The 49,062-nt window shown below is 62.9% G+C and carries 48 protein-coding genes, 2 tRNA genes and 1 pseudogene (1 of these 51 running past the window's edge); 26 read left to right on the forward strand and 25 right to left on the reverse strand.

What is annotated here, in order from left to right; genetic code table 11:
- From BM059_RS13795 to rarD, 3 genes are all read left to right on the forward strand, one after another.
- On the forward strand, positions 1–344 hold the 3' portion of the coding sequence (locus BM059_RS13795) for an FMN-dependent NADH-azoreductase (RefSeq protein ID WP_074939309.1). Its footprint begins 256 nt before the window's first position; only the last 344 of its 600 coding nucleotides appear in the window; its start codon lies beyond the left edge, outside the window; the stop codon is at positions 342–344.
- Positions 345–545: 201 nt separating this feature from the next.
- Positions 546–1,418, forward strand: a complete 873-nt coding sequence (locus BM059_RS13800; protein WP_074939310.1) for a carboxylate/amino acid/amine transporter — start codon at positions 546–548, stop codon at positions 1,416–1,418.
- On the forward strand, positions 1,418–2,323 hold the full coding sequence (rarD, locus tag BM059_RS13805; RefSeq protein WP_074939311.1) for an EamA family transporter RarD: 906 nt from the start codon (positions 1,418–1,420) through the stop codon (positions 2,321–2,323). Before BM059_RS13800 ends, rarD begins: the two co-directional genes overlap by 1 nt.
- On the opposite strand, the gene BM059_RS13810 is transcribed toward rarD, so the two are convergent.
- On the reverse strand, positions 2,310–2,888 hold the full coding sequence (locus BM059_RS13810) for a dihydrofolate reductase family protein (protein WP_074939312.1): 579 nt from the start codon (positions 2,886–2,888) through the stop codon (positions 2,310–2,312). The genes rarD and BM059_RS13810 overlap by 14 nt on opposite strands.
- Before the next feature lie 220 nt (positions 2,889–3,108).
- Here BM059_RS13810 and BM059_RS13815 point away from each other — a divergent pair, with 220 nt between their 5' ends.
- Positions 3,109–4,434: a DEAD/DEAH box helicase gene (locus tag BM059_RS13815; RefSeq protein WP_037005001.1), complete on the forward strand. Its 1,326-nt coding sequence runs from the start codon at positions 3,109–3,111 to the stop codon at positions 4,432–4,434.
- A gap of 74 nt (positions 4,435–4,508) precedes the next feature.
- Here the strand turns inward: BM059_RS13815 and BM059_RS13820 are convergent, their stop codons facing one another.
- Both BM059_RS13820 and BM059_RS13825 read right to left on the reverse strand, forming a co-directional pair.
- Positions 4,509–6,344 (reverse strand): ABC transporter ATP-binding protein, encoded by a 1,836-nt coding sequence (locus BM059_RS13820; RefSeq protein ID WP_074939313.1) that lies wholly within the window; start codon positions 6,342–6,344, stop codon positions 4,509–4,511.
- A gap of 45 nt (positions 6,345–6,389) precedes the next feature.
- The gene (locus BM059_RS13825) at positions 6,390–7,454 is read right to left on the reverse strand and encodes a metal-dependent hydrolase (RefSeq protein ID WP_074939314.1); all 1,065 of its coding nucleotides are present in this window, start codon (positions 7,452–7,454) and stop codon (positions 6,390–6,392) included.
- A 131-nt stretch (positions 7,455–7,585) separates the two neighbouring features.
- Here BM059_RS13825 and arfB point away from each other — a divergent pair, with 131 nt between their 5' ends.
- On the forward strand, positions 7,586–7,999 hold the full coding sequence (arfB, locus tag BM059_RS13830) for an alternative ribosome rescue aminoacyl-tRNA hydrolase ArfB (protein ID WP_074676758.1): 414 nt from the start codon (positions 7,586–7,588) through the stop codon (positions 7,997–7,999).
- Between the two features lie 121 nt (positions 8,000–8,120).
- On the opposite strand, the gene BM059_RS13835 is transcribed toward arfB, so the two are convergent.
- Positions 8,121–8,585, reverse strand: coding sequence for a methylglyoxal synthase (locus BM059_RS13835; protein ID WP_037004995.1), 465 nt, complete (start codon positions 8,583–8,585; stop codon positions 8,121–8,123).
- A gap of 13 nt (positions 8,586–8,598) precedes the next feature.
- Positions 8,599–9,600, reverse strand: coding sequence for a type I glyceraldehyde-3-phosphate dehydrogenase (gap, locus tag BM059_RS13840; RefSeq protein WP_037004993.1), 1,002 nt, complete (start codon positions 9,598–9,600; stop codon positions 8,599–8,601).
- Positions 9,601–9,730: 130 nt separating this feature from the next.
- On the opposite strand from gap, the gene edd reads away from it, so the two are divergent.
- A complete protein-coding gene (gene edd / locus BM059_RS13845; RefSeq protein WP_074939315.1) occupies positions 9,731–11,554 on the forward strand; it encodes a phosphogluconate dehydratase in 1,824 nt (607 codons plus the stop codon).
- A gap of 96 nt (positions 11,555–11,650) precedes the next feature.
- On the opposite strand, the gene rdgC is transcribed toward edd, so the two are convergent.
- Positions 11,651–12,571: a recombination-associated protein RdgC gene (gene rdgC, locus BM059_RS13850; protein ID WP_037004988.1), complete on the reverse strand. Its 921-nt coding sequence runs from the start codon at positions 12,569–12,571 to the stop codon at positions 11,651–11,653.
- Between the two features lie 297 nt (positions 12,572–12,868).
- Between rdgC and BM059_RS13855 the strand changes: the two genes are divergently transcribed.
- From BM059_RS13855 to BM059_RS13870, 4 genes are all read left to right on the forward strand, one after another.
- Positions 12,869–12,944, forward strand: a tRNA-Val gene (locus BM059_RS13855).
- Between the two features lie 15 nt (positions 12,945–12,959).
- Positions 12,960–13,036: transfer RNA gene (locus BM059_RS13860), tRNA-Asp, on the forward strand.
- A gap of 186 nt (positions 13,037–13,222) precedes the next feature.
- Complete coding sequence (locus tag BM059_RS13865; protein ID WP_037004987.1) at positions 13,223–13,942, forward strand: BamJ family beta-barrel-assembly machinery protein; 720 nt, start codon at positions 13,223–13,225, stop codon at positions 13,940–13,942.
- Between the two features lie 335 nt (positions 13,943–14,277).
- Positions 14,278–14,721, forward strand: a complete 444-nt coding sequence (locus tag BM059_RS13870) for a YkvA family protein (RefSeq protein WP_074939316.1) — start codon at positions 14,278–14,280, stop codon at positions 14,719–14,721.
- Here the strand turns inward: BM059_RS13870 and BM059_RS13875 are convergent.
- The gene (locus tag BM059_RS13875) at positions 14,672–15,442 is read right to left on the reverse strand and encodes a substrate-binding periplasmic protein (protein WP_244154410.1); all 771 of its coding nucleotides are present in this window, start codon (positions 15,440–15,442) and stop codon (positions 14,672–14,674) included. The two genes, BM059_RS13870 and BM059_RS13875, sit on opposite strands and share 50 nt — an antisense overlap.
- Positions 15,443–15,614: 172 nt before the next feature.
- Here BM059_RS13875 and BM059_RS13880 point away from each other — a divergent pair, with 172 nt between their 5' ends.
- From BM059_RS13880 to BM059_RS13890, 3 genes are read left to right on the forward strand one after another with little or no spacing between them, the layout of a single operon-like run.
- Positions 15,615–15,938, forward strand: a complete 324-nt coding sequence (locus BM059_RS13880; RefSeq protein WP_074939318.1) for a helix-turn-helix domain-containing protein — start codon at positions 15,615–15,617, stop codon at positions 15,936–15,938.
- Positions 15,935–16,300 (forward strand): hypothetical protein, encoded by a 366-nt coding sequence (locus BM059_RS13885; RefSeq protein WP_037004981.1) that lies wholly within the window; start codon positions 15,935–15,937, stop codon positions 16,298–16,300. Before BM059_RS13880 ends, BM059_RS13885 begins: the two co-directional genes overlap by 4 nt.
- The gene (locus BM059_RS13890; RefSeq protein WP_074939319.1) at positions 16,293–16,778 is read left to right on the forward strand and encodes an SEL1-like repeat protein; all 486 of its coding nucleotides are present in this window, start codon (positions 16,293–16,295) and stop codon (positions 16,776–16,778) included. Before BM059_RS13885 ends, BM059_RS13890 begins: the two co-directional genes overlap by 8 nt.
- On the opposite strand, the gene BM059_RS13895 is transcribed toward BM059_RS13890, so the two are convergent.
- Together BM059_RS13895 and BM059_RS13900 are read right to left on the reverse strand one after the other, a co-directional pair.
- On the reverse strand, positions 16,767–18,521 hold the full coding sequence (locus tag BM059_RS13895) for a bifunctional diguanylate cyclase/phosphodiesterase (RefSeq protein WP_074939321.1): 1,755 nt from the start codon (positions 18,519–18,521) through the stop codon (positions 16,767–16,769). The genes BM059_RS13890 and BM059_RS13895 overlap by 12 nt on opposite strands.
- Positions 18,522–18,619: 98 nt before the next feature.
- Positions 18,620–20,701, reverse strand: coding sequence for a carboxy terminal-processing peptidase (locus BM059_RS13900; RefSeq protein WP_167364574.1), 2,082 nt, complete (start codon positions 20,699–20,701; stop codon positions 18,620–18,622).
- A 128-nt stretch (positions 20,702–20,829) separates the two neighbouring features.
- Between BM059_RS13900 and BM059_RS13905 the strand changes: the two genes are divergently transcribed.
- The 3 genes from BM059_RS13905 to ahpF all read left to right on the forward strand — a co-directional run bounded on the left by BM059_RS13905 (position 20,830) and on the right by ahpF (position 24,221).
- The gene (locus tag BM059_RS13905) at positions 20,830–21,792 is read left to right on the forward strand and encodes a zinc-binding dehydrogenase (protein ID WP_074939324.1); all 963 of its coding nucleotides are present in this window, start codon (positions 20,830–20,832) and stop codon (positions 21,790–21,792) included.
- Between the two features lie 155 nt (positions 21,793–21,947).
- Positions 21,948–22,511 (forward strand): alkyl hydroperoxide reductase subunit C, encoded by a 564-nt coding sequence (gene ahpC / locus BM059_RS13910; RefSeq protein WP_037004971.1) that lies wholly within the window; start codon positions 21,948–21,950, stop codon positions 22,509–22,511.
- 153 nt (positions 22,512–22,664) lie between these two features.
- Positions 22,665–24,221 (forward strand): alkyl hydroperoxide reductase subunit F, encoded by a 1,557-nt coding sequence (ahpF, locus tag BM059_RS13915; RefSeq protein ID WP_074939326.1) that lies wholly within the window; start codon positions 22,665–22,667, stop codon positions 24,219–24,221.
- A gap of 155 nt (positions 24,222–24,376) precedes the next feature.
- Here ahpF and BM059_RS13920 read toward each other — a convergent pair whose 3' ends face one another.
- Positions 24,377–25,219, reverse strand: coding sequence for a bifunctional allantoicase/(S)-ureidoglycine aminohydrolase (locus BM059_RS13920; protein WP_037004968.1), 843 nt, complete (start codon positions 25,217–25,219; stop codon positions 24,377–24,379).
- Between the two features lie 143 nt (positions 25,220–25,362).
- Between BM059_RS13920 and BM059_RS13925 the strand changes: the two genes are divergently transcribed.
- Positions 25,363–26,223 (forward strand): LysR substrate-binding domain-containing protein, encoded by an 861-nt coding sequence (locus tag BM059_RS13925; RefSeq protein ID WP_037005040.1) that lies wholly within the window; start codon positions 25,363–25,365, stop codon positions 26,221–26,223.
- Positions 26,224–26,415: 192 nt separating this feature from the next.
- Here BM059_RS13925 and BM059_RS13930 read toward each other — a convergent pair whose 3' ends face one another.
- The 6 genes from BM059_RS13930 to BM059_RS13955 all read right to left on the reverse strand — a co-directional run bounded on the left by BM059_RS13930 (position 26,416) and on the right by BM059_RS13955 (position 31,690).
- On the reverse strand, positions 26,416–27,069 hold the full coding sequence (locus BM059_RS13930) for an HAD family hydrolase (protein ID WP_074939328.1): 654 nt from the start codon (positions 27,067–27,069) through the stop codon (positions 26,416–26,418).
- Entirely contained in the window at positions 27,069–28,055 is a 987-nt protein-coding gene (locus BM059_RS13935) for an ABC transporter ATP-binding protein (protein WP_037004965.1), read from the reverse strand. Before BM059_RS13935 ends, BM059_RS13930 begins: the two co-directional genes overlap by 1 nt.
- Positions 28,052–28,849 carry an ABC transporter permease gene (locus BM059_RS13940; RefSeq protein WP_037004963.1) on the reverse strand — a complete coding sequence of 266 codons (798 nt, stop codon included), beginning with the start codon at positions 28,847–28,849 and terminating at the stop codon, positions 28,052–28,054. Before BM059_RS13940 ends, BM059_RS13935 begins: the two co-directional genes overlap by 4 nt.
- On the reverse strand, positions 28,836–29,681 hold the full coding sequence (locus BM059_RS13945; protein ID WP_037004962.1) for an ABC transporter permease: 846 nt from the start codon (positions 29,679–29,681) through the stop codon (positions 28,836–28,838). The genes BM059_RS13940 and BM059_RS13945 overlap by 14 nt, the downstream gene beginning before the upstream one ends.
- Positions 29,678–30,484, reverse strand: coding sequence for an alkaline phosphatase family protein (locus BM059_RS13950; RefSeq protein ID WP_074939330.1), 807 nt, complete (start codon positions 30,482–30,484; stop codon positions 29,678–29,680). The genes BM059_RS13945 and BM059_RS13950 overlap by 4 nt, the downstream gene beginning before the upstream one ends.
- 147 nt (positions 30,485–30,631) lie before the next feature.
- Positions 30,632–31,690 carry an ABC transporter substrate-binding protein gene (locus BM059_RS13955; RefSeq protein WP_074939331.1) on the reverse strand — a complete coding sequence of 353 codons (1,059 nt, stop codon included), beginning with the start codon at positions 31,688–31,690 and terminating at the stop codon, positions 30,632–30,634.
- Between the two features lie 316 nt (positions 31,691–32,006).
- Between BM059_RS13955 and BM059_RS13960 the strand changes: the two genes are divergently transcribed.
- The 4 genes from BM059_RS13960 to BM059_RS13975 all read left to right on the forward strand — a co-directional run bounded on the left by BM059_RS13960 (position 32,007) and on the right by BM059_RS13975 (position 34,515).
- Positions 32,007–32,723: a UTRA domain-containing protein gene (locus BM059_RS13960; protein ID WP_037004958.1), complete on the forward strand. Its 717-nt coding sequence runs from the start codon at positions 32,007–32,009 to the stop codon at positions 32,721–32,723.
- Between the two features lie 173 nt (positions 32,724–32,896).
- Positions 32,897–33,259, forward strand: coding sequence for a YciI family protein (locus BM059_RS13965; protein WP_037004956.1), 363 nt, complete (start codon positions 32,897–32,899; stop codon positions 33,257–33,259).
- A 28-nt stretch (positions 33,260–33,287) separates the two neighbouring features.
- On the forward strand, positions 33,288–34,070 hold the full coding sequence (locus BM059_RS13970; RefSeq protein ID WP_074939333.1) for a DUF899 domain-containing protein: 783 nt from the start codon (positions 33,288–33,290) through the stop codon (positions 34,068–34,070).
- A 22-nt stretch (positions 34,071–34,092) separates the two neighbouring features.
- Positions 34,093–34,515 (forward strand): YybH family protein, encoded by a 423-nt coding sequence (locus BM059_RS13975; protein ID WP_074939334.1) that lies wholly within the window; start codon positions 34,093–34,095, stop codon positions 34,513–34,515.
- A gap of 16 nt (positions 34,516–34,531) precedes the next feature.
- On the opposite strand, the gene BM059_RS13980 is transcribed toward BM059_RS13975, so the two are convergent.
- Entirely contained in the window at positions 34,532–35,068 is a 537-nt protein-coding gene (locus tag BM059_RS13980; protein ID WP_074939336.1) for a tetratricopeptide repeat protein, read from the reverse strand.
- Positions 35,069–35,222: 154 nt separating this feature from the next.
- Between BM059_RS13980 and BM059_RS13985 the strand changes: the two genes are divergently transcribed.
- A complete protein-coding gene (locus BM059_RS13985) occupies positions 35,223–36,350 on the forward strand; it encodes a M14 family metallopeptidase (RefSeq protein WP_074939338.1) in 1,128 nt (375 codons plus the stop codon).
- 170 nt (positions 36,351–36,520) lie between these two features.
- Here the strand turns inward: BM059_RS13985 and BM059_RS13990 are convergent, their stop codons facing one another.
- On the reverse strand, positions 36,521–37,765 hold the full coding sequence (locus tag BM059_RS13990; protein WP_074939340.1) for an OprD family porin: 1,245 nt from the start codon (positions 37,763–37,765) through the stop codon (positions 36,521–36,523).
- A 484-nt stretch (positions 37,766–38,249) separates the two neighbouring features.
- Here BM059_RS13990 and BM059_RS13995 point away from each other — a divergent pair, with 484 nt between their 5' ends.
- Positions 38,250–38,603 (forward strand): 5-carboxymethyl-2-hydroxymuconate Delta-isomerase, encoded by a 354-nt coding sequence (locus BM059_RS13995; protein ID WP_037004303.1) that lies wholly within the window; start codon positions 38,250–38,252, stop codon positions 38,601–38,603.
- On the opposite strand, the gene soxR is transcribed toward BM059_RS13995, so the two are convergent.
- Positions 38,600–39,052, reverse strand: a complete 453-nt coding sequence (gene soxR / locus BM059_RS14000; RefSeq protein ID WP_074939379.1) for a redox-sensitive transcriptional activator SoxR — start codon at positions 39,050–39,052, stop codon at positions 38,600–38,602. The genes BM059_RS13995 and soxR overlap by 4 nt on opposite strands.
- An 84-nt stretch (positions 39,053–39,136) precedes the next feature.
- On the opposite strand from soxR, the gene BM059_RS14005 reads away from it, so the two are divergent.
- Positions 39,137–39,715, forward strand: coding sequence for an NADPH-dependent FMN reductase (locus BM059_RS14005; RefSeq protein ID WP_074939381.1), 579 nt, complete (start codon positions 39,137–39,139; stop codon positions 39,713–39,715).
- 216 nt (positions 39,716–39,931) lie between these two features.
- Here BM059_RS14005 and gcvT read toward each other — a convergent pair whose 3' ends face one another.
- The 4 genes from gcvT to gcvH form a co-directional block, all read right to left on the reverse strand.
- Positions 39,932–41,056 (reverse strand): glycine cleavage system aminomethyltransferase GcvT, encoded by a 1,125-nt coding sequence (gene gcvT, locus BM059_RS14010; RefSeq protein ID WP_074939341.1) that lies wholly within the window; start codon positions 41,054–41,056, stop codon positions 39,932–39,934.
- Between the two features lie 69 nt (positions 41,057–41,125).
- Positions 41,126–42,379, reverse strand: a complete 1,254-nt coding sequence (gene glyA, locus BM059_RS14015; protein WP_074939343.1) for a serine hydroxymethyltransferase — start codon at positions 42,377–42,379, stop codon at positions 41,126–41,128.
- Positions 42,380–42,505: 126 nt separating this feature from the next.
- Positions 42,506–45,358: an aminomethyl-transferring glycine dehydrogenase gene (gcvP, locus tag BM059_RS14020; protein ID WP_074939345.1), complete on the reverse strand. Its 2,853-nt coding sequence runs from the start codon at positions 45,356–45,358 to the stop codon at positions 42,506–42,508.
- Positions 45,359–45,367: 9 nt separating this feature from the next.
- A complete protein-coding gene (gene gcvH, locus BM059_RS14025; protein ID WP_004423620.1) occupies positions 45,368–45,751 on the reverse strand; it encodes a glycine cleavage system protein GcvH in 384 nt (127 codons plus the stop codon).
- A 333-nt stretch (positions 45,752–46,084) separates the two neighbouring features.
- Here gcvH and sodC point away from each other — a divergent pair, with 333 nt between their 5' ends.
- On the forward strand, positions 46,085–46,636 hold the full coding sequence (gene sodC, locus BM059_RS14030) for a superoxide dismutase family protein (protein ID WP_074939348.1): 552 nt from the start codon (positions 46,085–46,087) through the stop codon (positions 46,634–46,636).
- 193 nt (positions 46,637–46,829) lie between these two features.
- On the opposite strand, the gene BM059_RS14035 is transcribed toward sodC, so the two are convergent.
- Complete coding sequence (locus tag BM059_RS14035; RefSeq protein ID WP_074939350.1) at positions 46,830–48,350, reverse strand: sigma-54-dependent transcriptional regulator; 1,521 nt, start codon at positions 48,348–48,350, stop codon at positions 46,830–46,832.
- Between the two features lie 73 nt (positions 48,351–48,423).
- Between BM059_RS14035 and BM059_RS14040 the strand changes: the two genes are divergently transcribed.
- Complete coding sequence (locus BM059_RS14040) at positions 48,424–48,621, forward strand: hypothetical protein (RefSeq protein ID WP_037004301.1); 198 nt, start codon at positions 48,424–48,426, stop codon at positions 48,619–48,621.
- 177 nt (positions 48,622–48,798) lie between these two features.
- On the opposite strand, the pseudogene BM059_RS25395 reads toward BM059_RS14040, so the two are convergent.
- Positions 48,799–49,062: pseudogene (locus tag BM059_RS25395) on the reverse strand (IS481 family transposase); the annotation flags it as partial.

Below are 49,062 nucleotides of genomic sequence, written 5' to 3' on the forward strand. Positions count from 1 at the left end.
CTGCTGATGTGCTGGTGTTGGCTGCGCCGATGTACAACTTCGCCATCCCCAGCACCCTCAAGGCCTGGCTGGACCACGTACTGCGTGCTGGCGTCACCTTCAAGTACACCGATACCGGCCCGCAGGGCCTGCTGACCGGCAAGCGTGCCTTCGTGCTCACCGCCCGAGGCGGCATTTATGCCGGCAGCGGCCTCGATCATCAGGAACCCTACTTGCGCCAGGCGCTGGCCTTCATCGGTATCCACGACGTCCAGTTCATCCATGCCGAAGGCCTGAACATGGGCGCCGAGTTCAGCGAAAAAGGGCTGGCCCAGGCCAAGGCCAAGCTGGCTGAAGTGGCCTGATCCGACACTCTCCTGGCGCCTGGGCTCCTGGGCGCTCCTGCCGGGCATTGCGCAAGCAATGACCGGCTTTTTTACGTGGCTCTGGCGACGCGCTCTTGTCCAGTGACGACGGCTTGCACATGAGGCCGATGGGGTTCGCCAGCTGTCGATTGTACGTCCGTGACGAACGCGCTAAGGTCGCCGCCTGTTCCTGAGGTGACCATGCGCTATCTGTTGATCGTGACCCTGCTGTGGGCTGTTTCCTTCAGCCTGATCGGTGAGTACCTGGCCGGTCGGGTCGACAGCTACTTCGCGGTGCTGACGCGCATCGTCATCGCCGGTCTGCTGTTCGTGCCGCTGACCCGTTGGCGCGGACATGCCCCGGCCTTCGTGCGCGGCATGCTGCTGATCGGCGCGCTGCAGTTCGGCATCACCTACGTCTGCCTGTACCTCAGCTTCTCGGTGCTGACCGTGCCGGAAGTGCTGCTATTCACCATCCTCACGCCGCTGCACGTGACGCTGATCGAGGATGCCCTGAACCGCAGGTTCAACCCTTGGGCGCTAGTCGCCGCCCTCGTCGCGGTGTTCGGGGCGGGGATCATTCGCTACGACGGTATCAGCAGCGGCTTCATGCTCGGTTTCGTATTGCTGCAGATCGCCAACTTCACCTTCGCTGCCGGGCAGGTGCTGTACAAGCATCTGTTGCTCAAACATCCTTCGAGTGAACCACAGTACCGGCGCTTCGGCTTCTTCTACCTGGGCGCGTTGCTGATCGCGCTGCCCGCGTTCCTGCTGCTGGGTAACGGCGAGCGTCTGCCGAGCACCCCGTTGCAGTGGGGAGTGCTGGCCTGGCTCGGCGTGGTGGCGTCCGGCCTTGGTCTGTACTGGTGGAACAAGGGCGCAAGCCTGGTCGATGGCGGCACCCTGGCGGTGATGAACAATGCGCTGGTGCCGGCAGGATTACTGGTCAATCTGCTGATCTGGAATCACGACGCCGATCTGCTACGCCTGGCCCTGGGCGGTGCCGTGATCGCGGCGTCGCTGCCGCTGGTCAATCTGGGGCGTGCGCGCCGCACGCCTGCCGAGGTGCACTGATGCAACTGTCCGGGCGTGGTGTGGCGCTGTCGGTCGGCGCCTCGGTGCTGTTCGCCGTGCTGCCAGGCTACGTGCAGTGGCTGACGCCGCTCGATGGCGTGCAGATATTCGCTCAGCGCGTGCTCTGGTCTATTCCTTTGGTCCTGCTGCTGGTGGTGCTGGCACGGCAGACCACTTTGCTGCGCGAGACCTTCGTGCGCTTGCGTCGCGAGCCGCTGCTGTTGGCTGCCTGCCCAGTGGCGGCGGCGCTGATCGGCGTGCAGTGGGGGCTGTTTCTCTGGGCGCCGCTGGCAGGGCATATGCTGGAAGTGTCCATGGGCTACTTCCTCCTGCCACTGGCGATGGTGCTGACCGGCCGGCTGTTCTATGGCGAGCGCCTGCGCCCGCTGCAGCGCCTGGCAGTGACCTGCGCCATGCTCGGCGTGCTGCACGAGCTGTGGCGTACCCAGGCGTTCTCCTGGCTGACGCTGATCACCGCGCTGGGGTATCCGCCTTACTTCATGCTGCGTCGTTGGATGCGCCTGGATGCGCTGTCCGGTTTCGTGCTGGAGATGCTGATGCTGGCGCCGTTGGCGATCTGGCTGATCGTCACCTACGGTCCCGTCGGTGCATTTGCCGAGCGTCCGCTGCTGTGGCTGCTGGTGCCGGTGATGGCGTTGATCGGTACGCTGGCGTTCGCTGCATACATGGCCTCCAGTCGGCTTCTACCCTTGGGGCTATTCGGCATTCTTAGCTATGTCGAGCCGGTGCTGTTGTTCGCCGTGGCGCTACTGGTGCTGGGCGAGACCTTCGATGCGGGGCAATGGTTGACCTACCTGCCGATCTGGGTGGCTGTGCTGCTGGTCGGTTGGGACAGCGCTCGGCTGCTGCGCAAGCAGCAGCGCGAGAACCTCAGGCCGCGTTGATACGCGGCGCGGGGATCTGCCTTGGCAGGCTAACCTGCTTCTGCACCTGATAGTGCACCTGCAGCGTGCCGCTGGTGAAGCGGCGTTGGTCGCTCAGCGTCAGACTGCGTTCCATGCCGGTCGCCAGCATTGGAATACCGGCACCGAGCAGGTGCGGCACCAGGTTGATCACCACTTCGTCGATCAGCCCGGCGGTGTAGCAGTTTCCTGCCAGCAGGCTGCCGCCGACCAACCAGATACGCTGGAAACCGGCCTCGTTCAGTGCTACCACGGCTTGTGCGGGTGTGCAGTGAGTCAGCTGGATTTCATCCGTGGCACGCGGCAGGGCGAGGCGCGTCAGCACCACGCAGGGCTTGCCGGGATAGGGCCAGGGGCCGCCGCGCTTGAGCAGCGCCTCGTAGGTGCCACGACCCATCAGCAGGGCATCGATACCGGAGTAGAAGTACTGAAAGGCGTACTCTTCATCGGCCTTGCGCAGTGAATCGAACCAGTCGAGGCGGCCATCGGGGCGAGCGATGTAGCCATCAAGACTGGAAGTGACGTGATAGATCAGTGACGGGTTCATCATTGCACCTCGAGGGGGCCATCTGAAAATTGGAGTGGTGCCACCGAGACAAGTTCTTCGCGCGCCTTACCGCTTGTCGGCAGATAGTGCACTTCTAAGGCCCGTTTCACTGGCGGATGGTGCCTACTCCGAACGTGGAATATGCAAAGAAATTCGGCCCCGACGGCGGAAACCGTTAGGCTATGCACCGTTTTGTCGATTTCTTTGAGGTAGTGCCCCCGTGTTTGCCCAATTCGCCCTGCATGAACGCCTGCTGAAAGCCGTGGCCGAGCTTAATTTCGTCGAGCCAACTCCGGTGCAGGCGGCAGCGATTCCGCCTGCGCTGGAGGGCAAGGACCTGCGGGTGATCGCCCAGACCGGCAGCGGTAAGACCGCCGCCTTCGTCCTGCCGTTGCTCAATCGCCTGCTCGGTGATGGCAACTCCAAGCAGCGTCTGAGCATTCGTGCGTTGATCCTGCTGCCGACCCGCGAGTTGGCCCAGCAGACGCTCAAGGAAGTCGAGCGCTTCGGCCAGTTCACCTTCCTCAAGGCCGGTCTGGTGACCGGTGGCGAGGACTTCAAGGTGCAAGCCGCGATGATGCGCAAGATCGATATTCTGATCGGTACGCCTGGCCGTCTGATCGAGCACGCCAACGCCGGTAACCTGCCGCTGGACGAGGTTGAAGTGCTGGTGTTCGACGAGGCCGACCGCATGCTCGACATGGGCTTCGCCGAGGACGCCCAGCGCCTGGCCGAGGCCTGCGGCCCGCACCAGACCCTGCTGTTTTCTGCCACCACTGGCGGCAACGGCCTGCGCGAGATGGTCGCCAAGGTGCTCAAGGATCCACAGCACCTGATGCTCAACAGCGTCAGCCAGCTCAATGAGGGTACCCGTCAGCAGATCATCACGGCCGACCACAACTACCACAAGGAACAACTGGTCGACTGGTTGCTGACCAACGAGGCCTACGACAAGGCCATCGTCTTCACCAACACCCGTGTGCAGGCCGACCGTCTCTACGGCAAGCTGGTGACCGCTGGAGTCAAGGCGTTCGTGCTGCATGGCGAGAAGGACCAGAAGGATCGCAAGCTGGCCATCGACCGTCTGCGCCAGGGTGCGGTCAAGGTGCTGGTGGCCACGGATGTGGCGGCGCGCGGCCTGGACGTCGAAGGCCTGGATCTGGTGATCAACTTCGACATGCCGCGCTCCGGTGACGAGTACGTGCACCGCATCGGTCGTACCGGCCGTGCTGGTGGCGAGGGTCTGGCCGTATCGCTGATCTGCCATACCGACTGGAACCTGATGTCGAGCATCGAACGCTACCTCAAGCAGCGTTTCGAGCGCCGTACCATCAAGGAACTCAAGGGCGTTTACCAGGGGCCGAAGAACCTCAAGGCGTCTGGTAAGGCTGCTGGCAGCAAGAAGAAAAAGACCGAGAAGAAAGACCCGAAGAAGGCCAGTGCATCCAAGCGCAAGACCGGTCCACGTCCGGCTGGCAAGCCTTCTGTGCTGGTCAGCGCCGACGGCAGCGCGCCGCTCAAGCGCAAGAAGCCGGCTGCGGAGTAGTTCTGCTGGGCTAATATAGCTTCGTTTAGGCACAGTCTGCCCCCTCTCCCATTTATGGGAGAGGGGCGTTCCCGTTATTCCACCCCGACGAAACCACCGGTCTGGTGCTGCCACAGGCGTGCATACAGGCCGCCACGGGCGATCAGCTCGGCGTGGGTGCCGGTTTCGATGACCTGCCCCTGGTCGATCACCACCAGGCGATCCATCCGCGCGATGGTCGACAGGCGGTGGGCGATGGCGATTACCGTCTTGCCTTCCATCAGGCTGTCCAGGCTCTCCTGAATGGCCGCTTCAACTTCTGAATCCAGCGCCGAGGTGGCTTCGTCCAGCACCAGGATCGGCGCGTCCTTGAGCAGCACGCGGGCGATGGCAATGCGCTGGCGCTGACCGCCGGACAGTTTCACGCCGCGCTCGCCCACCTGCGCATCCATGCCGCGCCCGCCCTGGCTGTCATCGAGCGTAGGGATGAAGGCATCGGCGCGCGCCTTGCGTACCGCTTCCCAGAGTTCGTCGTCGCTGGCAGCGGGCTTGCCGTAACGCAGGTTGTCGCGAATCGAACGATGTAGAAGCGAGGTGTCCTGGGTCACCACACCGATATTGGCGCGCAGGCTCTCCTGGGTCACCGTGGCGATATCCTGATCGTCGATCAGGATCCTGCCGCTTTCCAGGTCGTATAGGCGCAGCAGCAGATTGACCAGGGTCGACTTGCCGGCGCCGGACGGGCCGACCAAGCCGATCTTTTCGCCAGGACGAATATCGATGCTGAGGCCGGCGATCACGCCGCCGCGCTTACCGTAGTGGAAGTGGATGTCGTCGAAGCGCACGCCGCCATGCTGCACCTGGATCGGCTTGGCATCGTCGCGGTCGAGCACCTGGCGTGGTTGAACGATGCTTTGCATGCCGTCCTGCACGGTGCCGACGTTCTCGAAAATGCCGTTGACCACCCACATGATCCATTCGGCCATGTTGTTGATGCGAATCACCAGGCCCAGCGCCAGGGCGATAGCGCCAGTGGTGATCTGTGCCTGGCTCCATAACCACAAGGCCAGAGCACCGGTGCCAACGATCAGCATGCCGTTGAGGCAGGTGATCAGGAAGTCCAGCGCGGTGATGGTGCGCGATTGCCGGCGGAATTTGTCGAGCAGGTCCTGCATGGCTTCACGGGCGTAGCTTTCTTCCTCCTGTGAGTGAGCGAACAGCTTGAGCGTGGCGATGTTGCTGTAGCCATCGACCACCCGACCCATGACCTTGGAGCGCGCCGAGGACGCCGCAGCGGAGCGCGCTTTGATGCGCGGCACGAAGTACCACAGCGCCGCGCTGTAACCGACGATCCACAAGGCCAGCGGCACCACCAGGCGCAGGTCGGCGGCGGCGAACAGGTACAGCGCGCTGCCGGCATAGACCACCACATGCCACAGTGCGTCGATTACCTGCATCGCCGAGTCGCGCAATGAGGGGCCGGTCTGCATCACGCGCTGGGCGATGCGGCCGGCGAAGTCGTTCTGGAAGAAGCTCAGGCTCTGCTTGAGCACGTAGCGGTGGTTCTGCCAGCGGATCAGGTTGGTCAGGCCCGGATTGACCGCCTGGTGAGTGAGCAGGTTATGCAGACCGAACACCACGGGGCGGATGATCAGCGCCACCAGCAGCATCCACAGCAGTGCGTTTCGATGCTCGCTGAAGAAGCTGCTGGCATCCGTGCTGGCCTGGGCCATGTCGATCAATTGGCCGAGGAAACTGAACAGTGCCACTTCGATCAATGCGGCGAAGAAGCCAATCACCAGCACGGCCAGCATCAGCGGCCACACCTTTTTCAGGTAGTGGCCGTAGAAGCGCAGCATGCCGGTTGGCGGGGCGACGTCGGGGCTGGGCTTGAAGACGTCGATCAGGGATTCGAAGCGGCGAAACAACATTGCAGGCGTCCTGCCTCGGAAGAGGAAACCCCGATAGTAACGCCGTTACTGCGAGCGAGTCTCAGTTAAAAATGGTTTCTGTAGCTCGCCGGCCCAGGCCAGCAGTGGCACTTTCAGTTCGGGCTGCCAGATGCGTTTGAACAGCAGGACCAGGTGTTCGGCCTCGCCACGCTCGAAGGGCAGGCGGTCGATGGGATCGTGGACCTGCCATTTGTTGTCCTGCAGGTGAGCGAAGTCGAAGCGGAAGGGATGAAAGCCGGTCATGCCCAGGCGCAGATCGGTGACGATCAAGTGCCCATCAACCTGGTCGTAGCGCAGCATGCCGCCGGTGAACCAATCCAGCCGTTGGTGCATGAGCGAGCCCGTCAGTTGCGCGCGCAGGTGCGTGCCGCGCGGCAAACGTTGCAGTTGCGGCGGTTCGTCATCGAACCAGCCGACCAGCGCTTCGTGGTAATCCTCGCCATCGAGCACGATGACGCGCCAGAGCAGGGTGTTGAGCGGCGTCGGTGTGGTGAACAGCTGTTCGGCCTGGATGCCCTGGCGCGCCAGCTCGCGCTCCACACGCTGCTCGGCCATGAATTTGCCGGCCAGGCTGAAGCCGATGTACAGCGTCGATACCGTCAGCGCTACGGCGGGTATGCGCCAACTCTGTTCGCGTAGCCCGGTGAACAGGCTGATCACCACTGCAGCGATCAACGGCACGGTATACAGCGGGTCGATGATGAACAGGCTGGACCAGGCCGTGGGTGTCGGCATCAGCGGCCAGAACAGCTGGGTTCCGTAGCTGGTGAAGGCGTCCAGCAGTGGGTGGGTGATCAGCACCAGCCATAGCGTCAGCAACAGGCGATTGGCCGAGTAGCCGGGATGAGGGCGAAAGCGCCTGGCCAGCCAGGTCAGTAGCAGGGCAAAGCCGCTGAGGACGAACAGCGAGTGGCTGAAACCGCGGTGGTAGGTCATGTTGGCCACGGCATCGCCGTATTCCATGACCACGTCCAGATCGGGAACGGTCGCGAGCATCGCTCCGTAGAGCAGCGCCTTGCGGCCCTGCCAGCGACCGAGCAACGCGCCCTGGATGCTGGCGCCGAGTACCGCCTGGGTTATGGAGTCCATCGAATGCTTCCGGAAAATGACAGGCCGCTACGTTAGCCGAGGCGCCGAGGGAATGCCGTGGGGAAATTTCAAGCAAAGATTACAGCTGTGGCGGGTATCCTGATGGCCATGAGCGTCAAGAAATCATGGCCATGCTGATCGTCTCCAACAGTGTTCACCTTCCCGATGAAGAAATCGAGTTGACCGCCATCCGTGCCCAGGGCGCTGGCGGGCAGAACGTCAACAAGGTGTCCAGTGCGGTGCATCTGCGTTTCGATAGTCAGGCTTCGTCGCTGCCGCCCTTTTACAAGGAGCGCCTGCTGACGCTTGCCGACAGCCGTATCACCGCTGATGGAGTGGTGATCATCAAGGCGCAGCAGTACCGCACCCAGGAGCAGAATCGCGCCGACGCTCTCGAGCGTCTTGCCGAGTTGATTCGCAGTGCCGGCAAGGTGGAAAAGAAGCGCCGCCCGACCAAGCCGACCCTCGGCTCGAAAAAGCGCCGCCTGGATGGCAAGAGCAAGCGCGGAGCGATCAAGGCGGGGCGGGGCAAGGTGGATTTCTAGCCGCGTGCCTGCAGTCAGGTGCAGCGGAGGATAACGGCAGCGTTACGTAGGGTGCGCCGTGCGCACCTGAACGATGGCTGCTGCTCCCCGGTGCGCACTGCCTAGGTTGCCCCGCGACATCCTAGCCGCGTGCTGCCAGATAAGCCTGGTAGTCGGGAATACGGTACTCGTGCTGCTGCTCCAGCAGGCTGCTGCTGAGCAGGTAGTCGGCACTGCTTTCGTTGCAGGCGACCGGGATGTTCCACACCGCCGCTACACGCAGCAGGGCTTTGATGTCCGGGTCGTGTGGCTGCGGCTCGAAGGGGTCCCAGAAGAACACCAGCATGTCCACGCGCTGTTCGGCGATGCGCGCGCCGATCTGTTGGTCGCCGCCCAGCGGGCCGCTGATCATGCTTTCCACCGGTAGCCCCAGGCGTTTGCTCAGCAGCAGGCCGGTGGTACCGGTGGCCACCAGCTCATGGCGAGCAAGCTTGTTGCGCTGACGTTCGCACCAGTCCAGCAGGAAGCCTTTGCAGTGATCATGCGCCACCAGGGCGATACGTTTGCGCGCCGGCAGTTGTGCGTGGGTGAAGCTGATACGGCTCATCGAGCCTCCTCTTTCAGTGCAGGCGGGCCAGGACCAGGCAGTTGTCCAGCATGCGATTGGAGAAACCCCATTCGTTGTCATACCAGGCCATGACCTTGAGCAGCTTGCCGCTGACCTTGGTGTGGTTGGCGTCGAAGATCGAGGACAGCGGGTTATGGTTGAAGTCGCAGGACACCAACGGCAGTGCGTTGTAGCCCAGCACCGGCGACTGCTCGCTGGCGGCCTTGAGGAGGGCGTTGACTTCCTCGGCAGTGGTCTCGCGCTTGACCTGCAGGGTCAGGTCGACCAGCGATACGTTGATCACCGGCACCCGTACCGCCATACCGGTGAGCTTGCCGGCCAGTTCCGGCAGCACCAGGCCGACCGCCTCGGCAGCGCCGGTCTTGGTCGGGATCATCGATTGGGTCGCCGAGCGCGCGCGGTACAAATCGCTGTGGTAAACGTCGGAAAGGTTCTGGTCGTTGGTGTAGGCGTGGATGGTGGTCATCAAACCCTGCTCGATGCCCAGCTCGCGATGCAGCGCCTGCGCGACCGGCGCCAGGCAGTTGGTGGTGCAGGAGGCGTTGGAGATGATCTGCATGTCAGGCGTCAGCACCTGCTCGTTGACGCCATATACCACGGTGGCGTCGGCGCCCTTGGCGGGCGCGGAGATCAGAACCTTGCGTGCGCCGGCCGCCAGGTGTGCAGCGGCCTTATCGCGCTCGGTAAACAGCCCGGTGCATTCCAGCACGACATCGACTTGATGGGTCTTCCAGGGCAGTTCTGCCGGGTTGCGAATGGCGCTGACTGCAATGCGATCACCCTTGATCCACAGACTTTCACCGTCGACCTTAACCTCTTCGGGGAAGTGGCCGTGGACGCTGTCGTATTGCAGCAGGTGCGCGTTGATGGCGCTGTCGCCCAGGTCGTTGATAGCCACGACCTGCAGGTGCTGGCGATAATTCTGGGTATAGAGTGCGCGTAGCACGTTGCGGCCGATGCGGCCGAAGCCATTGATGGCGATTCGTAGTGTCATGGCGAGGGTCTCGTGAATTTGTTGTTAGAATTACAAGATTATTCCCATTGCTCTAGAAATCAAGCCCGCCGAGTGGCAGTATTTTGTTGTAAATACGAACAGACGCTAGTTGCTAGCCTGGAGACTCCCCATGCATCCCCGCGTTGTTGAAGTTACCGAACGTCTTGTCGAGCGCAGCCGCGCTACGCGTCAACGCTACCTTGAGATGATCCGTGCGGCCGCCAGCGAAGGGCCGCAGCGTGGCAAACTGCAGTGCGCCAACTTCGCCCACGGCGTGGCCGGCTGCAGTGGTCACGACAAGCAGACGCTGCGCCTGATGGATGCGGCCAACGTGGCCATCGTTTCGGCTTACAACGACATGTTGTCGGCGCATCAGCCTTACGAGACCTTCCCCGAACAGATCAAGCAGGCCCTGCGTGACCTGGGTTCGGTGGGCCAGTTCGCCGGCGGCGTACCGGCCATGTGCGATGGCGTTACCCAGGGCGAGCCAGGCATGGAGCTGGGTATTGCCAGTCGCGAGGTGATCGCCATGTCCACCGCTGTGGCGCTGTCGCACAACATGTTCGATGCCGCGCTGTATCTGGGCGTGTGCGACAAGATAGTGCCGGGCCTGGTGATGGGGGCGCTGCGTTTCGGTCATCTGCCGTCCATGTTCGTGCCGGCCGGGCCGATGACTTCGGGGTTGTCCAACAAGGAGAAAGCCGACGTGCGCCAGCGTTACGCAGAAGGCAAGGCGACCCGCGACGAGCTGCTGGCGGCGGAAATGGCCGCTTACCACGGGCCGGGTACCTGCACTTTCTACGGCACCGCCAACACCAACCAGTTGTTGATGGAAGTGATGGGCCTGCACCTGCCGGGCGCCTCCTTCATCAATCCGGGCACGCCCCTGCGTGATGCGCTGACCCGCGAAGCCGCGCAGCAGGTCACGCGGCTGACCAAGCAGAGTGGCCAGTTCATGCCCATTGGCGAGATCGTCGACGAGCGCTGCCTGGTCAACTCCATCGTCGCCCTGCATGCCACTGGCGGCTCCACCAACCACACCCTGCACATGCCGGCCATCGCCCGCGCCGCCGGCATCCTGCTGACCTGGCAGGATATGGCTGATCTGTCCGAGGTGGTGCCGACCCTGGCGCACGTCTATCCCAATGGCAAGGCCGACATCAATCACTTCCAGGCCGCTGGCGGCATGGCCTTCCTGATCCGCGAGCTGCTTGAAGCCGGATTGCTGCATGAGGAGGTCAATACCGTGGTTGGGCGCGGCTTGTCGCGCTACACCCAGGAGCCATTCCTCGAAGAGGGCAAGCTGGTCTGGCGCGACGGGCCGACCGAGAGCCTGGAGGAGAGTGTGCTGCGTCCCGTGGCGCGACCGTTCTCGGCAGAAGGCGGCCTGCGCCTGATGCAGGGCAACCTGGGGCGCGGGGTGATGAAGGTGTCCGCAGTTGCGCCGGAACATCAGATCGTGGAAGCACCGGCGCTGGTTTTCGAGGACCAGTTGGATCTGGTCGAAGCCTTCAAGGCCGGCAAACTGGAGCGCGACTTCGTCGCCGTGGTGCGTTTCCAGGGCCCGCGCAGCAATGGGATGCCGGAGCTGCACAAGATGACGCCTTACCTGGGCGTGCTGCAGGATCGCGGTTTCAAAGTGGCGCTGGTGACCGATGGGCGCATGTCCGGTGCTTCGGGCAAGATCCCGGCAGCCATCCACGTCTGCCCGGAATCTTTCGATGGCGGGCCGCTGGCGCGGGTGCGCGATGGTGACCTGATCCGTGTCGATGGCCGGGCCGGTGAACTGCTGCTGCAGGTCGACGAGGCCGAGTTCGCCTCGCGCCAGCCGGCAGCACGGCCTGCTCCGGCCAGTGGTTGTGGGCGCGAACTGTTCGCCTTCATGCGCCAAAACTTCAGCACGGCGGAGCAGGGCGCCAGTGCCTTTACCGAGAGCCTCGAGTCGCTGACCTGAGCGGGTAGGGTGGACAACGCGAAGCTTGTCCACCGTCGGTCCGAACGGTGGATGAAAAAAGCGTCAGCTGCGCGCCCCGATCCACCCTACGGGTCATTAGATCCCCTGCGGAATCTCTTCGCCACCGAGTGCGCTGAACAGCTCCGGCAGGAACTCCACCAGGGTCATCATCATCAGGATGAAGCTGGCGTCCTGCTGAGCCAGGGCGTCGTCACCGCCGTCCTGTTCGGCCTGCTCCTGCAGCACGTCTTCGAAGCGCAGGCGCTTGATGGTCAGCTTGTCGTCGAGCACGAAGGACAGTTTGTCCTGCCAGGCCAGCGACAGCTGTGTGACCTGCTTGCCAGTGGAGAGGTGCAGCTGGATTTCCTCGCTGGTCAGGTCCTGGCGCTTGCAGCGCACCACGCCGCCGTCTTCATGGGTGTCGCGCAGCTCGCACTCGTCGAGCACGAAGAAGCCTTCGGCGGCGCTCTGGTTCTTCAGCCAGTCGGTCAGGGTGGCGGTCGGCGCGATTTTCACCGACAGCGGGCGTACCGGCAGCGAGCCGATGGCTTCGCGCAGGGTGGAGAGCAGGTCTTCGGCCTTCTTGGCGCTGGCGCTGTCGACCAGGATCAGGCCCTGTTTCGGCGCGATGGCGGCGAAGGTGCCGGATTTGCGGATGAACGCGCGCGGCAGGAAGGCCTGGACGATCTCGTCTTTGATCTGGTCGCGCTCTTTCTTGTACACCTTGCGCATCTGGGTGTTCTCGATCTCGTCGACCTTCTCCTTAAGCGCGTCACGCACCACCGAACCCGGCAGGATGCGTTCTTCCTTGCGTGCGCCGATCAGCAGGAAGTCGCCGCTGACGTGCACCAGTGGTGCATCGGCACCTTTGCCGAAGGGGGCGGTGAAACCGTAGGTGGTCAGCTCCTGGCTGGCGCAGGGACGTGCCGGCTTGCTGGACAGTGCTGTCTCCAGCGCTTCGGCGTCGAAAGGGATGTCCTGGGTGAGGCGGTAGACCAGCAGGTTACGAAACCACATGAGCGGGTGACTCTCCATTGATGATGAAGTCGCGGGGGTGGCGCCATCCTTGGGCTCTCTCGAGCCGGCGCGCAGCGACGGATGAAGGTGGCGGGCCATCAACAGGATCATGATCGGTCCGCCGGCACAGAGCGCGCATTATTCTCCGCTGACGTGCTCAGGCCAACCCTGACAACGAGCCGCTGAGGAAATTCGCTGGTCTCGCCTAAGTTCTTGCTGCGTCGGTAAATTTTTTTGCGAAGAGGGCTTGCCAAGGTCAGGATCGCTCTCTAGAATGCGCCCCACTTCGAGAGTGAAGGGTGATTAGCTCAGCCGGGAGAGCATCTGCCTTACAAGCAGAGGGTCGGCGGTTCGATCCCGTCATCACCCACCAATCTCGCAGTTACGCGCAGCGGTAGTTCAGTCGGTTAGAATACCGGCCTGTCACGCCGGGGGTCGCGGGTTCGAGTCCCGTCCGCTGCGCCATTCTTTTCCTCGCTTCATCCCCTCCTGTGACAACCTCTCGGCATTCGCCGAAATCTTCAAAAAATCCTTTGTTTGCTTGAACTTATGCGCATTGCTCGGCTCCTATGCCGTAGCCAGTGATTGCAGCGTACTGCTAAGCTCGCGCTTTCACACGACGGCCTTCGGGCGCATCTACAAGGAACAAGCATGAAACAGCATCGTTTGGCGGCGGCGGTTGCCCTGGTGGGCCTGGTGCTTGCCGGTTGCGATTCGCAAACCAGCGAAGTCGAACTCAAGAGCCCGGCGCAGAAAGCCTCCTATGGCATCGGCCTGAACATGGGGCGCAGCCTGTCCGAAGAGGGCATGGATGATCTGGATTCCAAGGCCGTCGCTCAGGGTATCGAGGACGCGCTGGCGAAGAAGGAGCCGCGCATCAAGGACGAAGAGATGGTTGAGGCCTTCTCCTTCCTGCAAAACCGTGCGCAAGAGCGCATGACTGCGCTGAACAAGGAAGCCGCTGAAGCCGGCAAGAAATTCCTCGAAGAGAACGGCAAGCGTGAGGGTGTCGTCACCACCGCTTCCGGTCTGCAATACGAAGTGATCAAGAAGGCCGACGGTGCTCAGCCCAAGGAAAGTGACGTAGTGACTGTTCACTACGAAGGCAAGCTCACCGATGGCAGCGTGTTCGACAGCTCCGTCGCCCGTGGCAGCCCCATCGACCTGCCGGTTGGTGGCGTGATTCCGGGCTGGGTGGAAGGTCTGCAGCTGATGCACGTTGGCGAGAAGTACAAGCTGTACATCCCCAGCGAGCTGGCTTATGGCGAGCAGAGCCCGTCCCCGGCAATTCCGGCCAACTCGGTACTGGTATTCGATCTGGAACTGATCGCTATCAAGGATCAGGCTGCTGCCGAGCCGACCGAGCAGTAACACTTGCTGTTCGATGACAACGCCCCGTCTTGACGGGGCGTTGTCGTTTCTGGGCTTGGCCAGCAGGTTCGTGGTGCTCGGAGTGTTACGCTTATGCACATCATGGGAAACATTCCTAACAAGTCCGCACTACCGTTGCAAGCTTTCTATGTCAATCAGCAACTTGTTGATTTTCATGGATTTTATATGCTGTATAAAAAATATCCGATCTAAGCCGGGGCCCCATGCCACGGGGCTTTGATAAGCTTGTCGAAAGTCTTTGCACAGATTTATCCACAGCTTCGGTGGATAAGCGAGGCAAGCCCCGATAGCGCCTGGCTTGCCGAGGAGGTCGAATGAAAGCGCCGTGGAAACTGACGCGTTACCTGCCGCTGGCTGCCCGCTTTCTGCGCGAGGGTCGCTTGCCTGAGTTGCTCCGTGCACTCGGTGACAAGCGTACGCCGCAAGGGCAACGCTTCGCCGCACTCAAGGAAGACCTGCAGCTGCTGCGTGCACTCAGCCTGGCCTGGTTCAAGGGTGAGTACCGGCAGATCAGCAATCAGGCGTTGCTGATGGTGGTAGCGGCATTGCTGTACTTCATCACCCCATTCGATGCCATTCCAGACTGGTTGGTCGGCATTGGTTTCGTCGATGATCTGGCTGTGCTGGCCTGGGTGATGCGTACCTGGCATGGCGAGCTGGAAGCCTTCAAGGCATGGCGCGACAAGCAGAGCCCCGAGCGCCTGGCGCTCATTGAGCATCTGCCGAATGCTGAACGGGTCGATCCGTTGCACTCCTGAGCGCTTCATCCAGCCATTGTTCGATCAGGTGTTGGTCGAGTAGCTCCTGCAGCAGGGCGTCCAGTTGCTCCGCTGGAATGGGCAGATGGCGGCTGTAGGCACAGTAGACCTGATAGCGTTGCACCACCCAGGGGCTGAAACGCAGTTGCATCTGTGGGTGCTGAGCGAGCTTGTAGGCCAGGTTGCGCTGCATGTCGATCACGGCGCTCAGGCGGTCTTTGTCGAGCATGTGCAGGCTGGTATCGAGGTCGCGTACGTCCTGTCTGCTGACCTTGCCGGTGGCGAAGGCGCCCATCAATGGCTGGCTGTAGGTGTAGCCGAGGCTGGTGCCAAGCACCTTGCCGTAAAGACTGGTAAGGCCAGTCAGCTCTGGCTGGTCCATCCGCTGCAGCAGTACGTCTTCTTCGTCATACAGGGCCGGTGACCAGTGATACTGCTGCGGTTGGCTGACCCACTCGGGGTTGGTGTTACAGACCAGGTGCAGGCGGCCCTGTTGCAGGTAGGGTTCCAAACGATTGTTGGGGGTTTCGAGAAACTCGACGGGCAGTGCGAAGCGTTTGCTGATTTCCTGGCTGAGGTGATACGCCAGCCCATGCTTTACCTGCTGCTGGGCCAGGCCCACATAAGGCATGGTGTCGGCTGGGCCGTAACCCCACATCAGACCTTCGGCGCTACAGAGGCTGCTTAGCAGCCCGAGCGACAATGCGCAGAACCTTCGCAAGGCGACTCCCCACTGCAGGTTTACGGGGTCGTTCCCGCGCGACAGGGCTGTGGGAACCGTGCTTGAGACCTTGGCAGTATAGATCACGCTCCGAGCGGCAGACGCCTGTTAAGATGGCCGCTTGCAAGGAAGGGGTCGAGGTTGTCGGCCCTGCGTTCCAACGGAGAGACTCATGAGTGTGCAAATCATTGCCCGCGATGGTGAACCGGAATACGCGGTGCTGCCCTGGGCCGATTATCAGGCCCTGTTGCAGGCTGCAGGTCACCAGCCCGTGGTGGCAGTCAAGGCTGCCGTGCCGACTGCAGAGGCCCAGCGACCAGGGCTCGAGCAACTTCGCGTGTTGCGAGAGGACAAGGGCCTGGCGGCGGAGAGCCTGGCGCGCAGCGTCGGTATCAGCCCGCATTACCTGGCGATGATCGAGAGTGGCGAGCGCCAACCCGATGCTGCGATTCTGCGCTCGCTGGCCTGGGAGTTGGGGCTGGAGGGCTGGTCTTGAGCGTTCGCATCAGTCGTCATCATTGGCAGGCCTTGCTGACGGCGCTGGACGACGCTCGTCGTCAGCGTCATCTGCTCACCTATCGGGCACTGATCGAGCGACTCGATCTGCCAACTCCAGCCATGCAGACCCTTACAGCTGCACTGGAGCACCTGGCCGCACTGGATGCCCGCGCCGAGCGCCCGTTGCGCAGCGCCCTGGTCATCAGCCAGGGAGCCAGCCGCCTGCCGCGTACCGGATTTTTCGACTGCGTGATGCGCCTGGGGCGCTTCAGCGGCGCTTCCGACGGTGTGGCCGCTGCCTCCTGGCATGCAGCCGAGGTGGTCAGGGTGTTCGAATTCGATTACCCCGCCGATGTCTAGGTGGCTCTGGCAGTTGCGCGCGCGACTGGGCTACTGGCTGGCCCGGCGTCTGTTTCATTGGCCAGCGGCGCTGCGACAGCCGCGTCTGTGGCAATGGATGCAGGGTCAGTACGGGCGCATGGCCAATCTTGGTGATACCCAGGCGCAGGGCTTCTATGGGCATATTCTGCTGTTTCGCGGCCAGGGTCTGGGTGCGCGCGAGGAGGGGCTGAGGCTGTTGCGCCTGGCGGCCAATAGTGGCGACGGCAAGGCCGCCTATCAGTTGGGCGTGCAATCCTTGCAGGGCGATACCCGCCAGGCGCCGGATGCCGCGCAGGCAGTGCGATGGTGGGAGATGGCCCTGGCGGCCGAACATCCTCTGGCGACCAGCCGACTGAGCCAACTCTATCGCGACGGTGCGCCGGGGCTGGAGCCAGACCTGCAAGCTGCTGAGCGCTATGCCGCCCTGGCGGCCGAGGCTACCCGCTCAGGCCGTTGAGCCCTCGAGAATATGCAGGCTATAGCCGGGAATGGCCTTGGCCTGACGTTTGGCTTCGGAAGCCAGCTCAGCCAGGCGTGAGGCGTCGAGCAGCGCGCAATGTTCCGCTTTTACGTGCACTACGCCGATCGAGAGTGATAGCAGCGCATATTCCTGGCGTTGTCCGTGGCGATTATGGGCGATGAAGCAGCCGGCCTGGAGGTGCTCGTCGCGATAGAAGCGTCGGCACTGATTCTGAAAGTCCTCGATCAGTTTGCTGAGCTTGTCGCGCCAATCGGGCGAGCCGAGCACCAACATGAAGTCGTCACCACCGATATGCCCGACGAAGTCGCGGGCCGGATCGACCCGGTCGTTCAGGCATTGCGCCAGGCATAGCAGTACCTCATCGCCCTTGGCATAGCCGTAGAGATCGTTGAAGGGTTTGAAGCTATCGAGATCCACGTAGCACACCGCGGCTTCGCGCTGCTGTTGCAACAAGCGGCCCAGGCATTGCTGGATGGGTACGTTGCCCGGTAGCAGCGTAAGCGGGTTGGCGTGACGCGCCTGCTGCAATTTCTGCTCGGTGATCAGCTTGAGGACGTCGATAACCCTGCCCAGGCCCAAATAACGTCCGCCCTGGATGATGATGAAGTCTTCCTCGATGCGCTGGCGTGCACGGCTGGTGAGCAGGCGACTGACCTTCTGCAGGGACTGCGTCAGCTCCACGGCGAGAAAGTCCTGGCTCATCAGGCGGCTGATGGGTTTGCGTGCGAACAGATCGGTGGCGAAGGGCTTGAGCAGGGCTTCGGACAGCGAATGGCGGTGGACGATACCGACTGGTTGGCGCTGCGTGTCCAATACGGCCAGGGAGTTCAGGTTGGCCTGGGCGCGGAAGATATCCAGCACTTCGGCGATGGCCGTGTGCTGATCGACAGCGGGTTGCTCGTTGAGCAGGGCACTGAGGTCATGGCTGTCTTCACTGAGGCTGGCCTGGCTGCTCTGCACCTTGGGCAGCATTTGACGGGCATCGCGTGGTGGCTTTTCCTGCGGCCTGCTGAGCAGGTAGCCCTGCACCAGGTCGACACCCATCTCCGCCAGGACGGCCAGCTCTTCGGGCAGTTCGATGCCTTCGGCGATCACCTGAGCCCGTGAGGCGTCGGCCATCTTCAGGATCGAGCCGACAAACTCGCGCTTCACTGCGTCCTGGTGGATGCCGTCGATGAAGTGGCGGTCGATCTTCACATAGTCGGGGCGCAGCTCCGACCACAGACGCAGGCTGGAGTAGCCAGCGCCCAGGTCGTCCAGGGCAATGGAAAACCCCATGGCGCGGTAGTGATGCAGCGCATTGTCGAGCAGGGCGAAGTCTTCGGTGGGCGACTGCTCAGTGAGTTCGATCACCACTTGGCTGGGTGGAATACCGAAAGCCTGGAGCAACTTCAGGGTGCGTCCTGGCTGGTGGCTGGGGTCAAGCAGCGACTCTGGCGAGACGTTGAGAAACAGCTTGCCCTCCAGGCCCAGTGCGCTGAAACCCTTGCAGGCGCTCTTGCGGCAAGCCATTTCCAGTTCGCTCAGGCGACCGGCATGACGCGCCACGGCGAATAGCGTCAGAGGTGAGTGCAGCGGGCTGTTGGACGGGCCGCGGGTCAGTGCCTCATAGCCGAGAATGCGCTGTTCGGACAGCGAGACGATAGGCTGGAACAGGCTGCTGAGGTCGCCGTGAGCGAGGATCTTCCCCAGTGCGCTCAACTGCTCGGTGACGGTCATGGTGTGCTCGATCTGCCGGAAACGAAAGGGCCGGCTTTTGGCCGGCCCTTCATTTCACGACAGTTCGATGACGATTTGATGACGCTAGTGGAATCGCCTCAATGCACCGCTAGCGAGGGGTTCAGCCCCAGGTAGTCGAGCAGGATGCGGCCGGATTCTGCCAGGTAAGCATCATCTTCGGGTGTGCTCTTCTCGTCGGCGACTGGCAACGCGTCCTCGTCTTCTTTCTCCAGCTCCTTGAGTGGCTCCTCGCCCTTGGCCTGGCGGCGGTTGTTCTCCAGTGCCAGCTGTTTGGCCTCGACGTCCGCCTGGCGTGCACGACGGGTCTGCTCGTTGAGGCTGACAGTGGTTTCTGCCATCAGCTTCTTGGCCAGGGTCAGGCGGTCGCGGGTGAAGACGAAGTCCGGGTCCTTGGCCGTGCGCTGGTCGTGACGAGCTTTCAGTTCGCTGAGGAAGGGTTTGATCGGATCCAGCTCGGGGGTGATCGCTGGGCGGATGCTGTCCCAGGGCAGGGCGGCGGGCAGGGCGCTTTCGCCGATGTCCTTGGTGTCCATGACGTCTGGGTAGGTGATGTCGGGGATCACGCCCTGGTGCTGGGTGCTCTGGCCGGAAACGCGGTAGAACTTGGCCAGGGTCAGTTTCAGTTCGCCATGGTTGAGCGGCTGAATGGTCTGCACGGTGCCCTTGCCGAAGGTCTGGCCACCGAGGATCAGCGCGCGGTGATAGTCCTGCATGGCACCGGCGAAAATCTCCGAGGCTGAGGCAGACAGGCGGTTGACCAGTACCGCCAGTGGGCCGTTGTAGTAGATGCCTTTGTTCTCGTCGGCAAGCACGTCGACGCGGCCGTCGGCGTTGCGTACCAGTACGGTGGGGCCTTGTTCGATGAACAGGCTGGTCAGCTCGGTGGCTTCCTGCAGCGAGCCACCACCGTTGTTACGCAGGTCGATGACCACACCGTCGACCTTCTCGGCTTGCAGCTCATCGAGCAGGCGTTTGACGTCACGGGTGGTGCTCTTGTAGTTCGGGTCGCCAGCGCGGAAGGCCTTGAAGTCCAGGTAGAAGGCCGGCAGTTCGATCACGCCGAGCTTGTAGTCACGGCCATCCTGGGTCAGGTGCAGCACTTTCTTCTTCGCTGCCTGTTCTTCGAGCTTGACCGCCTCACGGGTGATGGTGACCACCTTGCTGGTCTGGTCGCTGGGCGGGTTGCTTGCGGGAATCACTTCCAGGCGCACGGTGGAGCCTTTCGGGCCACGAATCAGCTTGACCACTTCGTCCAGACGCCAGCCGATGACGTCGACCATTTCGTCTTTGCCTTGAGCAACACCGACGATCTTGTCGGCCGGTGCAATTTGCTTGCTCTTCTCGGCCGGGCCGGCAGGCACCAGACGTACCACCTTGACGTGCTCGTTGTCGCTTTGCAGGACGGCACCAATGCCTTCCAGCGACAAGCTCATGTTGATGTCGAAGTTTTCCGCGTTATCCGGCGACAGATAGGTGGTGTGCGGGTCGTAGGTGGTGGCGAAGGCGTTGATGTAGGCCTGGAACACGTCCTCACCACGGGTCTGCTTGAGGCGCGCCAACTGGTTCTTGTAGCGCTTGGTCAGCAGCTCCTGGATGTCCTTGGTTTCCTTGCCGGCAATCTTCAGACGCAGCACTTCATCTTTGACACGTTTGCGCCACAGTTCGTCGAGTTCGGCGCGGTCTTTGGCCCAAGGCGCTTTCTCGCGATCGACCTGCAATTGTTCGTCGACAGTGAAGTCGATCTTGTCGACGCCTTTGCCCAGCTCCGCCAGCGCGTAGTTCAGGCGCTCTTCCATGCGGGTCAGGTGGCGGCGATAGAGGGTGAAGCCCGGCTCGAGGTCGCCGCTTTTCAGCAGGTCGTCGAACTTGGTGCGCCACTGGTTGAATTCGGCGATGTCGGCCGCAGTGAAGTAGCTGCGAGACGGATCGAGCAACTTCAGGTAGTTGTCATAGATCTGAATCGAACGTTCGTCGTTCAACGGCGGCTTGTTGTAGTGGTGGCGGCGTAGCAGCTCCACTACGTTGAGGCTGGCGATCACCTGCTCGCGGTCTGGCTGCAGATAGTCCCAACTGGTCGCTGTGGTGGTCTTGGCCGCCAGCGGCAGGGCACTGAAGCCGAGTACGAGGGCGAGGGCGGTGCTTGCTAGAGATCGCTTCATGCTGATTCGACGTAGTGGCAGTTGATAACGCATATTAGGCCGTATCTGAGGGCGCCAGGTTCCGTTGGCGCTAGGCAAAAGCCCAGCGGTCAGCGCTGGGCTCGGTTCACTTGCACTATGGAGGCAGCATGAAGGCATTGCAAGGCGTCGAAGGGCGTGCGGAGTGGCTGGAACAACCGGCGCAGACCTGTGACGCAGGGCAGATTCGGGTGAAGGTGGCAGCCGCTGGGCTTAATCGGGCTGATCTGCTGCAGCGCGCCGGACTTTATCCACCGCCTCCAGGCGCGAGCCAGGCGCTGGGGCTGGAATGCTCCGGCGTCGTTATCGAGGTCGGTGCCGGTAGCGCCTGGCAGGTGGGTGATCGGGTCTGCTGTCTGCTTGCCGGCGGTGGTATGGCTGAAGAAGTGGTGCTCGATGCCCGCCACGCCATGCCGGTCCCCGAGGGGCTGAGCTTGGTAGAGGCGGCTGTGGTGCCGGAGGTGTATGCCACTGCCTGGCTCAACCTGTTCCAGCTCGGCGCCCTGCGTCCCGGTGAAAAAGTCCTGTTGCATGCCGGTGCCAGCGGTGTCGGCTCGGCGGCGATCCAGCTGTGCAAGGCGTTCGGTAACCCCTGCTGGGTCAGCGTCGGCTCGCCCGAGCGACTGGCCTACTGCGAAGCGCTCGGCGCCCAGGGTGGCGCTCTGCGTGGTGACGATCTGCAGGCGCTGCGCGATTTCGGGCCGTTCGACGTGATCCTCGATCCGGTTGGCGGGCAATATGCGGCGCTCAACCTTGAGTTGCTGGCCCGTGACGGGCGTTGGATCAATATCGGCCTGATGGGTGGTCGTGAGGCCACGCTGGACCTGGCTCTGGTGCTGGGCAAGCGCATCCAGCTGATCGGTTCGACCCTGCGCAACCGCGACGATCTGTTCAAGGCCGATCTGTTGCACGATCTGCAGCAGCAGGTGTGGCCGCTGTTCAGCGAAGGTCGATTGAAGCCGCAACTCGAGCGCAGTTTTGCCATCGAAGACAGTGAGACGGCGTTCGAGACACTCGCCGGTAATCAAGTCGCGGGTAAACTCGCTCTGCTGATTGACCCCAACCTGGCCTGAGCCAGGGCTGCAGCTCCCGCACGGCGAGGGCTGCAGCATCGATTGGTGCATTCAATCGATATCATGGTCGTAATCAATAAGCTTTTTTCCGTTAGGTAGCTAATATAGCGACCGTAGATTTTTAATCCTCACACAAACCTCATAAGGAGTCAGAGATGTCCCTCATCAACACTCAGGTTCAACCGTTCAAGGTCAACGCTTTCCACGCTGGCGAGTTCGTTGAAGTCACCGAGCAGTCCCTGCAGGGCAAGTGGTCCGTGCTGATCTTCATGCCGGCCGCCTTCACCTTCAACTGCCCGACTGAAATCGAAGACGCCGCCAACAACTACGCCGAGTTCCAGAAGGCCGGTGCCGAGGTCTACATCGTGACCACCGACACCCACTTCTCGCACAAGGTATGGCACGAAACTTCGCCGGCCGTTGGCAAGGCTCAGTTCCCGCTGATCGGTGACCCGACCCACCAGCTGACCAACGCTTTCGGCGTGCACATTCCGGAAGAAGGTCTGGCTCTGCGCGGCACCTTCATCATCAACCCGGAAGGCCAGATCAAGACCCTGGAAATCCACTCCAACGAAATCGCTCGTGATGTTTCCGAGACCCTGCGCAAGCTGAAAGCTGCTCAGTACACCGCCGCTAACCCGGGTCAGGTTTGCCCGGCCAAGTGGAAAGAAGGCGAAGCCACTCTGGCTCCGTCGCTGGACCTGGTTGGCAAGATCTAAATTTGCCGACTTCCTTTCCGGCCTGTCTCAGGTCGGAAAGGACCAACTCTGCGCTGTTTGGGCCATTTACCGGCCCTTGTGGTGCCCGATGCCCGGGCGCGATCCGTCCGGGCATTTTATTGCCCGAATTTTCGTATTTGAGGAATTTCCGCCATGTTGGACGCCAATCTTAAAGCCCAGTTGAAGGCCTACCTGGAAAAGGTCACCCTGCCGTTCGAGATCGTCGCGTCCCTCGATGACAGCGCGAAATCCCAGGAGCTGCTGGGCCTGCTCCAAGACATCGTCGGCCTGACCGACAAGATCACCCTGAAGACCGACGGCAGCGATGCCCGCCGCCCGTCGTTCTCGCTGGTGCGCCCCGGCGCAGATATTGGCCTGACGTTCGCCGGTATCCCTATGGGCCACGAGTTCACCTCGCTGGTGCTGGCGCTGCTGCAGGTCGGCGGTCATCCGTCCAAGCTGGATGCCGACACCATCGCGCAGATCAAGAGCATCGAAGGCTCGTTCGAGTTCGAGACCTACTTCTCGCTGAGCTGCCAGAACTGCCCGGACGTGGTTCAGGCGCTGAACCTGATGGCCGTGCTCAACCCCAATATCCGCAACGTCTCCATCGACGGTGCGCTGTTCCAGGAAGAGGTCGAGCGTCGCCAGATCATGGCCGTGCCGAGCATCTACCTGAACGGTGAGGTCTTCGCTTCCGGCCGTATGGACGTGAAGGAAATCCTCGCCAAGATCGACACCGGCGCGGCCAACCGCGACGCCGAGAAAATGAGTGCCAAGGAAGCCTTCGACGTGCTGGTGGTCGGCGGTGGCCCGGCCGGCGCTGCTGCGGCCATCTACGCTGCGCGTAAAGGCATCCGTACTGCGATTGCTGCCGAGCGTTTCGGTGGTCAGGTGCTCGACACCATGGCCATCGAGAACTTCATCTCGGTGAAAGAGACCGAAGGCCCGAAACTGGTGCGCGCCCTGGAAGAGCACGTCAAGGAGTACGAAGTCGACGTGATGAACCTGCAGCGTGCCTCGGCGCTGGTACCGGCCAGCAGCGAAGGTGGCTTGCATGAGGTGAAGTTCGAGAACGGCGCGTCGCTCAAGGCCAAGACCGTGATCCTCTCCACCGGCGCGCGCTGGCGCGAGATGGGCGTGCCTGGCGAGCAGGAATACAAGGCCAAGGGCGTGTGCTTCTGCCCGCACTGCGACGGCCCGCTGTTCAAGGGTAAGCGCGTGGCGGTGATCGGTGGTGGTAACTCTGGCGTCGAGGCAGCTATCGATCTGGCCGGTTTGGTAGCTCACGTCACCCTGCTGGAGTTCGCCGATACCCTGCGTGCCGATGCCGTGCTGCAGAAGAAGCTCTACAGCCTGCCCAACGTGACCGTGATCAAGAGCGCGCAGACCACCGAAGTCACCGGCGACGGTCAGAAGGTCAACGGCCTGGTGTACAAGGACCGCACCGCCGAGGAGCTGCACACCGTCGAGCTGGAAGGCATCTTCGTGCAGATCGGCCTGCTGCCCAACAGCGACTGGCTCAAGGGCAGCGTCGAGCTCAACCGCTTCGGCGAGATCATCGTCGATGCCAAGGGCGCGACCAATATCCCCGGCGTATTCGCTGCTGGTGACGTGACCACCGTGCCGTACAAGCAGATCGTCATCGCCATGGGCGAAGGCTCGAAGGCATCGCTGAGCGCCTTCGATCACCTGATTCGCCATAGCTGATCGGTTGCGGTAGAAATGAAAAGGCCACCCCTCGGGGTGGCCTTTGCGTTTAAAGGAATCCGTAGGAGCGAGCTCTGCTCGCGAACATCGCAATTCAAGCGATTCGCGAGCAGAGCTCGCTCCCACAGTTACGCCCCGTCCCTGGGGCGACGCGCTTAGCGCTTCAGACCGCCCAGGGTCAGCGGCATCTGGCGGTTGACGTCCTTGTACAGCAGGTAGCGGAAGCGGCTCGGGCCGCCGGCGTAGCAGGCCTGCGGGCAGAAGGCGCGTAGCCACATGAAGTCACCGGCTTCCACTTCGACCCAGTCCTGATTGAGGCGATATACCGCCTTGCCTTCCAGCACGTACAGGCCGTGTTCCATGACGTGGGTTTCGGCGAAGGGGATTACGCCGCCCGGCTCGAAGTTGACGATGTTGACGTGCATGTCATGGCGCATGTCGCTGATCTCGACGAAGCGCGTGGTGCTCCAGCGGCCTTCGGTGCCCGGCATGACGATCGGCTCGATGTCCTGCTCGTTGGTGACGAAGGCTTCCGGGTACGGCACGCCTTCGACCGGTTGGTAGGCCTTGCGCAGCCAGTGGAAACGCACGGCTTCGCTGCTGTTGTTGCGCAGTGTCCAATCGCTCTGCGGCGGGATGAAGGCGTAGCTACCCGGACGCATGGCGTGCTGGGTGCCGTTCAAGGTCAGGTTGAATTCGCCTTCGACGACGAAGATCACGCCTTCGGCAGTCGCGTCCATCTCAGGCTTGTTGCTGCCGCCGTTCGGGCCGACTTCGACGATGTACTGCGAGAAGGTTTCGGCGAAACCGGTTAGCGGGCGGGCGATGACCCACATGCGCATGTTGTCCCAGAACGGCAGGTGGCTGGTGACGATGTCACGCATCACGCCTTTGGGGATCACGGCATAGGCTTCAGTGAACATGGCGCGGTCGGTCAGCAGCTGATCCTGACCTGGGTGACCGCCATGCGGTGCGTAGTAGTAGGGCGATTTGCTCATCGAGAGATTGCCTCGGCGGGTGAATGGCGCAGGGATGGCTCCCGGCGCGGAAAATTGACTCCCATGCACTATAGGAATTCGCGACTGGATTCGGAAATTAAATAGTAGAATGCCTGTCAGTGGATTTCATGATGGGTGGCGCTATGCTCGATCCCGTGCTGTTACGCAGTTTTCTCGCCGTGGTGCAGACCGGTGGTTTCACCCGTGCCGCTGCCAGCCTGCACCTGACCCAGTCCACGGTCAGTCAACAGGTACGGCGTCTGGAGGAGCAGCTCGGTGCTGAGCTGCTCGACCGCAGTGGCCGCTATGTGGTGACCACCACCGAGGGCGAGCGCCTGCTGGGTTACGCCAACCGCATCGTCGCGCTGATGGACGAGGCCATGCTGGCGCTGGGGCAAAGTGCGGTGGAAGGCGAGGTGCGCCTCGGCGTGCCGGACGATTTCGCCGCCAACAGCTTGACCCCTTATCTGGCGGATTTCGCTGACTCGCATCCGGGCATTCGCCTGGAGATCACCAGCGGTCTCAGTCATGACGTGTGGCGTGCCTTCAATGCCGGTGAGCTGGACCTGGCGCTGATCAAGCAACGCGCCGGCAGTGCCAAAGGCCTGGCCAGCTGGGCCGAGCCAGTGGCCTGGCTCGACAGCCGCGCGCGACCAGTGCTGGCGCGTAACCCGGTGCCGCTGGCGGTGTTTCCGCCCAATGGCCTGTATCGCCTGGAGATGACCCACGCGCTGGATGCCATGGGCAAGCCCTGGCGCATCGCCTATGTCAGCAGCAGTTTGCCAGGCGTCAGCGCCGCGGCCGAAGGTGGCCTGGGCCTGACCCTGCTGCCGCGCCGGTTGATCACGGCTGCACACCGTGAACTGGGCGAGGCCGAAGGTTTCGCCCCGGTGGCGCCGGTGGAGGTGGCCCTGCATGCGCGCAACCAGTTGCCCGGCTATGCACGGGAACTGGCGGCGGCGTTGATCGGCGCCTGCGAGCGGATCATGGCCGTGCAGGGTTGAGTCGCTGGCGTGCCGTGGCTTTCAGCGCCGTTGCACAATCAGTCGCCCGGTTCGCGCTGGCAGATCCGAAACGTCCACCCCTTGTAGGAGCGAGCTCTGCTCGCGAAGCTTTTGCGTTGTCTGGGTTCGCGAGCAGAGCTCGCTCCTACAGGTTCTACCGGCTCGTGAGTTCGGCGAAGAAAACCATGGCTCTCAGCGCCACTCCAGAATCGGCCAGCCGGCCTGTTCGGCATGAGTGCGCAGGGTCGGGTCGGGATTGACGGTAAAGGGCTTGTCGACCAACTGCAGCAGCGGCAGATCGTTGCGTGAGTCGGAGTAGAAGCTGGCGCCAGCCAGGCTCTCGCCCTGCTCAGCGAGCCAGGCGTGCAGGCGAGTGACCTTGCCTTCACGGTAGGTCAGCACACCCTCCGTACGCCCGGTGTAGAAGCCGTGCTGCTGCTCCAGGTCGATGGCCAGCACCTCGGCAATGCCGAAGCGCTCGCCAATTGCGCTGACCAGGAAATGCGCCGAGGCGGAGATCACCAGCAGGCGGTCGCCAGCGGCGCGGTGCGCGGCCAGTGTGCGGCTGGCATCGCTGTAGAAGATCGGCTCGATCACGTCCTCGACGAAGGGCTCGACCACGTGGGCGACCTCCTCGGGCGTACGGCCGACCAGCGGCGACAGGGTGAAGGCCATGTAGTCCTCCATGGCCAGGGTGCCGGCGGCGTACTGGCGCATCAGCTCCTGCTCATGGGCAAGGAAGGACTCCCCATCGGCCCAGCCGATCTTCACCATTTCCTGCGTCCACAGGCTGGCGCAGTCGCCATGAATCAGGGTTTCGTCGAGATCGAAAATCGCCAGGGCCATCACGCCACCTCCCGGATCGCATCGGCGCCAATGGCCAGGCTGACGCTCTGGCCGTCGTGGTGCAGGTCGTCGGCAGAGCGATTGAGCACATCCACCAGCAGCTGGCAGCCCTCGGCTTCGACGCGGTAGCGGATTACGTTGCCAAGCAGGCTGCGGCTGATGATACGCGCGGCGATACCGCTACCTGCGAAGGCGATGGCCTCCGGGCGGATCGCCACGCGCGAGCTGACCGGCTGGCCGAGCAGGCGGCTGGCGGCGTCGGCTTCGAGCAGGTTGTAGTTGCCGATGAAGCCGGCGGCGAAGGCATCCACCGGGGCTGTGTAAAGGGTTTCGGCGTCGCCGCTCTGGACGATTTGGCCGGCATTCATCAGGAAGATGCGGTCGCTCATGGTCAGCGCCTCTTCCTGATCGTGGGTGACGAAAATGGTGGTCAGGTTCAGCTCCTGCTGGATGGCGCGGATCTGTTCGCGCAGGTGCTTGCGGATGCGTGCATCGAGAGCCGACAACGGCTCATCGAGCAGCAGCAGGCGTGGGCGGGTGACCAGCGAGCGGGCCAGAGCCACGCGCTGGCACTGGCCGCCAGAGAGCTGGTGCGGATAGCGTGCGGCGAAGTCGCCCAGCTCGACCATCTCCAGTGCCTCGCGTACGCGCTGTTCGCTCTCGGCCTTGGCCACCTTTTGCATGCGCAGGCCGAAGGCGACGTTCTGCGCCACGCTCATGTTGGGGAACAGCGCATAGCTCTGGAACACCATGCCGATGCCGCGTTTCTGCGGTGGCAGCGGTATCAGGTCTTCGCCACCAAGAACAATACGCCCGCCGTCGACGTCTGTCAGGCCGGCGATGCAGCGCAGCAGGGTGGATTTGCCGCAGCCGGAGGGGCCGAGCAGGGTGACGAACTCGCCCTGGCCGATCTCGCAGTTGATGTCGCTGAAGATACGGGTGTCGCCGTAGCTTTTGTGCAGGTTCTGGATACTCAGCAAGCTCATGCCTTGTCCCTGTTCAAACGGTTGGCCGCCCAGGTGAAGACCAGGACGAAGAAGAAGTAGGAAATCACCAGCGCGCTGTTGAAGTGGCCGCTGCTGTTACGCATGTTGTTCAGGTACACCTGCAGCGTCTCGTAGCGGGTGCCCACCAACATGTTGGCGAAGACGAATTCGCCGAACAGGAAGCTGAAGGAGAGGAACAGCGACACCATCAGGCCCTTGCGCAGGTTCGGCAGCACCACCAGGAAGGCGGCCTTCCAGGTGCTGGCGCCGAGCAGGTGGGCAGCGTCCATCAGGTCGCGCAGGTTGATCGCCTGCAGGTTGTTGGCGATGGCGCGGTACATGAACGGCAGGGCGATGGTGAAGTAGCAGCCGAGCAAAATCCACGGCGTGCCGGTCATTGCCAGTGGGCCGGAGCCGTAGAGCTGCAGCAGGCCGACCGAGGACACCACCGGCGGCACGGCGAACGGCAGCAGGATCAGCACGTTCATCAACGTGTCGAGTTTGGGGAAGTGGTAGTGCACCACGAACATCAGCGGCAGGATCAACACCACCGACAACGCCAGAGCGCCGAAGCACACCAGCAGCGATTGGCCGAAGGCGCGCAGGAAGCGTTCGTCGCTCCACAGCGCGGCGTACCACTTGAGCGTCAGGCCGTCCGGCAGGATGGTCGCCGACCAACTGGTGGATAGCGAGTAGAGCAGGGTGCCGGCCAGCGGCAGCAGCAGAATGAGGAACAGCAGCCAGACCACTATGCGGTGATAGAGGCTGGCGGTGGGGGCATCAGCGCGTGACATGCTGGCTCCTTTTCAGCAGCAACTGGTGGACGACGGTGATCAGCACCATCAGCCCGACCAGGATCATCGACAGGGCGCTGGCCAGGTTTGGATCCAGCGAGATGTCGCCGGAAACCATCGCCGCGATACGGATCGGCAGCACGTTGAAGTTTCCGGTTGTCAGGTAGTACACCGTGGCGTAGGCGCCCAGGGCGTTGGCCAGGAGGATGACGAAGGTGCCGAGCAGCGCCGGGGTCAGCACCGGCAGGCCGATGTGGCGCCAGAAGTCCCAGGCGCCAGCACCGAGCAATGCGGCCGACTCACGCCAGTCCTGGCGCAGGGCGTCGAAGGCCGGGTAGAGCAGCAGCACGCCGAGCGGGATCTGGAAGTAGGTGTAGAGCACGATCAGGCCGTTCTTCGAGTAGAGGTTGAAGCCCTCGATCAGACCGAGCTGGATCAGCAGCAGGGTCAGCGCGCCATTGAAGCCGAGCAGGATGATGAAGGCGAAGGCCAGTGGCACCCCGGCGAAGTTGCTGGTCATGTTGGAAAAGGCGATGACGAAGTCGCGCAGCTTCGAGTCGACCTGGCGCAGCGAGTAGCTGCCGAGGATGGCGATGGCCATGCCGAACAGGCTCGACCAGAAGGCGATCTCCAGGCTGTGCTTGATCGCCTGCATATAGAACCTGGAGGCGAAGATCTTCTCGAAATTGCCCAGGCCCCAGCCGTTGGGGCTGTTCAGGCTGTTGATCGCCACCCACGCCAGTGGCGCGACCTGAAACACCAGGAAGAACACGGCGAAGGGCAGCAGGCACAAGAGCGGCAACCAGCGCCGCAGGGAGGAGGGCGCGCTCATTTAAGCAGCTCCGCGCAGTAGGGTTTGTCGTGGGGCACGCCGAGCAACTGGCAGATGCTGCCGCACAGCTCCAGCTGGCGTGGGCGCGCATTGGCATCGAGGCTGAAGGCGTCGCCGATGACGAACAGCGGCACCTGGCGCTCTTCCGGCAGCAGGCCGTTGTGCGAGCGATCGACGTTCATGCCGTGGTCGGCGGTGACCAGCACCTGGTAGCCAGCATCGACCCAGTTTTGCAGATAGTCGGCCAGTAGCACGTCGGCCATGCGCGCGGCATTGCGGTACTGGGGGCTGTCCAGGCCGTGCTTGTGGCCGGCGTCGTCGATGTTCATCGGGTGTACCAGCAGCAAGTCGGGCGCGTGCTGCAAGCGCAGGCTCTCGGCGTCGACGAACAGGTGCGAGTCCGGGTAATGGTCGGCGTAGTAGAAGTGGCCGTATTGGATCGGCAGCGACTCATTGCTGGTGTGGCGGTCACGCACGGCAACGAAGGGCGAGCGGTTGTACAGCTCGCTGACCCAGTGATAAGCCGCGGCGGCGGTGCTCAGGCCGGCATCGCGGGCGTAATGAAACATGCTGCGTTCGCGTGACAGGCGCGAGACGTCGTTGTGCACGATGCCGCTGTCGATAGGGCGCACGCCGGTGAGGATGGCCTCGTAGAGTGGGCGCGACAGCGCCGGCAGCTCGCAGTCGAGGCGGTAGAAGGCCGCGCGCCCGGCGTCGCACCAGGCATGCAGGTGGCCCATGGCGTGTTGCGCGACCGAGTGACTGAGGCCGTCGAGCACGACGAGGATGACCTTGGAAGGCATGGGGAATCCTGAAAAACGATGGAAGCGTTTCGCGGCTGAAGCGGAATGCCGCCCAGCCGCTCCTACAGGTATTGGCTGCGGGAGCAGCTTGTGGGAGGGGCTTCAGCCGCGACTGTCGCCGCTGAAGCGCCTCCCACCGAGCGCGGGTTATTCCATATTGATGATCACGTTCTCCTGCCACATTTGCGGCAGCGCCTTGGAAGTGGCTTCCCAGGCCGTGGTGTCGACGATTGGCTTGACCTTGGCGTACTGCTCGTTGGGCAGCAGCTTGGCTTGTACGTCGGCCGGCAGGGTCAGGTGCTCGGCGCGTATCGGCCGGGCATTGCCCTTGGCCAGATTGATCTGGCCAGCGTCAGAGAGAATGTACTCACGCGTCAGCTTGGCCGCGTTGGGGTGCTTGGCGTACTTGTTGATGATGGTGGTGTAGCCGGAGATCACCGAACCGTCGGACGGGATCAGCACCTCGAAGCGACTCGGGTCGATCTGGTCGCGGTAGGACAGGCCGTTGAAGTCCCAGACGATGCCGACTTCCACTTCGCCTTTTTCCAGGGTCTGGATGGTCGGGTTGGACAGCGACAGACGGCCCTGCTCGGCGATGGCGGCGAAGAAGTCCAGGCCCGGCTGGATGTTCTTCTCGTCGCCACCACCGGCGATGGCGGCGGCCAGTACGCCGTTGACGGCCTGGGCGGCGGCGCTGACGTCACCGATGGCGACGCGGTACTTGCCGTTCTTCAGGTCGGCCCAGGATTTCGGCACGTCCTTGACCAACTGCTTGTTGACGATGAACGCGATGGAGCCGGTGTAGGCCAGCATCCAGTGACCGTCCTGGTCCTTGGCCCAATCCGGAATCTGCGCCCAGGTGCTCGGCTTGTACGGCTGGGTCACGCCCTGCTGCACGGCGATGGGACCAAAGGCGGCGCCGACATCGCCGATATCGGCGGTGGCGTTGTCCTTCTCGGCGGCGAACTTGGCGATCTCCTGCGCCGAACTCATGTCAGTGTCTTGATGCTTGAGGCCGTAGAGTTTGGTCAGGTCGGTCCAGGTGTCTTTCCAGTTGGCCCAGCTGTCGGGCATACCCACGCTATTCACCGCGCCTTCGGCGCGTGCGGCCTTTTCCAGTGCCTGCAAGTCGGTGCCTTCGGCCATGGCGGAAGTCGCCATGGCGATGGCCGAGCCCATCAGTGAAGCCAGCAGCAGTTGTTTCATTGGAAACTCCTTTGCAGTGAGAGTGTTGGTCTAGATCAGCAATACCCGAGCCAATCTAAGCGCCTTCAATGACAGTTTTATGTCCGGCCAAAAGTGGCAGATGTCTAGGTGCAGTCAGCTGGCGCACTCATCAAGCGTAGACCATGGATAAGTCCCTGATTTAGCGGGCTGCGAGTGGATGTGGCGATGGCATGCGGCGTGCTTGCAGGACGCTTGTCATCTATCAGTCATCTAGACTGCCTAGTCTTGTAACCCGTCTGAGCAAGCGACTTTTGCCCCGTGATGGGGCTGGACTAGTCCAAAAGGGGAAATTTTGATGCGCGAAGAAGCGCCACGGGCCGTCACCCTCATCTGCCGTGCGTTACAGGAGCAGATCGACCGGGGGTTGTTGCTCTCCGGCAGCAAGTTGCCGGCCGAGCGCAAGCTCAGTGAGCTGTTCGATACCACGCGCATCACCCTGCGCGAGGCGCTTGGTCAGTTGGAGGCTCAAGGGCTGGTCTACCGCGAGGAGCGCCGCGGCTGGTTCGTTTCGCCGCAACGGGTGGCCTACAACCCGCTGGTGCGTACCCACTTTCATGCCATGGTCGCCGAGCAGGGGCGGGTACCGGCGACCGACGTTCTGAGTGCGCGGCTGATGCCGGCCACCGCACAGATCTGCCAGGTGCTGGAGCTGCCGGCGCTGTCGAGCGTTTATCAGGTGTGCCGCGCGCGGCGTATCGACGGGCGTCTGGTGCTGTATGTCGAGCACTACCTCAACCCGGCCTACTTCCCTGGCATTCTCGAATTCGACCTGACCCGCTCGCTGACCGACCTCTATGCCAGCGAATACGGCATTCACTATGGTCGCGTGCGTTTCGACATGGTGCCCACTGCGCTACATGCCGAGGCCGCTGCCAGCCTGCGGGTCGCACCGGGTAGCCCGGCATTGCGCATCACCCGCGTCAACCGCGACCAGCACGGGCGCATCATCGATTGCGACCTGGAGTTCTGGCGCCACGACGCCATTCACGTCAGCGTGGAAGTCCCCGACTAGGGGCGCTGCGCGGCTGCCTTCAACTCGCTCGTGTGCAAGGAGGGCCTGGGAGGCCGGTGCGCACGAAGCCCCCTACCGTTCGTCGGCTTTGGCGATGTTTTTTCGGCCAATGTCGAAATGCACTCGCCGCGTTCGACTATCCAGTATCCACCGCCAAGGAACTGGAGCGCGCCATGAAATACCTCTGTCTCGTTTATGCCAACGAACAGGAGCTACACAGCTCCCCCGACAGCCCGCACGACAGCGAGTGTCACGCCTACGCCCAGCGCGTGCAGGAGAGCGGACGCATGCTCGCCGCCGAGGCGTTGCAGTCGGTGCAGACCGCCACCACGGTGCGCATGCGCGGCGGCAAACTGGCCATCACCGATGGCCCCTTCGCTGAAACCAAGGAGCAGCTCGCCGGCTTCTATCTGATCGAGGCCCGTGATCTTAACGAGGCCATCCAGCTCGCCGGTCATATTCCCGCCGCCCGTGTCGGCAGCGTGGAGGTGCGGCCGGTTCGCCAACTGGATGTCGACCCGGCTGCCCAGTCCTGAGCCGCCATCGTTCATCGGGAGAGTTCTTATGGACCGTCGCTACATCCCCGAGGTCGCCACGCGTGAGCAGTGGCTGGCCGCGCGCAAGACATTGCTCGAACAGGAAAAGGCGCTGACCCGCCAGCGTGATGCGCTCAACCGCACCCGTCGAACCTTGCCCATGGTGTTGGTGGAAGAGGACTACCGTTTTCAGGGGCCGCAAGGTGAAGTCGGCCTGGAGGCCTTGTTCGACGGGCGCAGCCAGTTGATCGTCTACCACTTCATGTATCACATGGACCGTGGCGAAGGCTGCGACGGTTGTTCCTGCCTAGTGGACAACATCGGCCACCAGTCCCACCTGCACGCCCGTGATACCAACCTGGTGCTGGTCTCGCGGGCGCCGCTGGCCGATCTGCAAGCCTTCAAGCAGCGCATGGGCTGGACGCTGCCCTGGTACAGCTCGTACGGCTGCCGCTTCAACTACGACTACCACGCCACCACCGACGAACAGGTCGCGCCGGTCGAATACAACTACCGCGACAAGGACGAACTGCAGCGTCTGGGCCTGAACTACCACGTACAGGGCGAGCAGCCCGGTGTCAGCGTGTTCCTGCGCGACGCAGGGCGCATCTATCACACCTATTCCACCTATGGCCGAGGCGTGGAGATGCTGATGAGCAGCTTCCATTTCCTCGACTTCACGCCTTTTGGCCGCAGCGAGGGTTGGGACGGCATGCCCGACCTAGACGGCAAGGAGCTCAACTGGACGCGCCTGCACGATGAGTACGAACAGCGCGCGCCCAGCAACGATTGCTGTGGCCACAAGGCCTGAAGCCTAGCGAAGGAGAAACGATATGAGTCAGCACGAACTGCAAGACGCACTGAACAGCTGGACCGACGCCTGCCGCAGCAAGGATGTGGCGCGCATCATGAGCCACTACGTGGAAGGCGTGGTTGCCTACGACGCCGTGGGGCCGCTGCGTTTTCAAGGGCGCCCGGCGTATAAGGCGCATTGGCAGGCCTGCATGGAAATGTGCAGTGGTGAAGGGCGCTTCGAACCGCACGAGCCGACCTTCAGCGCCGATGGCGATCTTGGCGTCACCCACTATCTACTGCACTGCGGCGGCACCAATGACAAGGGCGAGCTGGAAACCTGCTGGATGCGCGTGACTCAGTGCCTGCGCCGCCAGGGTGGTCGCTGGCTGATCTTTCACGAGCACTTTTCAGCGCCTTGCGATATGGCAAGCGGCAAAACGCTGTTCGATCTGCAGCCCTGATCCAGTGCCGTTCGGATCACTGACGACCCAGCGCCGCGCAGGAGGGCTCGTAGCTCTGCTGGCAAGCACTCTGGTACAGGCGCTGGGCCTGGTCAGGATCACGCGACACGCCGCCTTCGCCACGGCGGTAGAGGTTGCCCAGCACATGCTGCGCCATCGGATTGCCGGCTGCCGCTGACTGGTTAAGGTACTTGAGCATGTCGCGCTGGTTGGCGAACTCCGGTGCGTCACGCCCGGTATAGAGGTAGGCCAGGCTGACCGCAGCCATGGCGTGGCCTTTGTCTGCGGCCTGCTTCCACCAGTATTCGGCCTGCTTGAGGTTCTTCTCCGGCTGACCGACGAAGTAGCTGCTGCCGAGCTGGAACTGGCTTTCCAGATCACCACGCTGGGCCTGCTGGCGCAGTTGATCCTGTTCGTTCTGGGTGATGGGCTGTTCGACCTGCGGCTGTTCTTCCGGCGTGGTGGCGTCGGGTTCACGCCCGGCACAGCCTGCCAGCAGCGCGATGGCGAGCAGGACAGTGGTGGCGTGACGCAGGTTGATCGGACTGGGCATGGCAGTGACTCCGTAGGCGAGAAACAGGGCAAGTCGCTATTAGGCTGACCCTGACCGTCATAGTTCGCTGTCGTTGATCAATCTGTCGCGGTGCGACTTCACACTCGCGCCATGAGCTGCAATCCTGAGTGCTGATTTCGCTTACGAGGCAGTCATGAAAATCAGCGCGGATTTCGACAGTGGCAATATCCAGGTCATCGACGCCAGCGACCCGCAGCGCGTCCTGTTGGCCATGCGCCCGGACCTCAACAGCCACCATTTCCAGTGGTTTCACTTTCAGGTCGATGGCCTTGAGCCTGGTCAGGAGTATGGCTTCAGCCTGACCAATGCCGGGCAGTCGGCCTACAACCGCGCCTGGGCCGGTTACCAGGCCGTGGCCAGTTACGACCAGCAGGATTGGTTTCGCGTGCCCACCCGTTACCACGACGGTCAGCTGCATTTCGAGTTGCAGGCCGAGCGCGAGTGCGTGTGGTTCGCCTATTTCGAACCTTACCCACGGGCGCGGCATGAACGCCTGATCGCCAACGCGCTGGAGCGCGGCGCTGAGTTGGTGGCCAGCGGCAGAAGCCTGGAAGGGCGCGACATCCAGCTACTGCGTATCGGCGGTCAGGCTGGCGCTGCGCGCAAACTGTGGATCATCGCCCAGCAGCATCCCGGCGAACACATGGCCGAGTGGTTCATGGAAGGGCTGATCGAGCGTCTGCAGAATACGCAGGATGCCGAGGTCGCCGCATTGCTGCGCGAGGCCGAGTTCTATCTGGTGCCGAACATGAACCCGGACGGCGCCTTTCGCGGTCACCTGCGTACCAATTATGCGGGGCAGGATCTCAATCGTGCCTGGCAGCCGGCCAGCTCCGAGCGCAGCCCCGAAGTGTTGTTCGTGCTACAGCACATGCAGCGCATCGGCGTCGACCTGTTCCTCGATATCCATGGCGACGAGGAAATTCCTCATGTATTCACCGCCGGCTGCGAAGGCAATCCGGGCTATACCCCGCGGCTGGCGGCGCTGGAAGAGGATTTTCGCAGTCGCCTGGTCGGCATCGGTGCCGAGTTCCAGACCCGTTTCGGTTATCCGCGCGATGAGCCAGGCCAGGCCAACCTGACCCTGGCCTGCAACGCCGTCGGCCAGGCCTTCGATTGTTTATCGTTCACTATCGAGATGCCGTTCAAGGATCACGACGACAGCCCGCAGCCACGCACTGGCTGGAATGGCGCACGCTCGCAGAAGCTGGGGCGGGATGTGTTGACGGTGCTGGGGCAGATGATCGGGCGCTTGCGCTGAAACGGGGCGTGCCGGCTGCTTGCGTGCAAGCCGGTGCGCACGGCGCACCCTACGGGTTGACGTCGCGCAGGGAGCGTCAAAGTTGGCAGGCAAAAAAAGCCCGTCACGAGGACGGGCGTAAAGTGCCGTTAACACACAGGAGTCAATAGGACGCAGTGATGCGTCCGGTATTACAGAATCGACAGCGGATAGTTGATGATCAGACGGTTCTCGTGCAGATCGGCACCCACGTCACGACGTAGGTTGGAGTTACGCCAGCGCACGTTGAGGTTCTTCAGCGTGCCTTCCTGGATGGTGTAGGCCAGCTCGGATTCACGGCTCCACTCTTCGGCGTCGGTACGCCCGCCGGTGTGGATGTTGGAGCCGCTGGTGTAGCGGTTCATCAGGGTCAGGCCCGGAATTCCGAGGCCGGCGAAGTTGTAGTCATGACGCACCTGCCAGGAGCGCTCTTCCGGGGCGTCGAAGGCATTGGTGAAACCATCGTTGACCAGGGTGCCGCCGCTGGCGCCGTCGATACGCATGAACTTGGTATCGCCGCTGAGTTTCTGGTAGGTGACGGTGAAGGTGTTGTTGCCGCGCTTGGCGGACAACGCGCCCTGATACACCTTGTTGTCCAGATCACCGGCCTTGGCCGCGCCTTCTTCCTTGCCGTTGACGTAGCCGAGGTTGGCGCCCAGCACCCAGTCGCCGACCGGTTGGCTGTGGGTCAGTTGCACGTAGCTCTGCTTGTAGACGTCTTCCAGGCGCGCGTGCCAGACACCGACCATGGTGTTGTTGCCGTTGAAGCGGTATTCACCACCGCCGAAGTTGAAGTCATCACCCTCTACGCCACCGAAGGACATCTCTTCACGGCTGGCATCGTTACGCTGGCTGTTCTTCCAGAACTGGCCGCCGTACAGGGTCAGGCCGTCGATTTCATTGGACGTGATCTGCGCACCCTGGAAGGTTTGCGGCAGCGAACGGCCATCGTCAGCACGCAGGATCGGCAGCACGGCGAACCACTCGCCGACTTTCAGTTCGGTCTTGGAAATCTTGGCTTTCGCGGCCACGGCGGTACGACCGAAGTCGTCAGCCTGGCGGCCGTCGTCATGCACGGGCGTCAACTGGCTACCCGTGGTGCCACGGCCGCCGTCGAGTTTCACCGAGTACAGGCCCAGCACATCGAGGCCGAAACCGACGGTGCCTTCGGTGTAGCCGGAGCGAGCGTCGAGAATGAAGCTCTGGGTCCAGCCTTCGGCCTGGCCCTGACCGCCCTGGGTCTGGTTGAGGAAGTTGCGGTTGAAGTAGTAGTTGCGCAGGCCGAGGGTGACCTTGGCGTCGTCGACGAAGCCGGCAGCGTGCGTGGCGGTCGGCATAACCAGGGCCAGAGCCGTGCTGCCGAGCAGGGCCAATGGAATGATGTTGCGTGCAGTCATTGTTGTTGTGCTCCCAGTTTTTGAACGAACCATCCCCTGCTGGTCTGCATCAGGACCTGCATGATGGGAATGTTGTGATTGCCCCGTAGAGGGCGATAGCCCGGCCGAACGCGGCCGGTCATTGCTGGTGGCTGACGTCAGCCTCCGGCGAATCCGGTTCTATGGCGTGTGGCGGCGATGGATGCCGAGCAGGCGAGGGGCTGCTGCGCTGAGGGAGAGGCGAGGGTAGTCATGTCATGGCCCTGATTCTTGTTGTTATCGTTGTCATATGTCGTCATACAACTTGCTGGATTATCGACAGCCTTTTTATCGCTTGTCAACGCATGGCTAGACGAAAGTCTGAGTGGATTCTCCCTATTAGGCGGCACTACTGGCGGTGTATCCGGCTATCAGGAAGGTTTTTGCGCAGGGCAGGTAGGACTTCTGGTATTGAAATTGTTGTGTGATAACGTATGACAAATTCACTTACATCAAGGGTTTATTCATGCCGCATTGCCTGATCGAAGCCGCCCGCGAGGTGAGTGAGCTAATCAATCCGCAGGAGCTGGTGCAGCTGGTGCATGACCAGGCAGCTGAGTCGGGGCTGTTCCAGCCCGGCGAGGTGAAGGTGCGTTTGAGCCTGTACGAGCACCACTGCGTAGGTGGAGAGCCGGGGTCGTTCGTGCACCTGATTTTCTACGTGCTGGCCGGGCGCAGCGATGACGACAAGCGGGCGCTGTCGCGGCGTATAGTGCGTGCACTGGTGCAACGCCTGCCGCAGGTGCCGGCGATTTCCCTGGACGTACGCGACATCCGTCGCGAGGTGTTCAGCAACAGGCGCAACTGCCTGGACGATTAATCCGTCTCCAGTAAACGCGCCCCTGCACCTTGCTCGCCGAGTTCGTCGCTGGGGTTGCGCAGCGGGCAGTCCTGCATCGACAGGCAACCGCAACCGATACACCCGGTGAGCTGGTCGCGCAGTCGCGTCATTTGCTCGATGCGCGCGTCCAGATCGCGTTGCCACTGCGCCGACAGTTGCTGCCAGTCCGCGGCAGTAGGGGTGTGATCGCAGGGCAGCGTGCTCAGCGCCGCACCGATATCGGCCAGTGGAATACCCAGGCGCTGCGCTACCTTGATCAGCGCTACGCGGCGCAGTACATCACGTCGATAACGCCGTTGATTGCCGGCATTGCGCTGGCTGTGGATCAAGCCCTTGGCTTCGTAGAAATGCAGGGTGGAAACCGCCACGCCGCTACGTTCGGCAACCTGGCCGACACTCAGTGGACGCTCGTGAAAGGCGCGGTGCATGTCCATGACAAATTCCTGTTGACCTCAAGTTAAGTTGAGGTTTTACCCTCGCTGGTCTTGATCGACAACACCGAGGGCAATTCCATGCAGGACCGCATCCGACTGGTACTGATTTACGGCAGCGTGCGTGAAGAGCGTTTCTGCGACCAGGTGGTGGCCTGGGCGCGCGAACAGATCGAGCAGCGCAGCGAGTTCGAGCTGAGTCTGGTCGACCCGGCCGTGATGTTCCGCCAGCCCGGCGAGGAGCAGGCGCTTGCCGAGCAACGCCATCAGTCGCTGCAGCAATTGCTGCGCGCCGATGCCTTTCTGATCGTCACCCCGGAGTACAACCACGGCTATCCGGCGGCGCTCAAGCAGTTCATCGACGAGGTGCCGGCCTCCTGGGGCGCGCGGCCGGTGGGGTTCGTCAGTTACGGCGGGGTATCCGGTGGGCTGCGCGCAGTGGAGCAGTTGCGTCAGGTGCTGGCGGAGTTGCATGCAATGACGGTGCGCGGCTCGGTGAGTTTCACCAATGCCTGGGAGCAGTTCGATGACCAGGGCCAGTTGAGCGAACCACGGCACGCCAATTCGGCGTTGGCGCATACGCTGGTGCAGTTGAACTGGTGGGCGCAGACGCTGCGCGCCGGGCGCGAGCGGGTGCCCTATGAGCGGATCAGGGGCTAGAAACGATGTAGCCCGGATGCGATCCGGGAGCTTTTGAGGGCATCCCCGGACTGCATCCGGGCGCGAAGTTACGGCTTTGCGTGTTTCTTGCCCTCTCCCCCAACCCCTCTCCCATAAATGGGAGAGGGTAGCAGGGCACTGGCACCGGATCTTTTTGCGTATTTCGATAGATTCTCCGCGAGGCGCGCCTGTGACAGAGTCGAACTACGTCGCGAATCAGCCGCGGTAGTAGCGCTGCGGCACGAACGGGGTCTTGGCCACTTTCATCGCTACGCGCTTGCCACGCACCACCGCCCAGACGTCGCTGTCGATGGCGACATGGCTGGCGTTAACGTAACCCATGGCTACCGGCGCGCCGAGCGTCGGGCCGAAGCCGCCGCTGCATACCTGGCCGATCACGGTACCGTCGGCATCGACGATTTCCGCGCCTTCACGCACCGGTACGCGCTCCTGTGGCAGCAGGCCGACACGTTTGCGCGCCACGCCTTTCTGCTGCTGTTCGAACACGCGCTCGGCGCCCGGGAAGTTGCCGGCACGTTCGCCATCGGCACGGCGCACCTTGGACATGGCCCACAGCAGGCTGGCTTCGATCGGCGTGGTGGCGCTGCTCATGTCGTGGCCGTACAGGCACAGGCCGGCTTCCAGGCGCAGCGAGTCACGCGCACCCAGGCCGATGGCCTCGACTTCCGCTTCGGCCAGCAGGCTGCGCGCCAGGGCTTCGGCCTGATCCACGGCGACGGAAATCTCGAAACCGTCTTCGCCGGTGTAGCCGCTGCGGCTGACGATGCACTCGCTGCCCAGCAGGCGCACGCGGGCAACCTGCATGAAGGTCATCTTGCTCACCTCCGGTGCCAGGCGCGCCAGTACCTCGACCGCTTTCGGCCCTTGCAGGGCGAGCAGGGCGCGTTCTTCGAACAGGCATTCGATCTGGCACTGCTCGCCGATGTGCTTCTTCAGGTGCGCCAGGTCCTGATCCTTGCAGGCGGCGTTGACCACCACGTACAGGGTGTCGTCGCCCAGGTTGGCGACCATCAGGTCGTCGAGGATGCCGCCCTGGGCGTCGGTGAACATGGCGTAGCGCTGCATGCCTACCGGCAGGTCGATGATGTCCACCGGCACCAGGGTTTCCAGGGCGCGCGCCGCGTGCTCGCCACGCAGCAGGATCTGGCCCATGTGCGAGACGTCGAACAGACCGGCGGCGTCGCGGGTGTGCAGGTGCTCCTTCATCACGCCCAGCGGATACTGCACGGGCATGTCAAAGCCGGCGAAGGGCACCATGCGCGCGCCGAGTTCGAGGTGCAGGGCGTGCAGCGGAGTCTTGGCGAGGGTTTCAGTGGTCATGTCGATTTCCTGTTGGGTGCGCCACGCGCACCGGTTGGGGCCGCCGCGCGGCCCGTCGTTCATCGGGTATCAGTCAGCGTAGACCGGGTAGGTGGCGCACAGGTCGGCAACCTGGCCGCGCACGCGCTCGATCACGGCTGGGTTTTCCAGGTCGTCGAGAATGTCGCAGATCCAGCCGGCCAGGGTGCGGCATTCGCCTTCCTTGAAGCCGCGAGTGGTCACCGCCGGTGTGCCGATACGAATGCCGGAGGTGACGAACGGCGACTGCGGGTCGTTCGGCACGGCGTTCTTGTTCACGGTGATGTGGGCATCGCCCAGCGCCGCGTCGGCCGCCTTGCCGGTCAGGCCCTGCTTGACCAGGCTGATCAGCATCAGGTGGTTGTCGGTACCGCCGGAGACCACGTCATAGCCGCGCTCGACGAACACCGCGGCCATGGCGCGGGCGTTGTCGATTACCTGCTGCTGGTAGGTCTTGAAGCCTGGCTCCAGCGCTTCCTTGAAGCACACCGCCTTGGCCGCGATGACATGCATCAGCGGGCCGCCCTGGGCGCCAGGGAACACGGCGGAGTTGAGCTTCTTCTCGATCTCCTCGTTCTTGCGCGCCAGGATCAGGCCGCCACGCGGACCGCGCAGGGTCTTGTGTGTGGTGGTGGTGACTACGTCGGCGAACGGTACCGGGTTGGGGTACAGACCGGCCGCGACCAGGCCGGCAACGTGAGCCATATCGACGAACAGCAGTGCGCCGACCTTGTCAGCGATGGCGCGGAAACGGGGGAAGTCCAGCACGCGCGAGTAGGCCGAGAAGCCGGCGACGATCATCTTCGGCTTATGCTCGACGGCCAGGCGTTCGACTTCGTCGTAATCGATCAGGCCGTTCTCGTCGATGCCATATTGCACGGCGTTGTACAGCTTGCCCGAGGACGACACCTTGGCGCCATGGGTCAGGTGGCCGCCGTGTGCCAGGCTCATGCCGAGGATGCAGTCTCCGGCCTGTAACAAAGCCAGATAGACCGCGCTGTTAGCCGAGGAGCCGGAGTGCGGCTGGACGTTGGCGTAGTCGGCGCCGAACAGCTGCTTGGCGCGCTCGATGGCCAGCGCCTCGACCTTGTCGACATGCTCGCAGCCACCGTAGTAGCGCTTGCCCGGATAGCCTTCGGCGTACTTGTTGGTCAGGCCGCTGCCTTGCGCCTGCATGACGCGCTGGCTGCAGTAGTTCTCCGAGGCGATCAGCTCGATGTGGTCTTCCTGGCGCTGTTCTTCGGCCTGGATCGCCGCGAGCAGGGCATCGTCATAGCCCTGCAGTTGGTCGTGCTTGCTGAACATGGTGAGGCCCTCTTTATCGTTTTTCTCGGGATGAAACAGGCCCGCCCCGATGAGGGGTGAGCCGAAAATAGGGGAGGCTAGCCACTGAACCGTCCCCTCTCCCGCAAGCGGGAGAGGGGAGGTTTATTACGCGTCCTGATACGCCTCGATGGACGGGCAGGCGCAGACCAGGTTGCGGTCGCCGTAGACGTTGTCCACGCGGCCAACCGGCGGCCAGTACTTGGCCTCGATCAGCGTCGCCAGCGGGTACACCGCCTGCTCGCGGCTGTAGGCGTGGTGCCACTCGCCAACCAGTTCCAGGGCGGTGTGCGGGGCGTTTTTCAGCGGGTTGTCGTCCTTGTCCAGACGGCCCTGCTCGACCGCGCGGATTTCCTCGCGGATAGCGATCATGGCGTCGCAGAAGCGATCCAGCTCTTCCTTGGACTCGCTCTCGGTCGGCTCGATCATCAACGTGCCGGCCACCGGGAAAGACATGGTCGGGGCATGGAAGCCGAAGTCGATCAGGCGCTTGGCCACGTCGTCGACGCTGATGCCGCTGCTGTCCTTGAGCGGACGGATGTCGAGGATGCACTCGTGCGCCACCAGGCCGCCTTCGCCGGAGTAAAGCACCGGGTAGTGCTCTTCCAGACGACGGGCGATGTAGTTGGCGTTGAGAATGGCCATCTGCGACGCGCGCTTGAGGCCGTTGCCGCCCATCATGGTGATGTACATCCAGGTGATCGGCAGGATGCTGGCGCTGCCGAACGGCGCGGCGCTGACTGCACCTTCCTTGCGTGCCATGTGCGCATGGCCCGGCAGGAACGGCGCCAGGTGCGACTTGACGCCAATCGGGCCGACGCCCGGGCCGCCGCCGCCGTGCGGGATGCAGAAGGTCTTGTGCAGGTTCAGGTGCGAGACGTCGCCGCCGAACTGGCCTGGGGCGCAGAGGCCGACCATGGCGTTCATGTTGGCGCCGTCGATGTACACCTGGCCGCCGTTGTCGTGGATGATCTGGCAGATCTCGCGGATGCCTTCCTCGAACACACCGTGGGTGGACGGGTAGGTGATCATGATCGCCGCCAGGCGATCCTTGTGCTCTTCGGCCTTGGCCTTCAGATCGGCGATGTCGACGTTGCCGCGGGCATCACAGGCAGTCACCACCACGCGCATACCAGCCATGGAGGCGGTCGCCGGGTTGGTGCCGTGGGCCGATTGCGGGATCAGGCAGATGTCGCGCTGATCGTCGCCACGGCTCATGTGGTAGGCGCGAATGGCCAAGAGACCTGCGTACTCGCCCTGGGAACCGGCATTGGGCTGCAGCGACACGGCGTCGTAGCCGGTGGCGGCGCAGAGCATGGCTTCCAGTTCGCTGGTCAGCTGGGTGTAACCGGCAGCCTGCTCGACCGGAGCGAAGGGGTGCAGGTTGCCGAATTCCGGCCAGGTGACCGGGATCATTTCGCTGGCAGCGTTGAGCTTCATGGTGCAGGAGCCCAGCGGGATCATGCTGCGGTCCAGCGCCAGGTCTTTGTCAGCCAGCTTACGCAGGTAGCGCATCAGCTCGGTTTCGCTGTGGTAGCGGTTGAACACTTCGTGGCTGAGGATCGGCGATTGACGCAGCAGATTTTCCGGCAGGCGGCTGGCGATCTGCGTGGCCAGGTCGCTGATGGCAGGGGCGGCCTGTTCAGCGGCGAACAGCGCCAGCAGTGCCTCGACGGCAGCCTGGTCGGTGGTTTCGTCCAGCGACAGACCCAGACGCTCGGCGTCGATCTCGCGCAGGTTGATGCCGGCAGCGCGGGCCTTGGCATGCAGCTCGGCGGTCTTGGCGCCGGTCTTGATGCTCAGGGTGTCGAAGAAGTGCTGCTGCTCGACGCTGTGGCCCAGCTTGGTCAGGCCCAAGGCGAGGATGGCGGTGAAGCTGTGCACGCGCTGCGCGATGTCGGTCAGGCCTTTCGGACCGTGGTACACGGCGTACATGCTGGCGATGTTGGCCAGCAGCACCTGCGCGGTACAGATGTTACTGGTGGCCTTCTCGCGGCGGATGTGCTGCTCGCGGGTCTGCATGGCCAGGCGCAGGGCCGGCTTGCCGAAGCGGTCGACCGACATGCCGACCAGGCGGCCCGGCATGTCGCGCTTGAACGCGTCGCGGGTGGCGAAGTAGGCAGCGTGCGGGCCACCGAAGCCCAGCGGCACACCGAAGCGCTGGGCGCTGCCCAGGGCGACGTCGGCGCCGAACTCGCCCGGCGGGGTGAGCAGGGTCAGGGCCAGCAGGTCGGCAGCCACGGCCACCAGGGCGTTGGCAGCGTGGAAACGCTCGACCAGGGCGCGGTAATCGAAGATGTCACCGTTGCTTGCCGGGTACTGCAGCAGCGCGCCGAAGTAGGCGCTGGCGTCAGTGATGGCGGCTTCGTCGCCGACTTCGATGTCGATGCCCAGCGGCTCGGCACGGGTGCGCAGCACGTCGAGGGTCTGCGGGTGGCAGTGCAGGGAAACGAAGAAGGTGTTGGCAGCCTTGTTCTTCGACAGACGCTTGCAGAAGGTCATGGCCTCTGCGGCAGCGGTGGCTTCATCCAGCAGCGATGCGTTGGCGATCTGCATGCCGGTGAGGTCGCTGACCAGGGTCTGGAAGTTCAGCAGCGACTCCAGACGACCCTGGGAAATCTCCGGCTGGTACGGGGTGTAGGCGGTGTACCAAGCCGGGTTTTCCAGCAGGTTGCGCAGGATCGGGCTCGGCGTGTGGGTGCCGTAGTAACCCTGGCCGATGAAGTTCTTGAACTGCAGGTTCTTCGCGGCGATGGCCTTGATCTTGGCCAGGGCGTCGGCTTCCGACAGGCCCGGCTGCTCACCGAGGATGCTGGTGCCCTTGATGCTCTCGGGGATCACCGCACCGGTCAGCGCATCGACCGAATCGTAGCCAAGCAGTTCGAGCATGGCGGCGGTGTCGGCATCGCGCGGGCCGATGTGGCGGGCGATGAATTCGTTCTGGGTATCGAGCTTGGTCATGGCGATCACTCAGGCGTCGGCGTTGGCGTTCAACAGACGATCATAGCCGGCCTTGTCCAGCAGGTCGGCCAGCACGGCGTTGTCGGCCAGGCGCATGCGGAAGAACCAGGCCTTGTCCAGCGGTGACTCGTTGACCAGCTCCGGGCTGCCTTCCAGATCGCCGTTGATTTCGACGATCTCGCCGTCCAGCGGCATGACGATGTTGCTGGCGGCCTTCACCGACTCCAGCACAGCCACTTCCTCGCCCTGTGCGTAGGACTTGGCTTCCGGCAGTTGCACATAAACCACGTCGCCGAGCGCGTCCTGGGCGTAATGGGTGATGCCGACGGTTACCAGACCATCGTTGTCCAGACGCAGCCACTCGTGATCGGCGGTGAAACGCAACTCGCTCATGTCAACTCCTCAGGGGTAATGGTGTCCGCTTCTAGGTGGCGGGCAGGTTGCGGGAGTGTTTGCAATGCCGGTGCCAATGTAAAAATATTCAATAAAATCAAATACTTAAATATATTTATGGGTGTTGTATACAGTCCTCTGGAACGATATCGCTACGAATTCAGGCGTCGCAAATGGAAAAGTCGAAGTCGCACCATGCGGGGCGCGGCTTCCACTTGATTGTTGCTAAATCGTTACGGTGGAATGATATCGATACGAAGGCTTGCTGGAACCGTTCAGCGGTATCGAGGGTCGGTAACTGGGAGACTTCATCGACAAGGAGAGAGATCGACCATGAAACCCCTGATTCCCCTGGCATTCGCGCTGCTCGGCGCCACCAGCCTGCAGGCCAGCGAGACGGTCACCGTTACCCTCCAGCAGGCTACTGCGAATGGTCCTGGCGCACCTGTCGGCACCGTGACCATCAGCCAGTCGCCCTACGGGCTGGTGTTCACCCCTGAGTTGCAGGGCCTGGAGCCGGGCGTGCATGGCTTTCACGTGCACACCGAGGCCAACTGCAATGCTGCTGAAGTAGATGGCAAACTCACCCCGGCTGGTGCGGCTGGCGGCCATTGGGACCCGGACAAAGCCGGACGCCACGGTTTCCCCTGGGAGGACAACGCGCACCTCGGCGACCTGCCAGCGTTGCTCGTGATCGAAGACGGCAGCGCCAGCCAGCCGGTGCTGGCGCCGCGACTCAAACGCTTGGAAGACCTGCATAACCGCTCGCTGATGGTCCACGCCGGCGGCGACAATCACGCCGATCACCCACAGCCTCTGGGCGGTGGCGGTGCACGTATGGCCTGCGGGGTGATCAAGGTGCCTACCAGTGCCACGCCGATCTGACCCAGAGCCTAGAACCGTAGGGTGGGTTAGCAGCGCTGATCGATGACCGATCCGACAGCGCGGTGATGGTGCGCTGCGTAACCCACCGGGCGATCTTCCGCGTTGCGCCGATGGTGGGTTACGGCGTGTCGGAATCTGCGGTGTTATCAAGCCTCAAAACAGACGCCTAACCCACCCTACGCAAGCGAGAGCGTCAGTGCTTGCCCGGTATCCCGTACTTGCGCAGGCGCTTGGCGATGGCGGTGTGCGAGGTACCCAAGCGCGCGGCCAACTGACGGCTGGACGGGTGGCTGTCGTAGAGCTTTTCCAGCAGCGCTTTCTCGTACTCGTCCATGGCCTGCTCCAGGCTGGCGACTTCACCTTGCACCCTCGGCGCCACTTCGGTGCCGGCGATATCCAGGTCGTCCATTTCCACCCAGTTGCTGTCGCAAATCGCCGCGGCACGGAAGATCACGTTCTGCAACTGGCGCACGTTGCCTGGCCAGCGCCCGGCCAGTAGCGCCGGGAAGGTGGCCGGTGCCAGGCGGCAGGGTAAGCGCTGGATCTGTGCGCAGGCCTGGGCCATGAAGTGCTGGGCCAGCAGCAGGATGTCCTGGCCGCGTTCGCGCAGCGGCGGCACTTCCAGGTTGAGCACGTTGAGGCGGTAGAACAGGTCTTCGCGGAAGCTGCCTTCGCCGACCATCTTTTCCAGGTCGCGGTGGGTGGCGCTGAGGATGCGCACGTCCACCTTCACCTCGCGGTCGCCACCGACGCGGCGGAAACTGCCATCGCTCAAGAAGCGCAGCAGCTTGGCTTGCAGATAGGGCGACATTTCGCCGATTTCGTCGAGAAACACCGTGCCCTGGTTGGCCAGCTCCAGCAGCCCTGGCTTGCCGCCACGCTGGGCGCCGGTAAAAGCGCCGGGGGCGTAGCCGAACAGCTCGCTCTCGGCCAGGTTCTCTGGCAGGGCGGCGCAGTTAAGCGCGAGGAAAGGCGCAGTGCGACGCACGCTGACGGTATGACAGGCGCGTGCCACCAGCTCCTTGCCGGTACCGGTTTCGCCGTGGATCAGCAGCGGTGCATCGAGCGACGCCACACGCAGGGCGCGAGCCTTGAGCGCACGGATCGGTGCCGACTCGCCAAGCAGCGAATCGAAACCCTCGGCATGGTCATGATGCAGTGCGGCCAGGCGCTGGCCCATCCGGCTCGGCGCATAGAGGGTAAGCAGGCCGCCGGTGAGGCGCCCGTCTTCGGTGATCGGTTGGGCGTCGAGCAGCAGCGGCTGGCCGGCGAAGTGCACCTCGCGCAGCGGTTGATGAAAACCAGCGGTGAGCAGCGATTGCTGCAGTGCGTCATCGGCGAACAGCGCAGCGATGCTCAGGCCTTCGGGGGGACGGCTGCACATGTCCACCAGCGCCGGGTTGGCCAGCAGCACGGTGGCGCGGTCATCGACCGCCAGCACCGGGTCGGGCATGGCCGCGAGCAAGGCATCGAGCTGCAGGCGGCGGCGCTGGCCGGGGAGAATGTCCACCACCTCGACGCTCTGCACACCGTGCACCTGCAGCAGCGCGCCGCGCAGTTCCTCGAGCACCTCGGCGCTCAGAGTCGGTGCGTCGATGTAGACGTTTGGCGGTACCATCTCCACCGCATCGAGGTTCAGATTGCGCCCGCCGAGCAGCGCCAGGACTTCCTGGGTGATGCCGACGCGGTCGATGAAACTGACGTGGATGCGCATTGATGACGGTCGAAATGGGCGAACAGGCGGCGATTATGCCTGCTCCGCCCGATATGAGGAAAAGGGCAACCGCGTGAGTACAGAAAAACCGAGCCGCGCCGACTACCACCGCGAGCACCAGGCCCGCGCCGAAGCCGAGGCCCAACGCCTGTTGGCGCGCAAGGACGAGCTGCAAGGGCGCTGGCTGCCGTGGGTGGCGCAGGAGCTGTATCAGCTCAGCCCGCCGGAGTTCGTCAACATGGTGCGGCGCGAGTTGCAACGGTTGGCGTAGCCCGGATGCAATCCGGGGACTGTTGGGAATATGCCAAAGCTGTCGTGGCTAAAGCTTCTCTCACAGGTCTCCCGCATCTGTGGGAGGGGCTTTAGCCGCGACCCGTAGGGTGCGCTGCGTGTTCAGCCGGGGGACATGGTAAACACCTGTCGGGGGACATGGGTAACAGGTTGATGATCATGTTGCCCGTTGCCTCAGGTCTATCTGACGCAGCGTTTTGCGGATGAAAACCACATCGTAGACGTCATCTTCGGCGGTGGGGCGGATGGCGACCCTTTCCCCGTATAAACCTCCGCTGACGAAGACGTTGAGCCCTTTGAAATACACCTGCCCGGTCCGACGTACCTTCACCACGTGGTCTCCCGGCTCGTACTCGATTGTTGGCAGTTGTTCCGGGTAGCTACGTGGGCTGGGCCGATAGCGTTCTATGGGCGGCCGTTG

The sequence above is a fragment of the Ectopseudomonas composti genome (assembly GCF_900115475.1).
In the GTDB taxonomy this organism is placed as follows: Bacteria; Pseudomonadota; Gammaproteobacteria; order Pseudomonadales; family Pseudomonadaceae; genus Aquipseudomonas; species Aquipseudomonas composti.

Bases quoted from the DNA above. Each gene is read 5' to 3' on its own strand.
- BM059_RS13950 (WP_074939330.1), bottom strand. From the start codon at position 30,484: ATGCCTTCCAAGGTCATCCTCGTCGTGCTCGACGGCCTCAGTCACTCG.
- BM059_RS13880 (WP_074939318.1), top strand. From the start codon at position 15,615: ATGAGTGTGCAAATCATTGCCCGCGATGGTGAACCGGAATACGCGGTG.
- BM059_RS13960 (WP_037004958.1), top strand. From the start codon at position 32,007: ATGCGCGAAGAAGCGCCACGGGCCGTCACCCTCATCTGCCGTGCGTTA.
- BM059_RS13835 (WP_037004995.1), bottom strand. From the start codon at position 8,585: ATGAGCCGTATCAGCTTCACCCACGCACAACTGCCGGCGCGCAAACGT.
- BM059_RS13945 (WP_037004962.1), bottom strand. From the start codon at position 29,681: ATGAGCGCGCCCTCCTCCCTGCGGCGCTGGTTGCCGCTCTTGTGCCTG.
- BM059_RS13870 (WP_074939316.1), top strand. From the start codon at position 14,278: ATGAAAGCGCCGTGGAAACTGACGCGTTACCTGCCGCTGGCTGCCCGC.
- BM059_RS13975 (WP_074939334.1), top strand. From the start codon at position 34,093: ATGAGTCAGCACGAACTGCAAGACGCACTGAACAGCTGGACCGACGCC.
- gcvH (WP_004423620.1), bottom strand. From the start codon at position 45,751: ATGAGCGAGTTGCGTTTCACCGCCGATCACGAGTGGCTGCGTCTGGAC.
- BM059_RS13800 (WP_074939310.1), top strand. From the start codon at position 546: ATGCGCTATCTGTTGATCGTGACCCTGCTGTGGGCTGTTTCCTTCAGC.
- edd (WP_074939315.1), top strand. From the start codon at position 9,731: ATGCATCCCCGCGTTGTTGAAGTTACCGAACGTCTTGTCGAGCGCAGC.
- BM059_RS13990 (WP_074939340.1), bottom strand. From the start codon at position 37,765: ATGACTGCACGCAACATCATTCCATTGGCCCTGCTCGGCAGCACGGCT.
- gap (WP_037004993.1), bottom strand. From the start codon at position 9,600: ATGACACTACGAATCGCCATCAATGGCTTCGGCCGCATCGGCCGCAAC.
- ahpC (WP_037004971.1), top strand. From the start codon at position 21,948: ATGTCCCTCATCAACACTCAGGTTCAACCGTTCAAGGTCAACGCTTTC.
- BM059_RS14005 (WP_074939381.1), top strand. From the start codon at position 39,137: ATGCAGGACCGCATCCGACTGGTACTGATTTACGGCAGCGTGCGTGAA.
- BM059_RS13965 (WP_037004956.1), top strand. From the start codon at position 32,897: ATGAAATACCTCTGTCTCGTTTATGCCAACGAACAGGAGCTACACAGC.
- arfB (WP_074676758.1), top strand. From the start codon at position 7,586: ATGCTGATCGTCTCCAACAGTGTTCACCTTCCCGATGAAGAAATCGAG.
- BM059_RS13930 (WP_074939328.1), bottom strand. From the start codon at position 27,069: ATGGCCCTGGCGATTTTCGATCTCGACGAAACCCTGATTCATGGCGAC.
- BM059_RS14035 (WP_074939350.1), bottom strand. From the start codon at position 48,350: ATGCGCATCCACGTCAGTTTCATCGACCGCGTCGGCATCACCCAGGAA.
- BM059_RS13895 (WP_074939321.1), bottom strand. From the start codon at position 18,521: ATGACCGTCACCGAGCAGTTGAGCGCACTGGGGAAGATCCTCGCTCAC.
- BM059_RS13865 (WP_037004987.1), top strand. From the start codon at position 13,223: ATGAAACAGCATCGTTTGGCGGCGGCGGTTGCCCTGGTGGGCCTGGTG.
- BM059_RS13900 (WP_167364574.1), bottom strand. From the start codon at position 20,701: ATGAAGCGATCTCTAGCAAGCACCGCCCTCGCCCTCGTACTCGGCTTC.
- gcvP (WP_074939345.1), bottom strand. From the start codon at position 45,358: ATGACCAAGCTCGATACCCAGAACGAATTCATCGCCCGCCACATCGGC.
- BM059_RS13955 (WP_074939331.1), bottom strand. From the start codon at position 31,690: ATGAAACAACTGCTGCTGGCTTCACTGATGGGCTCGGCCATCGCCATG.
- BM059_RS13940 (WP_037004963.1), bottom strand. From the start codon at position 28,849: ATGTCACGCGCTGATGCCCCCACCGCCAGCCTCTATCACCGCATAGTG.
- BM059_RS13985 (WP_074939338.1), top strand. From the start codon at position 35,223: ATGAAAATCAGCGCGGATTTCGACAGTGGCAATATCCAGGTCATCGAC.
- BM059_RS13920 (WP_037004968.1), bottom strand. From the start codon at position 25,219: ATGAGCAAATCGCCCTACTACTACGCACCGCATGGCGGTCACCCAGGT.
- BM059_RS13925 (WP_037005040.1), top strand. From the start codon at position 25,363: ATGCTCGATCCCGTGCTGTTACGCAGTTTTCTCGCCGTGGTGCAGACC.
- rdgC (WP_037004988.1), bottom strand. From the start codon at position 12,571: ATGTGGTTTCGTAACCTGCTGGTCTACCGCCTCACCCAGGACATCCCT.
- BM059_RS13980 (WP_074939336.1), bottom strand. From the start codon at position 35,068: ATGCCCAGTCCGATCAACCTGCGTCACGCCACCACTGTCCTGCTCGCC.
- BM059_RS13810 (WP_074939312.1), bottom strand. From the start codon at position 2,888: ATGAACCCGTCACTGATCTATCACGTCACTTCCAGTCTTGATGGCTAC.
- sodC (WP_074939348.1), top strand. From the start codon at position 46,085: ATGAAACCCCTGATTCCCCTGGCATTCGCGCTGCTCGGCGCCACCAGC.
- BM059_RS13905 (WP_074939324.1), top strand. From the start codon at position 20,830: ATGAAGGCATTGCAAGGCGTCGAAGGGCGTGCGGAGTGGCTGGAACAA.
- glyA (WP_074939343.1), bottom strand. From the start codon at position 42,379: ATGTTCAGCAAGCACGACCAACTGCAGGGCTATGACGATGCCCTGCTC.
- BM059_RS13970 (WP_074939333.1), top strand. From the start codon at position 33,288: ATGGACCGTCGCTACATCCCCGAGGTCGCCACGCGTGAGCAGTGGCTG.
- BM059_RS13825 (WP_074939314.1), bottom strand. From the start codon at position 7,454: ATGGACTCCATAACCCAGGCGGTACTCGGCGCCAGCATCCAGGGCGCG.
- gcvT (WP_074939341.1), bottom strand. From the start codon at position 41,056: ATGACCACTGAAACCCTCGCCAAGACTCCGCTGCACGCCCTGCACCTC.
- ahpF (WP_074939326.1), top strand. From the start codon at position 22,665: ATGTTGGACGCCAATCTTAAAGCCCAGTTGAAGGCCTACCTGGAAAAG.
- BM059_RS13935 (WP_037004965.1), bottom strand. From the start codon at position 28,055: ATGAGCTTGCTGAGTATCCAGAACCTGCACAAAAGCTACGGCGACACC.
- rarD (WP_074939311.1), top strand. From the start codon at position 1,418: ATGCAACTGTCCGGGCGTGGTGTGGCGCTGTCGGTCGGCGCCTCGGTG.
- BM059_RS13820 (WP_074939313.1), bottom strand. From the start codon at position 6,344: ATGTTGTTTCGCCGCTTCGAATCCCTGATCGACGTCTTCAAGCCCAGC.
- BM059_RS13890 (WP_074939319.1), top strand. From the start codon at position 16,293: ATGTCTAGGTGGCTCTGGCAGTTGCGCGCGCGACTGGGCTACTGGCTG.
- soxR (WP_074939379.1), bottom strand. From the start codon at position 39,052: ATGCACCGCGCCTTTCACGAGCGTCCACTGAGTGTCGGCCAGGTTGCC.
- BM059_RS13995 (WP_037004303.1), top strand. From the start codon at position 38,250: ATGCCGCATTGCCTGATCGAAGCCGCCCGCGAGGTGAGTGAGCTAATC.